This window comes from Myroides guanonis, assembly GCF_900114085.1.
Classification (GTDB): domain Bacteria; phylum Bacteroidota; class Bacteroidia; order Flavobacteriales; family Flavobacteriaceae; genus Flavobacterium; species Flavobacterium guanonis.
Genome location: NZ_FORU01000002.1, coordinates 286573 through 344243, shown reverse-complemented (window position 1 = coordinate 344243; position 57671 = coordinate 286573). Strand labels below are relative to the sequence as shown.

General features: G+C 34.4%; 46 protein-coding genes (2 of these 46 only partly in view). 35 read left to right on the top strand and 11 right to left on the bottom strand.

Annotated features, from left to right (window positions below):
* Positions 1 to 73 carry the 5' portion of a cystathionine gamma-synthase gene (locus BM024_RS03525; protein WP_090678067.1) on the bottom strand. It extends 1070 nt beyond the left edge of the window, so only the first 73 of its 1143 coding nucleotides appear in the window; its start codon is at positions 71 to 73; the stop codon falls past the left edge of the window.
* A gap of 92 nt (positions 74 to 165) precedes the next feature.
* Between BM024_RS03525 and BM024_RS03520 the strand changes: the two genes are divergently transcribed.
* The 8 genes from BM024_RS03520 (at position 166) to amaB (ending at position 8333) form a co-directional block, all read left to right on the top strand.
* On the top strand, positions 166 to 924 hold the full coding sequence (locus tag BM024_RS03520) for a DUF3298 and DUF4163 domain-containing protein (protein WP_090678066.1): 759 nt from the start codon (positions 166 to 168) through the stop codon (positions 922 to 924).
* 43 nt (positions 925 to 967) lie between these two features.
* Positions 968 to 2440: an oligosaccharide flippase family protein gene (locus BM024_RS03515; protein WP_090678065.1), complete on the top strand. Its 1473-nt coding sequence runs from the start codon at positions 968 to 970 to the stop codon at positions 2438 to 2440.
* 107 nt (positions 2441 to 2547) lie between these two features.
* Positions 2548 to 2985, top strand: a complete 438-nt coding sequence (gene dut, locus BM024_RS03510) for a dUTP diphosphatase (RefSeq protein WP_090678064.1) — start codon at positions 2548 to 2550, stop codon at positions 2983 to 2985.
* A gap of 18 nt (positions 2986 to 3003) precedes the next feature.
* A complete protein-coding gene (locus BM024_RS03505) occupies positions 3004 to 4014 on the top strand; it encodes a sugar phosphate nucleotidyltransferase (RefSeq protein WP_090678063.1) in 1011 nt (336 codons plus the stop codon).
* 92 nt (positions 4015 to 4106) lie between these two features.
* Positions 4107 to 4871 carry a lipoprotein insertase outer membrane protein LolB1 gene (locus BM024_RS03500; RefSeq protein ID WP_090678062.1) on the top strand — a complete coding sequence of 255 codons (765 nt, stop codon included), beginning with the start codon at positions 4107 to 4109 and terminating at the stop codon, positions 4869 to 4871.
* Positions 4872 to 4891: 20 nt separating this feature from the next.
* The gene (locus tag BM024_RS03495) at positions 4892 to 6172 is read left to right on the top strand and encodes a murein hydrolase activator EnvC family protein (protein ID WP_090678061.1); all 1281 of its coding nucleotides are present in this window, start codon (positions 4892 to 4894) and stop codon (positions 6170 to 6172) included.
* 11 nt (positions 6173 to 6183) lie between these two features.
* Positions 6184 to 6717 carry a 3-hydroxyanthranilate 3,4-dioxygenase gene (locus BM024_RS03490; RefSeq protein ID WP_090678060.1) on the top strand — a complete coding sequence of 178 codons (534 nt, stop codon included), beginning with the start codon at positions 6184 to 6186 and terminating at the stop codon, positions 6715 to 6717.
* 68 nt (positions 6718 to 6785) lie between these two features.
* On the top strand, positions 6786 to 8333 hold the full coding sequence (gene amaB / locus BM024_RS03485; protein ID WP_090678059.1) for an L-piperidine-6-carboxylate dehydrogenase: 1548 nt from the start codon (positions 6786 to 6788) through the stop codon (positions 8331 to 8333).
* A gap of 73 nt (positions 8334 to 8406) precedes the next feature.
* Here amaB and BM024_RS03480 read toward each other — a convergent pair whose 3' ends face one another.
* Positions 8407 to 9471 (bottom strand): endonuclease/exonuclease/phosphatase family protein, encoded by a 1065-nt coding sequence (locus tag BM024_RS03480; protein WP_090678058.1) that lies wholly within the window; start codon positions 9469 to 9471, stop codon positions 8407 to 8409.
* A 132-nt stretch (positions 9472 to 9603) separates the two neighbouring features.
* On the opposite strand from BM024_RS03480, the gene BM024_RS03475 reads away from it, so the two are divergent.
* The 8 genes from BM024_RS03475 (at position 9604) to BM024_RS03440 (ending at position 23364) form a co-directional block, all read left to right on the top strand.
* The gene (locus tag BM024_RS03475; protein WP_090678057.1) at positions 9604 to 12417 is read left to right on the top strand and encodes a carboxypeptidase-like regulatory domain-containing protein; all 2814 of its coding nucleotides are present in this window, start codon (positions 9604 to 9606) and stop codon (positions 12415 to 12417) included.
* Between the two features lie 24 nt (positions 12418 to 12441).
* Complete coding sequence (locus tag BM024_RS03470; protein WP_090678056.1) at positions 12442 to 14379, top strand: DUF5689 domain-containing protein; 1938 nt, start codon at positions 12442 to 12444, stop codon at positions 14377 to 14379.
* A gap of 238 nt (positions 14380 to 14617) precedes the next feature.
* Positions 14618 to 16930, top strand: a complete 2313-nt coding sequence (porZ, locus tag BM024_RS03465) for a type IX secretion system anionic LPS delivery protein PorZ (protein ID WP_177190152.1) — start codon at positions 14618 to 14620, stop codon at positions 16928 to 16930.
* A 3-nt stretch (positions 16931 to 16933) separates the two neighbouring features.
* Positions 16934 to 17650 carry a DNA repair protein RecO gene (gene recO / locus BM024_RS03460; RefSeq protein ID WP_090678054.1) on the top strand — a complete coding sequence of 239 codons (717 nt, stop codon included), beginning with the start codon at positions 16934 to 16936 and terminating at the stop codon, positions 17648 to 17650.
* 123 nt (positions 17651 to 17773) lie between these two features.
* Positions 17774 to 21175 carry an isoleucine--tRNA ligase gene (ileS, locus tag BM024_RS03455; RefSeq protein WP_090678053.1) on the top strand — a complete coding sequence of 1134 codons (3402 nt, stop codon included), beginning with the start codon at positions 17774 to 17776 and terminating at the stop codon, positions 21173 to 21175.
* 6 nt (positions 21176 to 21181) lie between these two features.
* Positions 21182 to 21562, top strand: coding sequence for a TraR/DksA family transcriptional regulator (locus tag BM024_RS03450; protein ID WP_090678052.1), 381 nt, complete (start codon positions 21182 to 21184; stop codon positions 21560 to 21562).
* Between the two features lie 87 nt (positions 21563 to 21649).
* Positions 21650 to 22246 carry a lipoprotein signal peptidase gene (locus tag BM024_RS03445; protein ID WP_090678051.1) on the top strand — a complete coding sequence of 199 codons (597 nt, stop codon included), beginning with the start codon at positions 21650 to 21652 and terminating at the stop codon, positions 22244 to 22246.
* Positions 22247 to 22503: 257 nt separating this feature from the next.
* A complete protein-coding gene (locus BM024_RS03440; protein ID WP_143077714.1) occupies positions 22504 to 23364 on the top strand; it encodes an RHS repeat domain-containing protein in 861 nt (286 codons plus the stop codon).
* 51 nt (positions 23365 to 23415) lie between these two features.
* On the opposite strand, the gene BM024_RS03435 is transcribed toward BM024_RS03440, so the two are convergent.
* Both BM024_RS03435 and BM024_RS03430 read right to left on the bottom strand, forming a co-directional pair.
* Positions 23416 to 23979: a 5-formyltetrahydrofolate cyclo-ligase gene (locus BM024_RS03435; RefSeq protein WP_090678049.1), complete on the bottom strand. Its 564-nt coding sequence runs from the start codon at positions 23977 to 23979 to the stop codon at positions 23416 to 23418.
* Positions 23972 to 24925 carry a succinylglutamate desuccinylase/aspartoacylase family protein gene (locus BM024_RS03430; RefSeq protein ID WP_090678048.1) on the bottom strand — a complete coding sequence of 318 codons (954 nt, stop codon included), beginning with the start codon at positions 24923 to 24925 and terminating at the stop codon, positions 23972 to 23974. The genes BM024_RS03435 and BM024_RS03430 overlap by 8 nt, the downstream gene beginning before the upstream one ends.
* 133 nt (positions 24926 to 25058) lie before the next feature.
* Here BM024_RS03430 and uvrC point away from each other — a divergent pair, with 133 nt between their 5' ends.
* The 10 genes from uvrC (at position 25059) to BM024_RS03380 (ending at position 40576) form a co-directional block, all read left to right on the top strand.
* Entirely contained in the window at positions 25059 to 26858 is a 1800-nt protein-coding gene (uvrC, locus tag BM024_RS03425) for an excinuclease ABC subunit UvrC (RefSeq protein WP_090678047.1), read from the top strand.
* A 6-nt stretch (positions 26859 to 26864) separates the two neighbouring features.
* Positions 26865 to 29066, top strand: coding sequence for a patatin-like phospholipase family protein (locus BM024_RS03420; protein ID WP_090678046.1), 2202 nt, complete (start codon positions 26865 to 26867; stop codon positions 29064 to 29066).
* A 306-nt stretch (positions 29067 to 29372) separates the two neighbouring features.
* The gene (locus tag BM024_RS03415) at positions 29373 to 30539 is read left to right on the top strand and encodes a homogentisate 1,2-dioxygenase (protein ID WP_090678045.1); all 1167 of its coding nucleotides are present in this window, start codon (positions 29373 to 29375) and stop codon (positions 30537 to 30539) included.
* A 28-nt stretch (positions 30540 to 30567) separates the two neighbouring features.
* Positions 30568 to 31728 (top strand): 4-hydroxyphenylpyruvate dioxygenase, encoded by a 1161-nt coding sequence (gene hppD, locus BM024_RS03410; RefSeq protein WP_090678044.1) that lies wholly within the window; start codon positions 30568 to 30570, stop codon positions 31726 to 31728.
* A 258-nt stretch (positions 31729 to 31986) separates the two neighbouring features.
* Positions 31987 to 32760 carry a DUF3108 domain-containing protein gene (locus tag BM024_RS03405; RefSeq protein ID WP_090678043.1) on the top strand — a complete coding sequence of 258 codons (774 nt, stop codon included), beginning with the start codon at positions 31987 to 31989 and terminating at the stop codon, positions 32758 to 32760.
* Between the two features lie 2 nt (positions 32761 to 32762).
* Positions 32763 to 33695 (top strand): tryptophan 2,3-dioxygenase family protein, encoded by a 933-nt coding sequence (locus tag BM024_RS03400; RefSeq protein ID WP_090678042.1) that lies wholly within the window; start codon positions 32763 to 32765, stop codon positions 33693 to 33695.
* 30 nt (positions 33696 to 33725) lie between these two features.
* Positions 33726 to 34955, top strand: coding sequence for a M23 family metallopeptidase (locus BM024_RS03395; RefSeq protein WP_090678041.1), 1230 nt, complete (start codon positions 33726 to 33728; stop codon positions 34953 to 34955).
* Positions 34955 to 36589: a glucose-6-phosphate isomerase gene (pgi, locus tag BM024_RS03390; protein ID WP_090678040.1), complete on the top strand. Its 1635-nt coding sequence runs from the start codon at positions 34955 to 34957 to the stop codon at positions 36587 to 36589. Before BM024_RS03395 ends, pgi begins: the two co-directional genes overlap by 1 nt.
* Positions 36590 to 36688: 99 nt before the next feature.
* Entirely contained in the window at positions 36689 to 39499 is a 2811-nt protein-coding gene (locus tag BM024_RS03385; RefSeq protein ID WP_090678039.1) for a TonB-dependent receptor, read from the top strand.
* Positions 39500 to 39619: 120 nt separating this feature from the next.
* Positions 39620 to 40576, top strand: a complete 957-nt coding sequence (locus BM024_RS03380; protein WP_090678038.1) for an aldo/keto reductase — start codon at positions 39620 to 39622, stop codon at positions 40574 to 40576.
* Between the two features lie 45 nt (positions 40577 to 40621).
* Here BM024_RS03380 and BM024_RS03375 read toward each other — a convergent pair whose 3' ends face one another.
* From BM024_RS03375 to BM024_RS03355, 5 genes are all read right to left on the bottom strand, one after another.
* On the bottom strand, positions 40622 to 42091 hold the full coding sequence (locus tag BM024_RS03375; RefSeq protein ID WP_090678037.1) for a hypothetical protein: 1470 nt from the start codon (positions 42089 to 42091) through the stop codon (positions 40622 to 40624).
* An 81-nt stretch (positions 42092 to 42172) separates the two neighbouring features.
* Positions 42173 to 44230, bottom strand: coding sequence for a methionine--tRNA ligase (gene metG, locus BM024_RS03370; protein ID WP_090678036.1), 2058 nt, complete (start codon positions 44228 to 44230; stop codon positions 42173 to 42175).
* Between the two features lie 140 nt (positions 44231 to 44370).
* Entirely contained in the window at positions 44371 to 44832 is a 462-nt protein-coding gene (locus BM024_RS03365; protein ID WP_090678035.1) for a hypothetical protein, read from the bottom strand.
* Between the two features lie 140 nt (positions 44833 to 44972).
* The gene (locus tag BM024_RS03360; RefSeq protein ID WP_177190151.1) at positions 44973 to 45443 is read right to left on the bottom strand and encodes a hypothetical protein; all 471 of its coding nucleotides are present in this window, start codon (positions 45441 to 45443) and stop codon (positions 44973 to 44975) included.
* 5 nt (positions 45444 to 45448) lie between these two features.
* Positions 45449 to 46024, bottom strand: coding sequence for a hypothetical protein (locus BM024_RS03355; protein ID WP_090678034.1), 576 nt, complete (start codon positions 46022 to 46024; stop codon positions 45449 to 45451).
* Positions 46025 to 46339: 315 nt separating this feature from the next.
* On the opposite strand from BM024_RS03355, the gene BM024_RS03350 reads away from it, so the two are divergent.
* The 5 genes from BM024_RS03350 (at position 46340) to BM024_RS03330 (ending at position 49646) form a co-directional block, all read left to right on the top strand.
* Entirely contained in the window at positions 46340 to 47431 is a 1092-nt protein-coding gene (locus BM024_RS03350; RefSeq protein WP_090678033.1) for a DUF2891 domain-containing protein, read from the top strand.
* Between the two features lie 131 nt (positions 47432 to 47562).
* Entirely contained in the window at positions 47563 to 48099 is a 537-nt protein-coding gene (locus tag BM024_RS03345) for a hypothetical protein (RefSeq protein ID WP_143077713.1), read from the top strand.
* A gap of 120 nt (positions 48100 to 48219) precedes the next feature.
* Positions 48220 to 48795, top strand: coding sequence for a MarC family protein (locus tag BM024_RS03340; RefSeq protein WP_177190150.1), 576 nt, complete (start codon positions 48220 to 48222; stop codon positions 48793 to 48795).
* Positions 48796 to 48841: 46 nt separating this feature from the next.
* The gene (locus BM024_RS03335; protein ID WP_090678030.1) at positions 48842 to 49036 is read left to right on the top strand and encodes a hypothetical protein; all 195 of its coding nucleotides are present in this window, start codon (positions 48842 to 48844) and stop codon (positions 49034 to 49036) included.
* A 1-nt stretch (position 49037) separates the two neighbouring features.
* Positions 49038 to 49646, top strand: a complete 609-nt coding sequence (locus BM024_RS03330) for an FAD-dependent oxidoreductase (RefSeq protein ID WP_090678100.1) — start codon at positions 49038 to 49040, stop codon at positions 49644 to 49646.
* A gap of 58 nt (positions 49647 to 49704) precedes the next feature.
* On the opposite strand, the gene BM024_RS03325 is transcribed toward BM024_RS03330, so the two are convergent.
* Positions 49705 to 50895: an aromatic amino acid transporter gene (locus BM024_RS03325; protein WP_090678029.1), complete on the bottom strand. Its 1191-nt coding sequence runs from the start codon at positions 50893 to 50895 to the stop codon at positions 49705 to 49707.
* 186 nt (positions 50896 to 51081) lie between these two features.
* On the opposite strand from BM024_RS03325, the gene BM024_RS03320 reads away from it, so the two are divergent.
* From BM024_RS03320 to BM024_RS03300, 4 genes are all read left to right on the top strand, one after another.
* Positions 51082 to 51411 carry a hypothetical protein gene (locus BM024_RS03320; protein WP_090678028.1) on the top strand — a complete coding sequence of 110 codons (330 nt, stop codon included), beginning with the start codon at positions 51082 to 51084 and terminating at the stop codon, positions 51409 to 51411.
* Between the two features lie 178 nt (positions 51412 to 51589).
* The gene (locus tag BM024_RS03315) at positions 51590 to 53953 is read left to right on the top strand and encodes a TonB-dependent receptor (RefSeq protein WP_090678027.1); all 2364 of its coding nucleotides are present in this window, start codon (positions 51590 to 51592) and stop codon (positions 53951 to 53953) included.
* A gap of 373 nt (positions 53954 to 54326) precedes the next feature.
* The gene (locus BM024_RS03305; protein ID WP_090678025.1) at positions 54327 to 54815 is read left to right on the top strand and encodes a DUF4625 domain-containing protein; all 489 of its coding nucleotides are present in this window, start codon (positions 54327 to 54329) and stop codon (positions 54813 to 54815) included.
* 98 nt (positions 54816 to 54913) lie between these two features.
* Positions 54914 to 57031 carry a prolyl oligopeptidase family serine peptidase gene (locus BM024_RS03300; protein ID WP_090678024.1) on the top strand — a complete coding sequence of 706 codons (2118 nt, stop codon included), beginning with the start codon at positions 54914 to 54916 and terminating at the stop codon, positions 57029 to 57031.
* A 133-nt stretch (positions 57032 to 57164) separates the two neighbouring features.
* On the opposite strand, the gene BM024_RS03295 is transcribed toward BM024_RS03300, so the two are convergent.
* Positions 57165 to 57671 carry the 3' portion of a mechanosensitive ion channel family protein gene (locus tag BM024_RS03295; RefSeq protein ID WP_090678023.1) on the bottom strand. It continues 324 nt past the right edge of the window, so only the last 507 of its 831 coding nucleotides appear in the window; its start codon lies off the right edge, out of view — the gene reads right to left on this strand; its stop codon occupies positions 57165 to 57167.

The following is a 57671-nucleotide window of genomic DNA, read 5'->3' as shown; positions in this document are numbered from 1 at the left end:
CAGGTGGCATTACCGCGCCAGTACTAGGATCAACTTGTTGTCCTCCGTGTATGGTTTTTGTATTGAACTTCATGATTTGCTTATTTTATTTAAATACAAATATACTTTATATTCCACTGAATTGACGTATTTTTGGTTGTACTTAATAAATAAATAGCTGTGATTATGAGAGGATTTGGACTCGCTTTTTTTATTGTTTTTCTTTTGGTTGGTTGTTCTAAATCGCAAGAGCTTAAAGTTGAACAACAAGAGTATTATAAGAAATCATCGCTTCCTTGTTCTGATCATCGATGTACTGAGGTGTCGATTAGTATTCCTTTTGTTGTGGAACCTAAAGGAAAGATTGCAGATAGTATAAATGGCACGTTGTTTAGCAAAGTTGCTGAAATAATATCATTTGAAGAGTTGCCTTCTTTAGACAATGGCTATAATTCTATTGCTGATTCTTTTGTGAAGTCTTACGACGATGTGAAGAGGGATTTTCCTCAAGAAGGTGCTCCTTGGGAGGCTAATGTTAAAGGTAAGGTTATCATGCAAAAGACTAATTTGTTTAGTATTGAATTAGATCATTATGTGTTTTCTGGGGGTGCTCATGGTTATAGGGGAATTCAAGTTTATCATTTTGACCCTAGAACTGGTAAGCAATATTCTATAGATGATTTATTGGTTGATAAGGTTGGGTTCTCGAAATTGGTTGAAAAAAGATTGAGAGAGAAATGGGATATTGCTGCTGGAGTTCCAATTAATTCTACAGGTTTAATGTTTGAGAATGACGTTTTCGCTCTTCCCTTAAATATTTTTATTTATCCAGACAAGGTTGTGGCTTATTACAATGTCTATGAGATTGCTTCTTATGCGGATGGACCAACCGAAATTGTATTCACTAATGACGAAGTACAGCCCTTTATGACTGTTTTTGAATGATTATATTGAGTAGTTTTGTACTGCATTTGGAAATATAAACACATTGAGTATATATAAAAAGATTTTTCAGCAAACCGCTATCTATGGTTTAGCGACTGTTTTTCCTAAAATCATTGGGTATCTATTGGTTACGTTTCACACTTCGGTGATGACTAATGTGGCTTATGGTAGCTATAGTATTGTTTTTTCTATCATAATGTTGGGGAATGTAATCTTGGCTTTTGGTATGGAAACGGCTTTTTTTAGGTTTTATAATCTGCAAGATGATAAGAAATCGGTTATTAATAACTCTTTGTTATACTTGGCGGGTACTTCGATTGTCTTTCTGATAATTGGTTTACTGTCCAAGGATTTTTGGGCGAGTTATTTAGATATTTCACCCGAAATTATCAAATATGTTCTGTGGATTTTAGTGCTAGATGCTTTGGTGATTATTCCTTTTTCAAAGCTTCGCGCAGAGGAACGACCTCGTTTTTATAGCGCTGTTAAAATGGGTAATGTTTTGTTGAATGCATTTCTGAATGTGTTTTTTCTTTACTTATTACCTCAGTTAGCACATCACTTTCCAAATTCTGTTTTTGATTGGATTTACGTTGAAGATTATCAAGTTCCCTATATTTTTATTGCAAACCTAATAGCGAGTTTGGCTACTTTATTGATTTTTTACAAGGATTATCTCGCAATCAAATTGCGCTTTAATGTACAGTTGGGAAAACAGATGTTGCGCTATGGTTTTCCGATTATGATTGGAGGTCTTGCTTTTGCCATTAATGAGAGTTTTGATAAAATTCTTTTAGGACGCTTGTTGCCTCAAGATATCGCATTGGAAGAAGTGGGTAAGTATGGGGCCTGTTATAAGCTTGGATTGTTTATGGTGTTGTTCCGTCAGGCTTATACTTTGGGAATAGAACCTTTTTTCTTTAATTATGCTAAGAATGAGGATGCGCCTACTAAATATGCTACTGTTACGAAGTATTTTGTGATTACTGGAAGCTTGGTTATGCTGGGTGTAATTGTGTTTTTAGATGTTCTTAAATGGTTGATGATTCCGAATCCTAGTTATTGGGAGGCAATGAAAGTTGTTCCCTTAATTATTCTAGCTAACTTTTGTTTGGGGATTTATACGAATCTTTCTGTGTGGTACAAATTGCAAGACAGAACTATGGTTGGGGCATATATATCTATTTTTGGTGCTGTTCTAACTTTAGTGTTTAATTATTTATTGATTCCAATTTGGAGTTATATGGGTTCAGCTATTGCAACTTTATTGGCCTATGGTTCTATGATGTTAATCTCTTATGTTATGGGGGCGAAGTATTATCCAATTCCTTATGACAAGAAAGCTATTGTTGGATATTTTACACTTTCAATGGTGTTGTCTGGTGTCTACTTTTACGTTTTTAGAGAGAATTATTTTGTAGGGATTCTTTTTATTCTCTTTTTTGTAGGGATGATTGCCTATTTTGAAAGGGGATTATTGTCTCGTTTCTTGAAAAAGAAAAATGTTGGGCAATAGTTTAGGAACGAAGTCGATGGGTTCACCATTTTACTAGTATACTTTTTGTTTTAAATTTTCCATTATCCACACTATATCTTTTATATTTGTGTTCATTATTTAATATTATGACTAGAGTAAAAATTATAAATAAGTCTCAACATCCATTACCTAATTATGAAACTTCGCAATCTGCGGGGATGGACTTAAGAGCAAACCTTGATGCACCTGTTACATTGAAAAGTTTAGAAAGAGCTATTATTCCTACGGGACTTTTTATGGAGTTACCTGAAGGTTATGAGGCACAGATTAGACCTAGAAGTGGTTTAGCTGCAAAAAAAGGTATTACATTATTGAATTCTCCTGGTACAATTGATGCGGATTATCGCGGAGAGTTGGGTATTATTTTAGTTAATCTTTCTAACGAACCTTTTGTCGTTGAAAACGGAGAGCGTATTGCTCAGATGGTAATTTCTAAGTTTGAACAAATTAGTTGGGAAGGTGTAGAAATACTATCTGAAACGGAGCGTGGAGCTGGTGGCTTTGGTAGTACTGGTGTTAAATAAGAAAAAGAGAAAAAAGATATGAAGATTATTGTTCCAATGGCAGGTCGTGGTTCTAGATTACGCCCACATACATTAACGGTTCCTAAACCACTTATTCCTATTGCTGGTAAACCTATTGTACATAGATTGGTTGAAGATATAGCTAAGGTTTTAAATGATTCTATAGATGAAATCGCATTTATTATTCACGAGAGCTTTGGCAAAGAGGTTGAACAAGATTTAATTGCAATTGCTGAGAAATTAGGGGCTAAGGGAGTTATTTGTTATCAAAACGAAGCTCTGGGAACGGCTCATGCTATTCTTTGTGCTAAAGAGAGTCTTAGCGGACCGGTTGTAGTGGCTTATGCAGATACTCTTTTTAGAGCTGATTTTAATTTAGATAAGGACGCTGATAGTGTTATTTGGGTTAAACAAGTTGAGGATCCAAGTGCGTTTGGTGTTGTTCAATTGAACGAGGCTAATGAAATTGTTGATTTTGTTGAAAAACCTAAGGAATTTGTTTCTGACTTGGCAATTATTGGAATTTATTATTTCAAAAGTGGTGAGACGTTGCGTTCTGAACTTGAGTATTTGTTAGATAACAATATTATCAAAGGAGGAGAGTATCAGCTTACTGACGCTTTGGAGAATATGAAGGTAAAAGGCTTGCGCTTTGTTCCAGGAAAAGTGGAAGAATGGATGGACTGTGGAAATAAAAATGTTACAGTTGAAACCAATACGCGTATGCTGAATTTCCTTAAACTGGATAACGAATTATTGATTGACAATAGTGTTGTTCTTGAAAATAGCGAAATTATAGAGCCGTGTTTTATAGGGAAAAACGTCGTATTGAGAAATTCTACGGTTGGACCAAACGTTTCTATTGGAGATGCTACTGTTGTTGAGAACTCAACTGTAAAGAACAGCTTAATACAGACAAATTCGGTTATAAAGAATGCTGTTCTAGATAATGCTATGGTTGGTAACCATGCTGTTTATGACGGAAAACACACACAGATTAGTATCGGTGACTATTCTGTTTTAGAATAAGCTTTTTCAAATTTAGTGAATAGATTTAAGGTTGTGAAGAGTTGTCTTGTCTACTAGGAACAGTATTTGATAGTCTATAAGAAAAAAGTGTTATGAGGAGATTTGGATTGCTATTATTGGTTCTGTCGGTTGTTGGATGTAAGTCTACAGCAGATCTAACTACAAAAAATACTGTTGAGGATAAGACTGTGGTTGAAATTATCAATGCACACAACGATAATATTGCTAACTTTTCTACTTCATTTATACGGGGAACGGCTAATTATAATGATGGCAAGCAGTCTCAAAATGTTGGTTTAGATATTCGTATAAAAAAGGATGAAATCATTTTAATAAATATTAAGGTGATTGGTTTGTCAATGGCGAAGATTCAGCTTACTCCTACTAGTGTTCAGTTTTATGAAAAGTTGAATAGCCGTTTTTATGATGGTGATTTTGACTTTCTCAGTAACTGGCTAGGAACGGATCTTGATTTTTATAAGGTTCAGAATTTGTTGTTGGGAAAAGCAATTAATAGTTTGGAGAAGGAAAGAATGAAAGTGACTCTCGAAGAGGGATTGCACAAACTAGAGCATTCAAATAACCGAGAAATAACAGAGACTTATTATTTTGAGGATAATGATTTTATGCTTAGAAAAGAGGAGTTGAATCAAAAGAACGAAAATAGAAGTGTGATTATTTCTTACCCAACTTATCAGAAAATTGGTGAGAGTATGCTACCTTCAGAAATACATATAGAAGCGAAATCGGTCAAAAACGTACAGTTGAAAATTCGTTATGACAAGGTTTCATTAGATGAGGATTTGAATTTTTCATTCAGTATTCCGAGTAATTCTAAGAATATTATTACTAACTAACTTTATAGTTACCCCTCATTATGCAGCGAATTTACTATCTTCTTATACTTGTTTTAATCGGAGCTCCCATGTGGTCTCAGACGACTGATAAACAGCGTAACTTAGAGCGCAAAAAGGAACAAATTCTTACTGAAATTAAGGCTGTTCAACAGTTGCTGAAAACAGAGAAGACAAAGGAACGTAATGTACTTTCTGAAATACAAGACCAAAATCACAAGATTAAATTATCACAAGATTTAATTCGCAATGGGCAACAGCAAATTGCTTTAATTAATAGAGATGTTGAGAAAAATCAAGCGGAAGTAGCGGTGTTGGAAAAGGAGTTGAAAGCTCTTAAAGAAGACTATGCGAAAACGATTGTGAAAAGCTATAAAAGCAGATCTAGTCAAAGTAGAATCATGTTTGTATTGTCATCTGAAAACTTTGCACAAGCGTATAAGCGTGTTCAATACATGAAACAATATGCTAATTATAGAAAGAAACAAGGTGATGAGGTTCGAGAAAAATCGGATGCTTTGGCTGTGGTTATCAAAAGTCTAGAGGAGAAAAAGGTTAGGCAAAATGTTTTGTTGAGAGAGGCTGAAGTTCAGAAGAAAAACTTAGAGGCTGAGAGAACAAAACAACAAGGTCTTATGGCTTTGATTCAAAAAGATCAAAGAAAATATAACGATCAAATTAAAAAGAAACGCACCGAAACAGCGGCGATTGATAAACAGATTCAACAGTTGATTAGGGAAGCTATCGCTGAAGCGAATAGAAAAGCAAGAGAAGCTAGGGAAGCGGCAGCTAAGGCAGCTGGGAAAAAAACGGGTGAAAAGGTAGTGGAATCTTCTAAGGGTTCTAATACGGCTGTTTTTGAACTAACTCCAGAGGGCAAGGTTGTTGCAAATAGTTTTAAAGCTAATCAAGGTAGATTGCCGTGGCCTGTTAGCAAAGGGTATATATCCTTGCGATACGGAGATCAGCCTCATCCCGTTCAAAAGCATTTAACAATTCACAATAGTGGTGTTGAAATAAGTACTGTTGTTGGAACAAGAGCGAGATCGGTGTTTCAAGGTGAGGTTCTGCAAGTGCAGGTATTGTCTGGAAATAATAAGGCTGTTTTAATTCAGCACGGAGATTATATTACAGTGTATCAGAATTTAAGTGATGTATATGTGAAAAAGGGAGATAAGGTAACTTTAAAACAGGAGATTGGTGTTGTTAATACGAATGCTAGTGGACAGACTGTTTTGAAATTTTTATTATCTCACAATACTACTATTCACAATCCTCAAAGTTGGTTAAGTGGTAGTAATTAAACAATCAAAGCATGGGCAGTCAAAAAAGTTTTAATCTTTTTCAATGGGTGGAAGAAAACAAGCATTTGTTGAAACCACCTGTTAATAATAAAAACATTTATTCTGAGTCTTCAGATTATATTGTTATGGTTGTGGGTGGACCAAATGCCCGCAAAGATTTTCATTTTAATGAGTCAGAAGAGTTGTTTTTTCAGTTAGAAGGAACCATTCATATCGATATTCAAGAAGATGGAAAAAGAGAGCGTATTACTCTTAATGCAGGAGATATTTACTTGCTACCTGCAAGGACTCCTCATTCACCAGTACGTACAGAGCATTCGGTGGGACTAGTGGTTGAAATCAAAAGAAAAAAGGCAGGTGCTAAGGATGGTTTAATGTGGTATTGCGATGCGTGTAATAACAAGTTGTATGAGGTGTATTTCGTGTTAGAAAATATCGAAACTGATTTCTTGCCGCACTTTTCTGATTTTTATAACTCTTTGGAATTAAGGACTTGTAAGTGTTGTGGTTCTGTCATGGAGACGGATGATAGATTTGTTAAGTAAAAAATAATTCTACGAAATATTTTTTGTAGATTGCTTACTAATCAATCAACAACTAGTAAGAAATTATAATGACAAGAGAAAACGACCTTTATGGAATTCAAGAAGCATTTCAAAAATTAGGACTTCAAGAAATTAATAATGGCACATCAACTGGCTGTGTTTCCTTTTCAAATGGAGCAATTATCGAATCATATTCACCGGTAGATGGACAGTTAATTGGTAAGGTTAGGGCTTCTACGGCTGAGGATTATCAAAAAGCTATGGAAACAGCTGCTGAGGCTTTTAAGACTTGGAGGATGGTTCCCGCTCCTAAAAGAGGAGAGATAGTTCGACAAATTGGCGATGAACTTCGCAAGAACAAACAATATCTTGGAAAACTTGTTTCTTATGAAATGGGAAAAAGTTTACAAGAGGGACTTGGTGAGGTTCAAGAGATGATAGATATCTGTGATTTTGCTGTTGGTTTATCTCGACAATTATATGGTTTAACGATGCATTCTGAAAGACCAGAACACAGAATGTATGAGCAATGGCATCCTTATGGTGTTGTTGGTATTATTTCTGCTTTTAACTTCCCAGTGGCTGTTTGGAGTTGGAATACTATGTTGGCTTGGGTTTGTGGGGATGTATGTATTTGGAAACCTAGTTCTAAAACACCATTGTGTGGTGTTGCATGTCAAAATATTGTAGCAAAAGTTTTTAAAGAGAATAATATACCTGAAGGGGTTTGCAATTTAGTTATTGGAAATGCTTGTGGTGATTTAATTAATACGGATCCTCGTATTCCTCTAGTTTCCTTTACTGGTTCTACTAGAATTGGACGTCATGTTTCTAAAACAGTTGCAGAGCGTTTCGGAAATACTATTCTAGAGCTTGGTGGTAATAATGCAATTATTGTTTCTGAACATGCTGATATCAATATGGTATTGGTTGGAGCGGTGTTTGGCGCTGTTGGAACAGCTGGACAACGTTGTACTTCTACCCGACGTTTAATCATTCATGAAAGTGTGTACGATAAAACGATCGATGTTTTACAAAAGGCATATGCTCAATTGAAAATTGGAAATCCTTTGGATGCTGCTAATCACGTTGGACCTTTGATCGATAAAGGGGCTGTTCAAGATTACTTGAATGCTATTGAGAAAGCGAAACAAGAAGGTGGTAAAGTGATTGTTGAAGGTGGTGTTCTTGAAGGAAGTGGTTATGAAAGTGGATGTTATGTGAAACCTTGTATTATTGAAGGAAAGAACGAATTTCAAATTATCCAAGATGAAACGTTTGCGCCAATTTTGTATGTGATGAAATACAGTACAATTGAGGAGGCTATTGCAATGCAAAATGGTGTTCCTCAAGGATTGTCTTCTTCTATTTTTACAACCAATATGAGAGAAATGGAGTTGTTCTTGTCTCAAGCGGGTTCTGATTGTGGTATTGCAAATGTAAATATCGGAACATCAGGTGCTGAAATTGGGGGTGCTTTTGGAGGAGAGAAAGAAACAGGAGGCGGAAGAGAATCTGGTTCAGATGCTTGGAAGGCCTATATGAGAAGACAAACTAATACTATTAATTATGGAACAGCGCTTCCATTGGCTCAGGGTATTACTTTTGACTTCTAATTAAAGAATAAATAGTTTGTTATATAGTTAAAAGGGTTGTCTTTCACGAGACAGCCCTTTTGGTTTTATCGTGCTATTGAAGCTCCTTAATTAAATATACATACACTGGAAAGTGGTCGCTATATCCGACTTCTCCATTGGTGTTTCTCAATGGATATCCTTTATAGGCTCCTGTTGTGGCTACCATAAATGGTTTTCTGAAAATTCTTGCTTTCCAAAAACGAAAGGAATCGTATTCTTTTCTTAGTAAGGGTTCTGAAAGCATTATTTGGTCAAAGATATCCCATGCATCTCTGTAGGCTAATGTTCCTTGTCCGTCTTTTGCCATTTGTTCCATGGGGTTGTAAATTCCTAATGGTTCAACTTTTTCTTTGTCTCCAACAGCTCCTAATACTTTTTTAATACTCTTGTTGTAAGGACCGTCATTCATGTCTCCCATTGTAATTATCTTAGCATCTGGTTGTAATGAATAAAGAGAGTCTATTATTTTTTTGTTTAATGCCGCAGCTGCTTCTCTGAATGGGCTACTTCTCTTTTCTCCGCCTGACCTAGATGGCCAATGGTTTACTAGTATGTGTATTTCTTCTCCATCTAAAAGTCCTGAAACTAACAATTGGTCTCTCGTATATACTCTTACTCCTTTTTTACCCGTGTGTTTGTTGGTTTTAGATTGGTCGTATATATATAATGGATGTGAAGAGGTGTGAACTGGAGTAAAGTGTTTTTTCTGATAGAGTAATCCTACGTCTATTCCTCTTTTGTCGGGTGATTCGAAATGTACAATCCCATAATCAAACTTTTTTAATTGTTTGCTATTTGTCAAATCTTCTAATACATTTCTGTTTTCTACTTCTGATATTCCTAATAGAGTTGGGGCATTTTTATTTTCTTCTGTTCCTATTTGGGATATTACCAGAGACAGGTTGTTTATTTTTTCGGAATATTTTTCAGAGGTCCAACTTTGAGCTCCTTTTGGAGTCCATTCTTCATCATAGATATTGGGATCTCGTATGGTGTCAAATAAGTTTTCCACATTGTAAAAGGCAATTGTATGGATTTGGAATTTCCTTTCTTGTGAGTGGTTAACCGCATAGAATAAAACGAAAATGAGCAAGTATAAGAATTTTGAGTCTTTCATGAAATCTAGGCTTTATGTTATTAAAACGTATTGATTAAGTATAAATATAGTATTTTATAATAAATTTAGCTATATTTATACATAATATAATATTTGGAATGGTAAGTTGATAACATTAATTAACCTTTATTTATGAATAGATTTATATTTAGTATAGTTTCTATTTTGATTGCACCTTGGTTATGGGCACAAGAAGGAAGAGAAATTAGAGGGCAAATTGTTGATTCAAAAAGCCAAGAGCCTTTGGTTGCAGTATTGATATTGGTTCAAGGTAGTAATGTGTCGACATTATCGGGTGAAGATGGAACATTTACAATTCCTCAGTCTTCAGAAAGTAAAAATAATCTTCTCTTAACATACACTGGATATGTTACGAAAAGGTTAGTGGTGAATGTTGAGGATAAGCAAGACGTGAACCTGGGAATGATTGTGATGGAGGAGGATTTTTCGGCTGAAGCGCAAATGAATCTAATATCTTTAACAGATAATGATCTAGGAGATGACAATTCTGGTTCTGAAACAACTTCTGGTTTGTTACAAGCTACTAGGGATGTGTTTCAACAAGCGGCTGCTTTCAACTGGGGGCAAGCTCGTTTTAGAATAAGGGGACTTGACAATGAATATGGACGGACTTTGATTAACGGAATCGTTATGAATAAGGTTTATGACGGTAGACCACAGTGGGGGAATTGGGGTGGTTTGAATGATGTTACTAGAAATCAAGAGTTTTCAATGGGTTCTTCTTCTTCAGATTATACGTTTGGTGGAATTCTAGGTACTCAAGCTATTTCAACAAGGGCTTCTCATATCCGCAAAGGTAGTAGGGTTTCTGCTTCAGCAGCGAATACGAATTACAGCGCTAGGGGAATGGCAACTTATGCTTCTGGAATGAATAGCGAAGGATGGGCCTATGCTTTTTCTGCTTCTTATAGAGGTGCAGAAGAAGGACATTTTGAGGGGACTGATTACGATGCGAAATCTTTTTTTATCGCTATTGAGAAGAAGTTTAATGCAAATCACAGTTTGAACTTTACGGGAATTTACGCTCAGAACAAACGCGGAAAAAGTGCTCCTTTAACCGATGAGGTTGCTGATTTAATGGGATATAAGTATAATTCTTATTGGGGATGGCAAGATGGCAAGAAGAGAAATTCTAGAGAAAAGGTACTTGAAGAACCTATTTTTATGCTAACTCATTATTGGAAAATGAGTGATAAGAGTACTTTGACTTCTAGTTTAGCCTATCAGTTTGGTAAAATTGGTAATAGCCGATTGAATTATAACAGAACCAATAATCCCGACCCTACTTATTATAAAAATCTTCCTAGTTACTATTCTACTTATCACGATAGGGATGGAAATTACTTAGGTAATACTCCAGAATATATTGGATATGCAAATGCACAGAGAGAGTTTTTCTTGCAAAACAGTCAGATTGATTGGGATGAGATTTATAGAAAAAACAGTGAAAGTATTGATGAGAATGGTTTGAAAGATAATCTTGTCATGTTGTATGAAGATAGAACGGATGATAACACTTTGTCTTTTAATGCGAATTTTAAATCGCTTTTGTCAGATCAGATAACATTCGTTTCTGGTGTTAATTATATTAATCTGAGTTCTACCAATTTTGGTAAGATATTGGATTTGCTAGGTAGTGATTACTTTTTGGATTTAGATAGGTTTGCTTCTGGACAAGACCAACAGACCGATTTAAATCATCCTAATCGAAAATTGAAAGAGGGGGATACTTTTAAATATAATTATCAGTTAGATGCTAATGTTGTTAATGTATTTACTCAGTTTGAATTTAAATATGACAGGGTGGCTTTTTATTTAGGTCAGAACATAGCTTACACTAATTATCAACGAAATGGTTTGTTTCGAAATGGAATTTATCCAGATTCTTCCTTTGGAAAAAGTGAGAAGATAGATTTTAATAATTTTGGTTTTAAAGGGGGAGCAACTTATTACTTAACGGGTAGACATGCGTTGAATGCCAATGTGGCTTTTATGAATCAAGCTCCTAATTTGCGGAATGTTTTTGCAAATGCACGTATGAATAACTCTTTGGTTGATGGTATAGATAGTGAAACTGTTTTTAGTGTTGATGGTAGTTATATTTTGCGTACTCCAAAACTTAAAGCCCGCTTAACGGGGTATTTTTCAGAAATTAAAAATGCTACTGAGATTTCTTTTTTCTATGCTCAAGGTTTGGGGATTCTCGATGAAGATGGAGAATTGTTATTGAATGGGAATGCTTTTGTTGCAGAAATATTGACTGGGGTAGAAAAGCGCAATCTAGGTTTGGAATTCGGGGCTGAGTATCAGGTTACTCAAACGCTGAAAGCCATTGGTAATGTTGCTTTCGGCCAGTCATTTTATACGAACAATCCCAATATCGTTTTGAGTATTGACAATGCGAAAAGAACAGTCGATTACGGACAATCGTTCTTGAAAAATTATAGAGTTGCTGGTGGTCCACAAGTTGCTACTTCTTTTGGTTTAGAATATCGCAGCCCACAATATTGGTGGGTGGGTGCTAATGTTAATTATTTGACGGATAATTATTTAGATGTTTCACCTATTATGAGAACGAGCATGTTTACAATTAATGCTGAAGACCCTGACCAATTTCCTTATGAGGATATGACTCCTGAATCGGTTAGGGCATTGCTGAAACAAGAAAAACTTCAGGATTTTACATTGTTTAATTTATCTGGTGGAAAGTCATGGAGACTTCCTAATAGGAATATCATTGGTTTTTTCGCTTCTATAAATAATGTGTTTGATAAGAAATATAAAACAGGGGGATTCGAACAAGGTCGAAATGCAAATTACAAAGAGGTTTCACAGGATTATGCTGGCGGTACTCGCTCTTTTGGGAACAAGTACTTTTATGGATACGGAAGGAATTTCTTTGCAAATGTCTATTATAGTTTTTAATAATAATTTAAATAGAGTTATATTATGAAATCATTTTTTACATCAATTCTAATATTAGCATTTTGTGCGACCCTATTTAGTAGTTGTGCAAATGACGATTTTGCAGTTCCTAATATTGACTGTAGTGAACCAAATATAATCACAACTACCACCATTAAGGAATTAGCTGATATAGCTACAAAAACACCGGTACAATTGAATGGTAATGACGTTGTGACTGGAGTGGTTGTATCTAGTGATAAGGGTGGGAATTTTTATAAGGAACTATATCTTATTTCCGATGATAGCATTGCTTTCCGTGTTCCAGTTAATGAGGCAAATCTTCATAATTATTACAATACGGGGAGAAGGGTGTTTATCGATCTAAAAGGTCTATATATTCAAAAAAGCAATGGTATATTACAAATAGGTGATTTGTTTAATTTCAATGTTGGACAGATTAATGCTCAAACTTATAAACAACATTTAACTAGAGCTTGCAAAGTTGTTCCTGAAAAGGATTTGGTACATGTTGTTAAGCTTGAAGATCTTAAGGGGAATGATAAATATGTGGGGAAATTAATTACTGTAGAAGAAATTCAATTTCAAGCGGCTGATGTTAATACTACTTATTACGATTCTAAAAATGTGATTGGTGGGCAGACTAATCGTTCTCTAGAAGACAGTAAGGGAAATACTCTCATTTTTAGAACTGGTTCTTTTGCTGAATATAATGGAGATATTATCCCTAAGAACAGTGGTTCTATAACGGGAGTTCTGACAAAATTTGAAGCTGGGGATAGGGTAGATTATCAGTTTATTGCGAGAAGTAGAGCGGATATAAAACTTGATAAAGAGCGTTTTGGAAAGGATATTGAAGAACCGGGAGATGGTGAAGAACCAAAAGTAGAGGGGCAATTGGCTTTCATGGGATCGGATTTTGAAGATTGGAGCGTTTTTACGGCTCAGCTAACGTCACATGGATTGAAGGACTATGCGACACACCAAGTTGGTAAGGGAATGACTGCTTCTAATGCAATTGGATTTATTGGTACTCCTGCTGGTAATGATTATGTGTTCACAGTAGAAAACAATAAGAATGTTCCTATAAATGCAGATAAGATTTCCTTTTTTGTAAAGGGTACTTCTGCAAAATCATTGTCTATTAATTTATATAGAAGTAATGGGGTGAATTTCGATGTTTATAATCTTGAAAGTGCAACTGTGAGTAAAGACCTAACTGTAAATACTGAAATGAATTCACAAGGGAATGGAACCAATCAATACAACGGAACAATCAATACTAATGGAAATTGGATTAAAGTGACTCTTGACTTGAGTGGCGTAGATTATAACACTACTGGAGTTGGAAGTTTTATTGCCTTTAAGGTTGGTAAAGATGCTGCGTATGATTTATTGATTGACAATGTTATGATTGAAGGAGGGGAAGATGGTGGAGGAAATCCTGATCCGGGTAATGGTGATTTAGTGTTTCCTGGTGCTGATTTTGAAGATTGGAACGCGTTTTTATCTGTAGTTTCAAGTTTTGGTGTTAAGAGTTATGCGACGCAGAATGTTGGAGGTGGTCGAAATGGTTCTAATGGAATGGATCTTAATGGTACTCCGAGTGGAAATGATTATGTGTTTACAGTTGAAAATATAGCGAATGTTCCTGCGGGAAAAAGCAAGCTAAGCTTTTGGGTTAAGGGAACATCTCCGAAATCATTGTCCTTGAATGTCTATTTGAACGATGCGACTTATAAGGCTTTTAATGTGACAGATTTAGAGGTTGATAAAGAGATTGTAGCAGCGGGAAATAATCAATATACTGGGGTTATTGATACCAAAGGACAATGGGTTAAGTTGACTTTGGACTTGGCTGGTGTAGATTATAATACTACTGGTGCTGGAAGTTTGTTGGCTCTTAAGGTTGGAAAGGATGTGGATTATAAATTGATAATTGATGATTTTCAATTTGAGTAAATAGAGGGGTGGTATCTTCATTCTTTTCTTTGTTGAAGAGTGAATATTAGATATTATTTTTAAGTTGTGTATTTTGAAATGGTAAAAGAAAGTTGTGACTAAAGACTGTTCTTTTACCATTTTTTTATGGTGTTTTTAATTATGGGTTTTTACGGGTTAGACGGTTGAGATGTAATAATAAAATGCTCTAAACTATCAACTCATAAAAACCTTATATTTGTTTTTTACTATGAAACAGATGAGGTTTATTTTAAGCATATTATTTATTTTAACTTCTTTCTACAGCTTGGCGCAAAAGCAGGTTTGGAGGGATTATTTTTCTTACAATAATGTTTCTCAGTTGAGTGTTGGTGATGATGAGGTGTTTGGTGCTACTGAGAATGCAATATTAATTTTTAATACTAAGACGTCTTCGGTAGAGACTATTAGCTCTATTCAAGGTTTGAGGATGCAAAAGGTTACTGCCTTGCATTACAGCGAAAAATTCAAAAAGTTAATCATTGGAAATGAAGATGGAACTATTCAAGTAGTGAATAGAATCAATGGGAAGATTTCTTTTATTGACGATATTTTTGACAAAAACTCTTTGTCTCCTGAATTGAAAAGAATAAATAGTTTTTTGGAGTTTAAGGGTGAGTTGTTTATAGCTACTAATTATGGAATTAGTGTTATAAACTTAAATAACAATGAATTTTTAGATACTTTTTTTATTGGAGACCAAGGGGGGAATGAAAAGGTTTTCCAAGTTGCTGTTGTTGGAAAATGGATTTATGCAGCTACCGAAAAAGGTGGGCTTAAACGTGCTGAAGTGAACAACCCTAATCTAGTTGACTATAAGCAATGGAGTGTTTATGATTACGGTAAATGGATAGGAGTTTGTAGTATTGGAGAGATGTTGATTGGTGTGAAAGATGATAATGCTATGTATGTTTTGAAATTAAGTGGTTTTGAGAGTTTTGATAGTTTAGAGTCTGATTTTAGAAATATAGTTCGGTCTAAGTCGCATGTTACTATAAGTTCACAGTCGGAAGCAAAAGTATATAGTTTGGATTTAAAGTTTGTTGGAGAAATTGATCGAAGCTATATTCAGTCTGCGGTTTTTCTAAACGATTTTGTTTATGTAGGTGTTCAAGACAGTGGACTTTTGCAGTTTTCTTTGAGTAATCCAAATAATCCATCGCATCTTACTCCTGAAGGTCCTTTGAACAATCGTGTTTTCTCATTGTTGAGCACTGAGAATGGTATGTGGATGATTTTTGGTGGTTATAGCAATAGTTATAATCCTCACAATCCTGATTTGGGATCATATGGTCTAAGTAGGTATAGTGGCAAAAAAGGCTGGGAGCACATAGGTCATGATAAATTGAGAGGTGCTAAAGCGATGTCTAAAGCTAGACTACATCCCCGCAATCAAGATCAATTGTTTGTGAGTTCTTTTCATTCTGGACTGTTGCAAATAGATTTAAACGAAAGTGATTTGTCAAGGAGTGAGGTGGGTTTGTACGATTCTGAAAATACGGGTTCTAATGGTTTAGAAAAACTAGATCCTTTGACTCACGGTGTGTCTCCAGATTATGTGTCTGTTCGCGTTAATGGACCTGCATTTGATAGAGATGGTACTATTTGGGTTACGAATAGTATGGTTTACAATACTTTGAAACAGAAGATGAGTAACGGGGATTGGAACTCTTATAGTTTTGGGAATAGATTACAAGATGTTGAGCTTTCTAGCTTCGGTGCTCCATTAATTGATAGAAATGATACCAAATGGATTCCGAGTTATAAAGATGGTTTGATTGGGTTTAACGAGAAGAAGGGAAATAAGGTTGTTATATTAAATTCTAATTCTATCAGTGGGGACTTGCCTGATAATAATGTTAGGAGCATTGCCATTGATAAAAACAATCAGATGTGGATTGGAACATATAAAGGGTTGAGAATTTTGTCTAATCCAGATCGTTTCTTAAATGATGGACAGCTTCAGACGAATTCTATTGTTATTTTGCAAGATGGTTTGGCTGAGGAACTTTTTTATCAGCAAGATATTTCGAAAATTAGGGTTGACGGTGCTAATAATAAATGGGTAGCGGTAGTTGATGCTGGGGTGTTTTTGGTTTCAGCTAATGGACAAAAAACTATTTACCATTTCACTAAAGAGAACTCGCCATTGCCAAATAATATTGTCAACGATATCGATATTAACGAGAAAACGGGAGAGGTGTTTTTTGCTACGGATTCGGGTGTTGTCTCTTTTATTGGAAATGCAACAGAGGGTACATCTGGTTATGGAAATGTGATCGCTTACCCAAATCCCGTTAGACCTGAGTTTCTTGGAGAAGTAAAAATCACGGGACTTTTGGATAAGTCGAATGTTAAAATTGCTGATGTGGAGGGAAACTTGGTTTTTGAGTCTACTTCTCAAGGTGGAACTGTGGTGTGGGATACTTATTCTTTTTCGGGAAGAAAAGTTAATTCTGGCGTATATCTGATTTTTATTAGCTCTCAAGACGGGGCTGAAAAAACGGTTAAGAAATTAATGATTATACGTTAGAAGATGCAAGTGAAAACCAAGGCTTTGGTATTAAGTACTCTTAAATATCAAGACAAGAGCTTGATTGTTAAGTGTTATACGCAAGAAATGGGCATTCAGTCTTTTTTTGTAAGAAATGCTTTTACCAAATCAAAAAGTGGTTTAAGTATTGCTTATTTTCAGCCATTAACATTGTTGGAAATTGGTTTTGAATTCAAGAATAAAGGCGGGCTAGAGTATTTTAAAGAGGTTCGATTGTCTCATCCTTATCAAACTATAAGTTACGATTTTTCGAAAAGTAACATCGCAATATTTTTATCTGAAATTTTGTCGAATTCTATTAGGGAAGAGCAGATTGAAGAATCGTTATTTATGTTTTTAGAGACGGCTTTATTGTGGTTGGATACTCATGAGTCTATAGCAAATTTCCATCTGCTTTTTTTGGTTGAGCTTACTAAGTATTTAGGGTTTTATCCAGATTGTACTGGAATTGAGAAGGATTATTTTAATTGTATCGATGGTAGATTTTCGAGTTATTATGATGTGGGTGCTATTGAAAAGCAAGAAACGATTTTGTTTAAGAGGTTGCTTCAACATTCTTTTTTGAAAGACCAACGCATATTTAATGGAAAGGAACGAAATGTACTAGTCGATTTGTTGATGAGGTATTATGAATTGCATCTTAGTGAGTTTAGAAAACCAAAGTCTTTAGATGTGTTAAAAGAGGTTTTTTTGAATTGAAAAAGGTTTTTTGATGTATAAAGTCCTTAAAAAATAAGCTTTACTTTTATTACAATTTATAAATAAGGTTATTATTAAATGAAATTGTTTAATTTCGCACAACTGATAGAAATATAGATTAAAATGAGCACTAAATTTACTGAATATAAAGGTCTTGATTTACCTGGAGTAGCATCGGAGATTTTAGATTTTTGGCAACAACAATCGATATTCGATAAAAGTATTACCACAAGAGAGGGTAATACTCCTTACGTATTTTTCGAAGGTCCACCTTCTGCAAATGGGAAACCTGGAATTCACCACGTGATGGCTCGTGCAATTAAAGATATTTTTTGTCGATACAAAACTCAAAAGGGTTTTCAAGTTAAACGTAAGGCAGGTTGGGATACACATGGTTTACCTGTTGAACTAGGGACCGAGAAAGAATTGGGTATTACCAAAGAAGACATTGGTGTTAAAATAACTGTTGAAGAATATAACGAGGCTTGTAAGCGCACAGTAATGCGTTACACAGACTTGTGGAATGATTTGACTGAAAAAATGGGCTATTGGGTAGATATGGAAGATCCATATGTTACCTATAAGCCAAAATATATGGAATCTGTTTGGTGGTTATTGAAACAGATTTACGATAAGGATTTATTGTATAAAGGATATACTATTCAACCTTATTCTCCAAAAGCTGGTACTGGGTTGTCTTCTCATGAAATCAATCAACCTGGTAGTTATAGAGATGTTACAGACACGACTATAGTTGCACAGTTTAAAGCGATTGAAGATTCACTTCCAGAATTCTTACAGGGTTTAGGGGTTATCCATTTTTTAGCTTGGACAACTACTCCTTGGACATTACCGTCTAATACGGCATTGACTGTTGGTCCAAAGATTGACTATGTACTTGTAAAAACATACAATCAATATACTTTTGAACCTATTCAAGTAATTCTTGCAAAATCATTGGTTGGAAAGCAATTTGCTGGAAAATATGCAGTGGTTGAAACAGAAGATGAGGTTGCTGCTTATCAAGAGACTGATAAGAAGATTCCATTTTTAGTTGTTAAAGAGTTTAAGGGTGCTGACTTGGAGAATGTAAAATATGAGCAATTGTTGCCTTATGTTTTACCTTATCAAACACCTGAGAATGCGTTTAGAGTAATTCTAGGTGATTTCGTTACTACTGAGGATGGTACCGGTATTGTTCATACTGCACCAACTTTTGGAGCGGATGATGCAAAGGTTGCTAAAGAGGCAACTCCTGAAGTTCCACCAATGTTGATCTTGAATAAAGATGGTGAGGCTGTTCCTTTGGTGGATTTACAAGGGCGATTTGTCGATGCAATGGGCGATATGGCTGGTAAATATGTGAAGAATGAATATTATGATGATGGACAAGCACCAGAGCGTTCTGTTGATGTTGAAATCGCTATTCGATTGAAGGAAGAGAACAAAGCGTTTAAAGTTGAAAAATATGTTCACAGTTATCCTCATTGTTGGAGAACTAATAAACCTATTTTATATTATCCTCTAGATTCTTGGTTCGTGAAGGTTACAGAGGTTAAAGACCGTATGTTTGAACTGAATGAGACTATCAATTGGAAGCCTAAGGCTACTGGTGAAGGGCGTTTTGGTAATTGGTTGAAAAATGCTAATGACTGGAACTTATCTCGTTCTCGTTTCTGGGGTATTCCTTTGCCAATATGGAGATCGGAAGATAAAAAAGAAGAGATGGTTATCGGCTCTATGGAAGAGTTGATGTTAGAGATTGAAAAATCTATTCAAGCTGGAATTCAAAAAGAGAATCCTTTTCATTCTTTCGAAGTGGGCAATATGTCTGAAGAGAATTATGACAAGGTTGACTTACATAAGAATGTTGTTGATCAAATTGTTTTGGTTTCCCCATCAGGTAAACCAATGTTTAGAGAGTCAGACTTGATCGACGTTTGGTTTGATTCTGGTTCAATGCCTTATGCACAATGGCATTATCCTTTTGAAAACAGAGAGTTGATTGATGAAAATGGTGCATACCCTGCTGATTTTATAGCAGAAGGAGTGGATCAAACACGTGGATGGTTTTATACTTTGCACGCAATTGCTACTCTAGTTTTTGATACTAAGGCTTATAAAAATGTAGTGTCTAATGGATTGGTGCTTGATAAGAATGGATTGAAGATGTCTAAAAGTTTAGGTAATACGGTTGATCCATTTGAAACTTTAGCTGAACATGGTCCTGATGCAACGCGTTGGTATATGATCTCTAATGCAAATCCTTGGGATAATCTTAAGTTTGATTTAGAAGGTATAACAGAGGTTCGTAGAAAATTCTTCGGTACTCTTTATAATACGTATAATTTCTTTGCTCTTTATGCGAACATAGATGGTTTTACTTACAGTGAAAAGGATGTGCCTATTGAAAGACGTCCTGAAATAGACCGTTGGATTCTATCTGAGTTAAACTCATTGGTAAAAAGAGTTGATGAATATTATGGGGAATATGAACCTACGAAAGCAGCACGTGCTATTACTGATTTTGTAACTGAGAATCTAAGTAATTGGTATGTTCGCTTGTGTAGAAGACGTTTCTGGAAAGGTGAATATGCAGAAGATAAGATTGCTGCTTATCAAACTTTATACACATGTTTGATTACAGTTGCTAAATTAGGTGCTCCTATTGCTCCATTCTTTATGGATAAAATTTACAGAGACTTAACGCAAGCTACAGGTAAAGAAGATTTTGAATCTATACATTTGTCTGAATTTCCGAAAGTTGATGAATCTTTGATTGATGAGCGTTTGGAAAGTAAAATGGAAAAAGCACAGACAGTGTCTTCACTTGTATTGTCACTTCGTAAAAAGGAGATGATAAAAGTGCGTCAACCTCTTCAGAAAGTAATGATTCCTGTGTTGGACGACAGACAGAAAGAAGAAATAGAGGCTGTTGCTGATTTAATTATGGCAGAGGTTAATGTGAAAGAGGTTGAATTATTAGATGATGCTTCAGGAGTTTTGGTTAAGCAAATCAAGCCTAATTTCAAGACATTAGGACCTCGTTTTGGTAAGGAAATGGGACTTGTTGCAAAACAGATTCTAGCTTTTGGACAAGAAGAAATCGCAGAAATTGAGAAAAAAGGTGAAATAAGTATCCTCATATTGGGAAAAAGCAGTATCTTAACAGTTGAAGATGTTGAGATTTCTTCTCAAGATATCGAAGGGTGGTTGGTTGCAAGTTCTAATGGGATTACAGTAGCATTGGATATCACAATCAACGAGACTTTGAAAAACGAAGGGATTGCGAGGGAACTCGTAAATCGAATTCAAAACATTAGAAAGGATTCTGGTTTAGAAGTGACTGATAAAATTAAAGTTGTTTTACTAGAACAGAATGACATAAAAGAAGCCGTTTTGGCTAATGAAGAATATATCAAATCAGAGACATTGACTCATACTTTGGAGTTTGTTCAAGAACTAGAAGAAGGAGTTGAGGTTGAGTTTGATGAGCTAAAAACGAAAATATTAATCTTAAAATGAGCTATTATGGTAGGTGAAAACGTACGCTATTCTGATGCTGACTTGGCAGAGTTCAAAGTGTTAATTTTAGCTAAAATCGAAAAAGCGCAAGCTGATCTTGAATTGATCAAAAGTGCCTACATGAATGATTTAAATAACGGAACAGACGATACGTCTCCAACGTTTAAGGCATTCGAAGAAGGAAGTGAAACCATGTCAAAAGAGGCAAACTCTCAATTAGCTATTCGACAAGAAAAGTTTATTCGAGATTTGAAAAATGCCTTGATTCGTATTCAAAACAAAACATACGGAATTTGTAAGGTTACTGGAAAATTGATCAATAAAGAAAGACTAAAATTGGTGCCTCATGCGACTATGAGTATAGAAGCAAAAAACCAACAACGTTAGACTTTTGAAAAAAATAAAAAACGCTCTTCAAAGGAGCGTTTTTTTTATCTCCTAAAATAAATTACATTTGTTGCCAAACTCAAAAAAATGTCATTAAAGAAAGCTACCTTACTAGTACTAGTCATATTGATTATTGACCAGTGGTCGAAGATTTATATCAAAACGAATTTCCTTATGGATGAAGAGATTTTTGTCTTTGATTGGTTTAGAATTCATTTCATTGAAAATGAAGGAATGGCATGGGGGGTTGAATTGCCTGGTGATTATGGAAAATTGTTTCTAACATTGTTTAGAATTATAGCGGTTGGAGGAATCATTTATTGGTTGAATGACTCGGTAAAGAAACAGGCTTCTAATCTTCTAATTGTATCTATTTCATTGATTTTAGCGGGTGCTCTTGGTAATATTATAGATTCTGTTTTTTATGGGGTTATCTTTAATGAGAGCTATCACGAAGTTGCTACAATCTTTTCAAACGAACCTTATGGGACTTGGTTTCATGGACGCGTGGTAGATATGTTTTATTTTCCTATTTGGAGAGGTTATTTACCAGAGTGGTTACCGTTTTGGGGAGGTAAGTACTTCACCTTTTTTAATGCTATTTTTAATGTGGCTGATGCAGCTATCTCTATAGGGGTTGGTATTTTGATTGCTTTTAATAAAAGGATTTTTAAAAATAGTTAAACGACACGAATTAAGGTAATAGGTGATATTATCTAATATATAAGAATATGAAAAAACCACTTAGAAGAGATTCTCAGTGGTTTTTTTTATGCCATTTTTAGGGTTTAAGTAAAGATTGTAAGGGAAAGATTCTGGCTTGTCTAAATATGCATAGAGATAATGATTTTTTGTTTTTGTATCTTCTTAGGTATTTTGCCTCCGTATTTTTTAATCTCTTTGGTTAGATATTTTTATTTATGTACATTCGCAAAAAAAATATGAAAAAGTTTTTAAAGCCTTTAGCTTTTATGTTAATTGGAGTTGTTGGAATAGGTTGTTCTTCAGATGATAACTCGAATGGAGATAACGATAAAACGAAAGAATTGATCGTTTTAGAGTCGATGAATGTAGAAGAGTATGAATACGATGAACAAGGAGTAGCTACTGTAGACTGGAAAGAAAATCATGTATATAGTTATGATGAAAACGGTAGGTTGATTACGGTACAAGCGGAAGTGGATGATTTTTATGATGATATAATCGATAAGCAATATGTTTTGTTAGCACTAACTTATGATGACGCTGGATTTTTAAAAAAACTTAAAAGTGTAGATAGTGAAGGAAATGTAGATATTAGGGATTATGTGTTAACCTATGATGTAAATAACATGTTGGTTTCTTATGAAGAAAGCGTTGAAAATGAGCGTGTTTTTTATAAGTATAACGATAAAAAGCAAGTAGTTGAGTTTAAACAATTATTAGAAGGAGATAACGACTATATAGAAAGTTATTCATACAATGAGGCTGGACAACTGGCTAAGGCTGAAAATGATGATATTGGTACTAATCACTATTCTTACGACACTAAAAATAACCCTTATTTGAATATGGTTATTAATCTTTCTATGGAAAGAGTTGGTGATTTTCTAGAGGATCCATTTGTGTTTAAACCTATAAACAATGTAGTTAAAGTTGTTTCATTTAACAAGTATATGGGAAGTACAGAGAATCTTATTCTTGAGCATGAATACAATACAGATGGTTTTCCAGTAAAGACTTCTTATTATCAAGAAGGTAATAAATCACAAATAGAAACTAAAGTTTCTTTTGTTTATAAGAAAGTGAAAGTAGCTAAATAGTCAATAAATAGAAACTGCCCAGAGATAACTTTGGGCAGTTTTTTTTATAAGCTAAAATTTATAAACTCCTTTTGGGGTTACACAATAGTCTAAAGGGATGTCGTTTTCAGAGATCTCTGTGATTTGTTCTTCTGCTTCGAAAAAGCTCAGTCCTACTTTTATAGTGTTTGGAGAGCATAGGCTTAAAAATCTATCGTAAAATCCTTTTCCATAACCTACTCGATTTCCTGATTTGTCAAAAGCTAAAAGGGGAACAAAGACCACCTCGATATCTGTTTCCGCTATTTTAAATCCATTAATGGGTTCTGGGATACCGTATGAGTTTACTTTTAGAATGGTGTTGTCGGTGAGTAGAAAGTGCTCCATTGTACCGTCTTTAAAATTGGATTTTGACAGTATAGTGTTTTTGTCTTTACCTGTTAAGATGTGTAATATAAATTCGGTATTGATTTCTTTTTTATTGGCGATACTTAGAAATAAGTGATAGTTTGAGAAATTCCAAATCGGCAATTTTAACGTCTGATTTGCAATGTCTATGCTTAGGTCTTCAGCTTCTCCTAAGGTGAGCTGATTTCTAAGTTCTATATACTTGTTTCTAATTTCTGATTTAGTCATGTTTTATTTTTTTTGAGATATGAAAAATAGCGTCTCCTTGATATACAATTGGAACGTCATTTACATTGATGATATAACCTTCGTGTGGGGCTTTTATTAAGGCTGATTCTTTTCCATATGGATCTGCAATAGAGGCTAGAATTGTTCCTTTTTTTACAAAAGTGTTAACTGAGATTTGATCGATTAGCAGACCTGATACTTTGGCGCGCATCCAAGCTGAGTTGGTTATAGTGGTCATTTTATCTTGTGGTTCGGTAATTTCAAATTGGTCGCGTAACATTCCAAAGTGATTTAAGAATCGCATGGTTCCTTCTATTCCTATTGTTGATATGTTGCTATTAATGTCCATTGATTTTCCTCCTTCGAATAAAAGTGCTTTGATTCCTTTTTTGCTACAAGCACTTCTAAATGAACCTGAAATATTATTGGAGTACAAAAGGAATGGAGGATGGAATATTTTTGCAAGATCTTCTAGTTCATCATTTCCTGGGGCAACTCGAAGTTGGGCTGCGTTAAATCTACTTTGTCCTCCTGCATGAAAGTCGATTACATAATCTACAAGCGGTAAGATATAATTTACAAGATGATAGGCAAATCGAGAGGCAAGGGAACCGTTTTTACTCCCTGGAAACATCCTGTTTAAGTCTCGTCCATCGGGAAACTCTCTGGTTTTATTAATGAATCCGAAAATGTTTATGACAGGAATGCATATTATAGTTCCTCTTTTTGGAATGTTTATTTTTTTAAATATGATTTGACGTACTATGTCTATTCCGTTCAATTCATCTCCGTGTAATCCTGAAGATAATAATACGGTTGGTCCATCTATTTTAGAACGGGATACAATTATTGGAATCTTTAATTTAGTAGCTGTATGGAATTTCGCTATCTCTAAATTAATTGTTTTGGTTTCCCCCGGTTGTACAATCTCGTTTAAAATTTTCATGTTTTTAATGCTGTGTCATTAGGAGTGGTGAAAATACTAAATATTCAAACTACATTTATAGTAGGACTAAGAATTTGTTTTAAGAAAAGAAGCCTTATTTTTGTTAGACTATTTACGAAAATAAAAAAGATTTATGTCTATTCCTACTGCTTTAGAGCTTCAGATTCAAACCTTGCCAGATCAACCAGGTGTTTATCAATATTTTGATAAGGATGAGAAAATTCTATATGTTGGTAAGGCTAAGAATATTAGAAAAAGAGTTTCTTCTTATTTTAATAAGATACATGATAATGCGAAAACCAATGTATTGGTTCGAAAAATAGTGTCTATTAAACATATTGTTGTTCCTACTGAGACTGATGCTCTTTTATTGGAAAATAATCTTATAAAAAGATTACAGCCTCGTTATAATGTGTTGCTAAAGGATGACAAATCTTATCCATGGATTTGTATTAAACGAGAGCCGTTTCCCAGGGTTTTTTCTACTCGTAGAATGGTAAAGGATGGGTCAGAGTACTTTGGTCCTTATACAAGTGTGAAAACGGTTTATACTTTGTTGGATTTGATTAAGGAGTTGTATCCATTGCGCACTTGTAACTATGATCTTTCTCAAACTAATATTCGCAATGGAAAATACAAAGTCTGTTTGGAATATCATATTGGGAATTGTCAAGGTCCGTGTGAGGAGTATGAAACGGAAGCTTCTTATGACAAAAAGATTGTGGCTATACGAGATTTATTAAAGGGTAATTTCAAGGAAAATCTTAAGGAGTTTAAGGTTCTAATGATGAATTTGGCTTCGGAAATGAAATTTGAAGAGGCTCAAAAGATAAAGGTAAAAATTGAGGCATTAGAAAACTATCAATCTAAGTCAACTATTGTGAATCCTAAAATCACCAATGTTGATGTCTTTTCTATTGTTTCTGATGAAGTTGCTGGTTATGTAAATTTTTTGCAAGTATCTCATGGTGCTATCATTCGATCTCATACTATGGAATTGAAGAAAAAATTAGATGAGACAGATTCGGAATTGTTGGAGTTGGCAATTATTGAACTGCGTGATCGATTTAACTTATTGTCCAAAGAGATTATAGTACCTTTTGAGGTTGAGCTTGGTGAAGGGGTTCAAATAACAGTTCCAAAATTGGGAGATAAGAAGCAACTGTTGGATTTGTCTGAAAGGAATGCGAAGTATTATCGTATGGATCAGATGAAGCAAATTAAGATTGTTGATCCTGAACGCCATGTAAATCGCATCATGCAACAGATGAAAAAGGATCTGCGATTGCCGTTTGAACCAAGGCATATTGAGTGTTTTGATAATTCAAATATTCAGGGTTCTCACCCGGTTGCTGCTTGTGTTGTGTTTAAGGATGGAAAACCAAGTAAAAAGGACTATAGGCATTTTAATATAAAAACTGTTGAGGGGCCTAATGATTTTGCTTCTATGGAAGAGATTGTTTACAGGAGATATAAGAGATTATTAGATGAGAATTTAGAGTTGCCACAGTTGATTATTATCGATGGTGGGAAGGGACAGTTATCTTCTGCATTAAAGAGTTTGGATAAATTGGGGATTCGTGGTAAAGTGTCTATACTGGGTATTGCGAAACGTTTAGAAGAGCTGTTTTACCCCGATGATAGTATACCTCTTTATTTAGATAAAAAATCGGAGACTTTAAAAGTTATTCAGTATCTTAGAAACGAGGCTCATCGCTTTGGTATATCGTTTCATAGAGACAAGAGAAGTAAAGGTGCTTTGGAGAGTTCATTGGATGAAATACCTGGGATTGGTGTTAAAACAAGGGAGCTTTTGTTACAGCACTTCAAATCTGTAAAGCGTATTAAGGAAGCTTCAGAAAGTGAATTACAAGCTGTTGTCGGAGCTTCAAGAGCCTTAAAAATAAGAAAATATTATCACCCTAAAGACTAACGATCTATGAAAAGAGGAATAATTATACTGTGTTTTTTATTGATGGGAAATATCCTCTTTGCTCAGACTGAGAAAAAGCCTAAGATTGGTTTGGTTTTAAGTGGTGGTGGGGCGAAAGGATTGGCTCATATTGGAGTATTGAAGGTTTTGGAAGAGGAGGGGATTGAAATAGATTATATTGCAGGGACTAGTATGGGGGCAATTATTGGGGGTTTATATGCTTCTGGATATACTGCGTCTGAATTGGATTCTATCTTTGGAAGTGTGGATGCAGACGCGCTTGTTCGCGATTATATTCCTCGAATTTCAAAGTCTTTTTATGAAAAAAGAAACGATGAAATCTATGCGTTAACCTTGCCTTTTGAAAGATTTAGAATTGGTGTTCCTAGGGCTTTTTCTAAGGGGATGTATAATTATAATTTATTGAGTAGATTGTTGGCTCATGTTCGATACGAAAGAGATTTTAACAAGTTGAAAATTCCTTTTCTCTGTATTGCTACCGATATGGAATCGGGAGAAATGGTGGTTTTGAGAAAAGGGAGTTTACCGCAGGCGATTCTTGCGAGTGGGGCTTTTCCCTCCTTGTACTCTCCTGTTGAGATAGATGGAAAATTACTTATAGATGGAGGGGTCGTGAATAATTACCCGATTGCAGAGTTGAGAGAGATGGGAGCAGATATTGTTATTGGTGTTGATGTGCAAGATGGGTTGAAAAAGAGAGAGGATATTCAAAGTGCGCCCGATTTGTTACTTCAGATATCTAACTTTTCGATGTACCACAATATGGAAGAGAAAAAAGCTGATACTGATGTTTATATCAAGCCGAATATTTCTGGTTATAGTGTAGTTTCATTTGAGCAGGGTAAGGAAATTATTAAAAGAGGGGTGGAAGCTGCCAAAAAAGAAATTGTGAAGTTGGATTCGTTGAAAAAGAATGAGTCTATAGCAAATGAATTTGAAAGAAGTGTTCCCAAGTTTACGGACTCTTTGCATATAGGTGCAATACAGGTTGTAGGTCTAGAGGATTATACAAGACGCTATGTATATGGTAAGTTAGGATTTGTGCCAGGGCAGTCTATTACCTATCAAGATTTAGGTCAAGGGATTGATAGGTTGAATGGTACTCAAAACTTTAGTGCTATTTCTTATAAGTTTGAGGCTGATGGTGACAAGGATATTTTTAAATTGAATGTGATTGAAAACCCAATAAAAAGATATTTAAAGCTTGGGTTGCATTATGATGGATTGTATAAAAGTGCTGCTTTAGTTAATGTTACACAAAAAAAGTTGTTGTTTAAAAGTGATGTCGCATCATTGGATGTTGGGCTTGGTGATAATCTTCGCTTTAACCTAAATTATTATGTTGATAATGGGTTTTATTGGAGTGTTGGTTTTAATTCGAAATTCAATCAGTTTAATAAAACTCTTCAAATGCCAGAGGATAATTTTCTGGATGGTTTTAGCAAGAACATTAACGTTGATTACAAAAAATTGAGTAACCGACTTTTTTTCCAGACTTATTATGCGCAGAAAATATTGTTGGGTGTGGGTATTGAGCATTCTTTCTTAGATGTTGGTAGCAAAACCTACAGTGCAGATATCTCTAAGTTTGATAAAAGTCATTACCTCTCTGGATTCGCAAATTTAAGGTTTGATACTTATGATAATAAATACTTTCCAAGAAGTGGTTTTGTTTTTAAAGGAGAGTTTAACCATTATTTTTATTCGAGCGATTATACGGAAACATTTGAGAATTTTTCCATTGTTCGTGGTGAATTAGGATATGCGTATCCCGTCATGAAAAATCTTACTTTGGATCTTAGGTCGAGAGTTGGGATGACTATTGGAACGGAACCTAATCCTTTGTTTAATTTCTATATGGGAGGATATGGGTTTGAAGAGAGTGATAATATACTTAGTTTTTATGGATACGATGCTATGGGGATTTTTGATAATTCATTTATTAGCGGTAGGATTCAATTGGATTATGAGATAATCAAAAAGCATCATATTAATATTGCGGCCAATTATGCGAATGTTGGAAGATCGTTGTTTGAAAGTATGGATTGGTTTTCAAAACCTGAATACAATGGTTATGCTTTGGGATATGGATTTCAAACATTGATAGGACCTATTGAGGTTAAACATTCTTGGTCTCCTGATACAAAGAATCACTACACTTGGTTTGCTATAGGTTTTTGGTTTTAATTGCAATAAAAGTATGATTGTAGTGTTAAAAACTGTTGTTTTTATTTGAATTAAAGGTAATTTTATATTGTAAATTTTTTAGGGTTTTTCACAGTGTGAATTTTGCATGACAATCTGTACTCATTATCACAAAATATATTTAAGAATTAAATTTGGATAATTCATTTTAATTTCGATATTTGTGTGATTATGAAAACACAATGGGACGGTTTATTGGCTTTTGTTAAGTTCCTCATCAAGAGAAATCCTGAATGAGAGAAAGTTACTATAGATAAATTTATTTTCAACCAAAAACTATAAGTAATTATGCCATTATATCACCAGTTAGGGGAAATCCCCCCAAAGCGTCATACAATTTTCCGAAAACCTAATGGAGATTTGTATTATGAACAATTGTTTGGAACAGTTGGTTTTGACGGAATGTCTACCAATATGTATCACGAACATCGACCAACTCAAGTAAAGGAGATTCTAAAGCAATATAGTGTTGCTCCTAAGATCGCAATTGCGAACAATATAAAATCATATCGTTTACGTGGGTTTCAAGTTCAACCAGAAGATGATTTCTTGGAAAGCCGAAAAGCAGTTCTTACCAATAGTGACTGTACCATTGTGTTGGCTGCACCAAGAAAATCAACGGATGACTATTTTTATAAAAATACGGATTCAGATGAATTGATTTTTATACATAAAGGAACAGGAACTCTAAGAACCGTTTTAGGAAATCTTACTTTTAGTTATGGAGACTACTTATTAGTGCCGAGAGGTGTTATTTATAAGATAGACTTCGATACAGAAGATAATCGTTTGTTTATTGTTGAATCTAAACAGCCGATTTATACTCCCAAACGTTATCGAAATTGGTTTGGACAGTTAATGGAGCACTCTCCTTTTTGTGAGCGTGACATCCGTAGACCGGATCATCTTGAAACTTATGATGAGAAAGGTGAGTTTATGATTAAGGTTAAGAAAAAAGACGAAATTTTTGAAATGATTTATGCTACTCATCCATTTGATGTAGTGGGGTACGATGGATATAATTATCCGTATGCATTTTCAATTCATGATTTTGAACCTATAACAGGTAGAATACATCAACCACCTCCAGTGCATCAGACATTTGAAGCAGGTGGATTCGTGGTGTGTTCATTTGTTCCAAGACTATATGATTATCATCCAAATTCGATACCAGCTCCTTATAATCATAGTAATATTGATAGTGATGAGGTGTTGTATTATGTTGATGGAGATTTCATGAGTAGAAATGATGTTGGACCTGGACATATTTCTTTACATCCTGCGGGTATACCTCATGGTCCACACCCAGGGGCTGCGGAACGTTCTATCGGTCACACTAAAACAGAAGAACTAGCCGTTATGGTTGATACTTTTAAACCTTTAATGGTGACGGAAGAAGCGATGAAGATTGCTGATGAAACTTATTATCAATCATGGTTAGAGCCAGAAAAATAGAATATTAATACAAGCAAAACTATACTAAATGAAAAAAGAAGTAAAGTCAGTGGAATTTGGCTTAGAGAAGATTTTTGAAGGAGCTCAAGATTTCCTGCCTCTATTGGGGACAGATTATGTAGAATTTATTGTTGGAAATGCTAAACAAGCAGCACATTTTTATAAAACAGCTTTTGGATTTCAATCACTTGCTTATGCAGGTTTGGAAACTGGGGTAAGAGACCGTGCTTCTTATGTGTTAGTTCAAGATAAAATTAGGATTGTACTTACGACTCCTCTAACAGCTGAGTCGGAATTGAATGATCATATTGTAAAACATGGAGACGGTGTTAAAGTTGCCGCTTTGTGGGTTGAAGATGCTAGACAAGCATATGAAGAAACAATCAGCCGTGGTGCAAGGTCTTATATGGAGCCTATTGTTGAGAAAGATGAGTTTGGAGAAACTGTTCGTGCAGGTATCTATACTTATGGGGAAACTGTACATATGTTTGTAGAAAGAAAGAACTATACAGGAGTTTTCTTACCAGGTTTTGTTGAATGGAAAAGTGATTACAACCCTGAGTCGGTTGGATTGAAGTACGTTGACCATATGGTTGGAAATGTGGGATGGAATGAAATGAATGTATGGGTTAAGTGGTATGAAGATGTTATGGGGTTTGTGAACTTCTTATCGTTTGATGATAAACAAATTAATACAGAGTATTCTGCATTGATGAGTAAGGTAATGTCGAATGGTAATGGAAGAATTAAATTTCCAATTAATGAACCAGCAGAAGGTAAAAAGAAATCTCAGGTTGAAGAATATTTAGATTTCAACAACGGAGCGGGTATTCAACACATTGCTGTAGCTACTGATGATATTATTACAACGGTTGCTGCTATGAAGAGTAGAGGGGTTGAGTTTTTGTCGGCACCTCCACAATCTTACTACGATATGATTCCTGAAAGACTTGGGGAGCATAGAGATATGATGAAAGAAGATATTACTGAGTTACAAAAGCTGGGTATTATGATAGATGCTGACGAAGAGGGATATTTATTGCAAATATTTACAAAGCCAGTAGAAGATAGACCGACACTTTTCTTTGAGGTTATTCAAAGAATGGGGGCTAGAGGATTTGGTGCAGGAAATTTTAAAGCACTTTTTGAATCAATTGAGCGCGAGCAAGAAAAACGCGGAACTCTTTAAAATTCAGTTAAGTAAAACTTAAAATACCGTATAAATCAACCTACAGAGTTAAAGGTGAGTTAAATGTAAAAAACTAACTTTTTTAACTTGGAAAAAACTATACATTTGCACTCGCAAAAATGGGGTAATTATAGGCCTCATTTGAGTGTAATAAATTTTTCATAATTTATAGTTTTTTGGTTGGTTAATAGCATAAAAACTCAGTCATATTTTGGCTGGGTTTTTTTGTTTCTTATTTTTGAAGTAAAAACCTAAACTATGAAAAAAACACTTTTCTTATTAATAGCTCTGCTCTGGAGCTCGATTTCTTTGGTCGCACAAACTAATAAAGTGTTTGACTCGGGTGAATATTTCAAGTTTAAAATCAGTTATGGTATAATTAATGCTGGTGTAGCAACGTTAAAGCTTAGCGATACTGTTATTAATGGCACGGCTTTATATCATGCGAAAGGATATGGATATACGACAGGTGCTACTAAGTTTTTTTTCAAGGTGGAAGATGATTATCAAAGTTATTTTGAAAAGAAACAAGTTAAGCCACATCAGTTTATTAGAAAAATTGATGAAGGTGGATATACAAAGGACCAGAAAGGTTTTTTCAATTATAAAAACAATACGGTATTAGTAAAAGACTTTGAGAAAAATAAGGAGAATACGTATCCTATACACAATCAGGTTCAGGATATAGTTTCTGCTTTTTATTATCTGAGAAAGCATCCTAAGATAAAAACTTTGAAGAGTGGAGAGTCTATCGAAATCGATATGTTTTTTGATGGTGAAATCTTCACTTTTAAGCTTAAATACTTGGGTAATGAAAAACTAAAAACTAAGTTTGGGACCTTGGAAACTATGAAGTTCCAACCTTATGTACAGGCAGGCCGTGTTTTTAAAGCAAAAGAGAGTTTAATGGTTTGGGTTACAGCGGATGAGAATAAAGTACCAGTACGTATTAGGGCGAGCTTATTAGTAGGTTCCTTAAAAGCAGAATTAGAAGATTATAAAGGATTAGTGAATCCATTGAAAAAAATATAAAAATGACAAACAACCAAAAAACTCAAGAACAACTATCTGCTTTAGATGATAAGTTTAAGGCGATTGGACAAAAAACAGAAATACATTTAGAAGGTCTTCGATGGGCGAAACCCATTACATATTGGGATTATATTCAAACTGATGCTTTGTTAGGGTTGCAAATTCAACGTACTACTTTACCTGATGAGAATGTGTTTATTATGTATCATCAAGTAAATGAATTATTGTTTAAAATGATTCTTTGGGAATTAAACCAAATAGCTGACGAGGAGAATATTTCTACAGCAGTGTTTACTGATAAGCTAATGCGCATTAGTAGATATTTCGATATGCTAACTAGTTCTTTTGTGATCATGAAAGACGGAATGGATGTTGAGCAGTATCTAAAATTTAGAAATACTCTTACGCCTGCTAGTGGATTTCAAAGTGCACAGTATCGCTTAATTGAGTTTGGTTCTACTGATTGGGTTAATCTAATTGACAAGCGGTATGTTGATAAAATTCAAGATACTACGACAGAAGAAGAAGGCTTGGAGCTAATGTATTGGCAAGCGGCAGGTAAGGATTATGCTACTGGAAAGAAATCATATTTATTGGATCAGTTTCAGAAGAAATACAGTGAAAGTTTCGTTAAAGCTATGAAAGACTATGAAAAAACAAATTTATGGCAGAAATTTGTAAGTCTTCCCGAAGATGCTAGAAATGATGAAGAACTTATCAGAGCAATGAAGCATTACGATAAAACAGTTAATGTTACATGGGTATTAGGGCATTTTAAAACTGCATTAAAATACTTAGAGAGTACACCAGTGCCAAAAGAAGCTACAGGAGGTAGTGATTGGAAGAAGTATATGTTGCCTAAATATCAACGAAGAATATTCTTTCCGGAATTATGGTCTGCTGAGGAATTGGAACGTTGGGGAGAGGAAGATTAAAGAGTCAATAAAAAACAAAAAATAATAATATTGAAGTATTTAGCCTATCTCGTTATTGCATTAACAGTAATATCGTGTAAAAAATCAGTTGAAGTAGAATCTGTGGTTCCTCAAGAACCTATAGAAGAAGTGGTAGCAGAGGTTTATGGATTTAATTTAAAAGATTACGAACTCATTGAGGATACTATCCGTAATGGTGATAATCTTGGAAAAATATTTGCTGACAACAATTTAAATGCCACAGAAGTTCACAATGTAATTGAGAAAGTAAAAGACAGTATTAATGTTAGAAATATCAGGATAGGGCAAACTTATGCGCTTTTAAAGTCAAAGAAAGAAGAGAATAAATTAGCTGCTTTTATCTATCATCCTAATAAGATGGGATATCAGGTTATCGACTTGAGAGATTCTGTACATGCTTATACAAAAATGTATCCTGTTAGTATTAAGCGAAGAACTATTACTTCAACAATTGATGGCTCTCTATCTGTGAGTTTACAGAAACAAGGGGTAGACCAAACTCTAGCGACACGAATGTCGCAAATCTTTGCGTGGTCGATTGACTTTTTTAAGTTGCAACCAGAAGATAGATTTGCGGTAACAATTGAAGAAAAATATATCAATGATACAGTCTATATTGGAATAGAAAAGATAGATGCTGCCTATTTTAATTATAGAGGAAAGGATTTGTATTCTTTTCCTTACAAAAGACCTGGAAGTAAAGGGATAGAATATTATGATGAAGAAGGAAAGCCTATGAAAAGTATGTTTTTAAAAGCTCCATTAAAGTTCTTTCACATTACTTCTAGGTATAGTAAAAATAGATTTCATCCCGTTCAGAAGCGTTGGAAAGCACATGGAGGAACTGATTATGCGGCTCCTTCAGGTACACCTATTATGGCTACTGCATCTGGTGTTGTTGAGAGGGCTGGTTATACTGCGGGAAATGGGAACTATGTTAAAGTTAGACATAATGGAACTTATTCTACTCAATATCTACACATGTCTAAAATTCTCGTGAAAAATGGTCAGTATGTAAATCAGGGAGATGTTATTGGAAGGGTTGGTAGTACAGGATTGGCTACGGGACCCCATGTGTGTTATCGTTTTTGGAAGAATGGTGTACAGGTAGATCCTTTGAACCAAGTGTTGCCAAATTCTGAACCTATGGATAAGAAAGATATACCTGCTTATCAGGCACATATAAAGCAGTTGAAAATAGAATTAGATCAAGTTATTACAGGAAAAAACACCCAATAATGATTCGTAATATAAATCCTTCGGGTACAGTGTCTTGGCATAAGTTACGTAACCATTTTCAAGAAATGGAATACGTTAGAATGCAAGATTTATTTGCAGAGGACTCGGAAAGAGCTTCGAGGTTCCATGTGAAATGGAATGAATTATTGTTTGATTATTCTAAAAATAAAATTTCAGAAGAAACGCTCAGGTTGCTTGTTGATTTAGCGGAAGAAGTAGGTTTGAAAAAAGCTATTTCTGATATGTTTGAAGGAGTGCGTATTAATGTGACTGAAAACAGAGCGGTTCTTCATACAGCATTACGTGATTTTTCAGACAAGCCTATAATGGTTGATAGTTTCGATGTTAAGAATGAAATTGTTGCTGCTAGAAAACAAATAAAAAGTTTTACTGAAGAGTTTATATCTGGGAATTATAAAACATCGAATGGACAAAAGTTTACAGATGTTATTAATGTTGGTATTGGTGGTTCTGACTTGGGGCCTAAAATGGTTGTTAATGCCTTAGAGAATTATCGAAATGATATTGGGGTTCATTATATCTCAAATGTTGATGATGATTATTTGTATGCAACATTAGATAAGTTAGATCCAAAGACTACTTTGGTTTTAATTGTTTCTAAAACTTTTACAACTCAGGAAACCATTGAAAACGCTAAACGAATTAAAGGTTGGTTGGAAGTTGGTCTAGATGGAGTTGGTGTTGATAGACATATGGTAGGGGTTACAGCATCATATGAAGAAGCTGTGAAATTCGGAGTGTCAACTGATAATGTTTTTCCAATGTGGGATTATGTTGGGGGACGCTTTTCTTTGTGGAGTGCGGTTGGACTTTCTATTAGTTTAGCAGTAGGTTATAAAAATTTCGAAGAGTTGTTATTGGGAGCAAACGAACTGGATGAACACTTTAAGAATAGTTCATTTGAAGAGAATATCCCTGTTTTAATGGCATTGCTTAGTATTTGGTATAATAATTTTTACGGATATGAAACAGAAGCAGTTGTTCCTTATTCCCAATTGTTAGAACGCTTTCCTGCCCATTTGCAACAGATGATAATGGAAAGTAATGGTAAAAATAAGACTAGAGATGGTTATCCTGTAAATTATCAAACTGGTACATTGATTTGGGGTGAGGTTGGAGTATCTGCCCAACATGCTTTTTTTCAGTTGTTCCACCAAGGGACTAAAGTTATACCTATTGACTTTATTGGTTTTGTTAATCCATTTATTGGAAGGGAAAATAGTAATCACGATATCTTGATGTCAAACTTTTTTGGACAATCTGAGGCTTTATTGAATGGTAAAGTTGGAGAGGGGTATTCAGAAGATAGTAATAATGAGAATTTAAGTAGTTTTAAAGAGTTTTATGGGAATAAACCTTCAAATACTTTGTTGATTGAGAGTTTAACTCCGCGAAGTTTGGGGGCACTTATTGCTTTATATGAGCATAAAACTTATGTTCAAGGAATTATTTGGAACATTTTTAGCTTTGATCAATTTGGAGTGGAGTATGGTAAATTTTTGGCTAAAAATATACAATCAGAAATAAAACAAGGTATTATTAATAAACATGATAGTTCTACGTCCTTTTTGTTGAATTATTATTTGTCTGAAAAAAATCATAAAGAGCTGTAATATAGTAGTTAAGATCAAATGGTAATGTTTGCTTAACAATAGTTGTTTTTCTTTTTGTAGTTTTGCAGTGAAAATAAATTTATCACTTACACTTACAAAATGAAAAACTTGAAGAACTGGATGTTTTCGCTAGTGACTTTGTTCATGGCGGTGTCCGCACTTTCACAAACACAACTTACAGGTATTGTATTGGATGGGGAAATCAATTCTCCACTACCTGGTGCTACTGTTGTCATTAAAGGAACAACAAATGGTACGTCTTCTGATTTAGACGGAAAATTTGCATTGTCTTCCTCTGTTGCTACAGGACAAGTAGAAGTATCTTTTATTGGATACCAAACACAAGTAGTCTCTTTCAAAGGAACGGGACAAAATATCGACTTGGGAGTTATTTCCTTAAATGTTGATGGAAATTTATTAGATGATATTGTTATTATGGGGGTGGCTGATATTGCCAAAGACCGTAAAACACCAGTAGCTGTTTCTACAATTAAAGCTGCTGAAATTCAAGAGAAATTAGGGTCTCAAGAGTTTCCTGAACTTTTGAATACGACACCTTCTGTTTATGCTTCAAAAGGAGGCGGAGGATTTGGTGATTCTAGAATTAGCATTCGTGGTTTCGACCAAAAAAACATTGCTGTAATGGTAAACGGTATGCCTATTAACGATATGGAAAACTCTTCTGTTTATTGGTCTAACTGGGCAGGATTATCAGATGTTACTTCAGCAATGCAAGTTCAACGTGGTTTAGGGTCTTCTAAACTTGCGATCTCTTCAATAGGAGGAACAATTAATGTTTTAACTCGTACTTCTGAAGCTCGCGAAGGAGGGGCTCTTTCTATGGGAGTTGGAAATGATAATTACTTTAAATCATTAGCCTCTTATAATACGGGAATTTTAGAAAATGGACTTTCTGCTTCCGTTTTATTAGGACATACATTTGGAGATGGATATGTACAAGGAACTAACTTTAGTGGAAGTAACTACTTTGTTGGTTTAGGATACAAATCTAAAAATGATAAGCACAATTTACAATTTACTTTTACTGGAGCACCTCAAACGCACAGTCAAAGATATAGCTATGTTACTTTAGATCAGTTTATCGAACGTGGAGAGAATGGAGAGCCTAATAGGAGATATAATGCTGATTGGGGATATTTGAATGGAGAGAGATATAGTGCTAGAGAAAACTATTATCACAAACCTGTGATGTCATTAAACTATGACTGGAATATCAACGAAACTACAAAATTAGGAACTGTTGTATATGGTTCTTGGGGCCGTGGTGGAGGTGGTGGACTAATAGGTAGTATAGATGGTGGAATTAATCCTAAAAATGGAAAACCTATTAGTTATTCACCTACAAATGCAGAAGTTCGTGATGAATATGGTCAATTACGTATGGATGATATTGTTTCTTACAATAGAGGTGTTGATAATCAATTTGGTGGATCTGTTAAAGGAAGTTCAATTAATGAAAAATACAGTGGTTTTACAAAGATGAACTCTGTAAACTCGCATGACTGGTATGGTACTGTTATTAATTTGAATAAGAAATTGGGAGAAAGTTTTACACTTGATTTTGGTGTAGATGCAAGAACTTATAAAGGATATCACTTTAACAACGTATCTGATTTCTTAGGTGCTACAGGATATAAAGAAATGGGTAATAAAAACTTCGCTAATGGGTATGAAGTAACGAATAGTTATGGATCAAAGGTTAGTTATAATCCTTGGGCTTCTAAGAATAATGATGGAGTAACTCAATATAACAATGATGGAAATGTTCGTTGGTATGGAGGATTTACTCAATTAGAATATTCAAAAGACAACTTTACTGCTTTTGTTCAAGGAGCTATATCTAATCAAGATTTTCAACGTGTTGACCATTTTGTGAATAAGGAAGATCCTGGAACTTACAAGGATGGTACTGCTAAACCTGAATGGAAAACATCTTGGAAAAGTATTCTAGGTGGTAATGTTAAAGGAGGTGTGAATTATAATATTGATGATAACCACAACGTATTTGGTAATGTTGGTTATTACTCTAAACAACCATTCTTTAATGGTGTGTATATTAATAATACAAACGTATTGAATCCAGACTTGATGAATGAAAAAATATTCGGAGTAGAATTAGGATATGGTTTTCGTTCAGCTGTTTTCAATGCTAATGTAAATGTTTATAGAACTTCATGGGAAGATCGTATTGAAAGAAAAAGCACAAGTGTGACGATTGTAGATGCTAATGGTGTTGAGAAATTGCAGAATGCTAATGTTCAGCTAAATGGTTTGGCGCAATTGCACCAAGGTGTTGAAGTTGACTTCAATATTAGACCTACAGGTTCTTTAACTATTAATGGTGCTTTCTCTTATGGAGATTGGACATATACGAAAGATGTGAGTAATGCTACTATTTTAGATAGAGACACTAACGAGGTTCTATTAGATGCGAATGGTAATCCTATGATTAAACATCTATACTTGGATGGGTCTAAAGTAGGGGACGCTCCTCAGTTAACAGCTAGTTTAGGTGTAGACTATAGAATTGTTGGAGGATTAAAAGTAGATGGTACTTTCCGTTTTGTTGATAAATTATACTCTAAAATTGATGTTATGGCATCTGAGAAAAAGGATGCTTTAGGAGCTCTAGAATTACCAAGCTTCAACTTGTTTGATTTAGGTTTGACTTATACTATGAATGTAGGTAAGGATAAGAAAAACAGCGTTGTATTTAGAGCTAATGTTAATAATGTTTTTGATACAATATATATATCTGAATCTAATACTTCAACTCGTGCAGGTGATAAATATGCAACAGGTGAATCTTGGAAAGGAATTGATACTGGAAATCAAGTTTGGTTTGGTACTGGAAGAACTTGGAATGCTACATTGCGTTACAACTTCTAGTATTTAATACTATAAAAATTTGTAAAAGCCATTCAGAAATGAGTGGCTTTTGTTTTTGATATCCTTTTCGATATTCATTTTGAAGCAGTATCTTGGCATAAAGAATTTAAATAATAACTCATGAAAACGAAACTATTTGGAAATACCGATTTAACAGTTCCACCTATATGCTTTGGAGGTAATGTGTTTGGATGGACACTTGATGAAAAAGATTCTTTTAAACTGTTAGATGAGCTTTATGATAAAGGGCTTCGTTTTATAGATACTGCTAATAACTATTCTCGTTGGGCGCCAGGACATGTTGGAGGAGAGTCTGAGACTATACTTGGGAAATGGTTTAAACAGTCTAAGAAGCGAAACGATATTGTTTTAGCGACTAAAGTGGGTGGACGTATGGGAGATGGTACTAAAGGACTTGCTCCTGATTATATACGCAGTTCTGTAGAGGCTTCTTTGAGAAGATTACAAACAGATCATATTGATTTATATCAATCGCATTACGACGATTTAGAAACTCCACAAGAAGAAACAATGTCTGTTTTTAATGAATTGATTTTAGAGGGAAAGGTGCGTTTTATCGGTGCTTCTAACCTAGAGCCTAATAGGATTGTATCGGCTAATCAAATCTCCACGGAAAGGGGTTGGGCAACTTATAAGAGTGTTCAGCCACTTTATAACCTTTATGACAGACAGAAGTTCGAGGAAGAGTACTTACCTGTAGTATTGGAAGAGAAACTAGCTGTAATGAGTTATTTTGCCTTGGCAAGTGGTTTTTTGACAGGAAAGTATAGAACTGAAGCTGATTTAGAAAATAGTAAGCGTAAGGATATGGTGAAGGGATATTTAAATGAAAGGGGATTGCGTATTCTTAATGCACTTGAAAAGGTGGCGGAAAATCGTCATGTATCACTAGCGCAAATAGCTACAGCTTGGCAAATTAATAAACCTGAGATTACAACACCGATTATTAGTGTGACTTCATCGGTTCAATTGAATGATTTGATTGATGGGTGTTCATTAAAGTTGTCTAAAGAAGAAATGGAGTTTTTAGATAGAGAAAGTGTTTATTCAATTTAAAGATAAACTAAAGGAGGCTGTCTTACAAAGACAGCCTCCTTTAGTTTATGGTTTTATTTCTATGATGTAAAGATGATTCGAACTTCTATCGGTAAACGATAAAATATATTTTGATTGAGTTTTAAATAAATTAATACCTGTGGCTTTTCTAGAGGCTAGATCTATAAGGTAGGTTCTAGCTTTATCTATTACACTTTCTGATACTTCTTTATTGTTAAAGTTGAAATTAGAATCTAAAGAAGCATTTGTTAGTATGATTTTTTTATCTTTATAAGTACCTAGGAAATTTTTTTTGGGACTATCAATTGCGGTTATAGCTCCCGCAATTAAGCCACCTATAGCTCCACCAGCCACCCCACCTATAATAGCAGCGTTACTATTTTGTAAAACACTACTACCACCAAAGGTAAGTACATAGCCGTCTTGTGATGATGTAACAGCTATTCCAATGTTGTCAGCGCGATTAAGACGGTTAAGGAATTGATTTGATTTTGAAATTTCTTTACCTTTTTCAAAATTTCCATTGGTAAATTCAAATACTGGTGTAGTTGAGAAGTCTATTGTTTGGTCTCTGTGTATTTCTTTTTTAAATATAGGAGATGATGTGTCTATGAAATTGCTTATCTGAATAGTAGCAGATTCTTTATTGGTTTTTATTTGTGCGATTTTATCACCAAATAAAAAAGAATTAGAATTGGCTTGTTCCGTCTGATTGGCATTTAGAAAGGGTTGGCTGAATCCAACTGATTCTGCTTTCTTTGTTTTAAGATTAATACGAATCAATTGAGTGAACGATTTGTTGTTGTCAAAGCTGATAATTAAATCATCATTCTGGATATAGAATTTTCTTTTTTTAACGATAGAAGGAAATGCTGTTGGAATGTTGCCTGCAATATATTGTATGTCGTACGATGCTTCATCTATGAAATAATCTTTAAACATTTCATCTAAAGATGCTAAAGCAATTCTTTTATTGTAGAAACGATTATCCTCAAAAGAAAAGAAGTGTGGTTTTAAAGGTGATTTACCGTTTAATTCGTATAATTTAAAGAGATTGGAATTTTTAGTAATCGAGGCAATGAAGAGACTATTGTCAAATGGAAAAGCTGTAATAACTTTTTCTTTATCCGTGCTTATAGATTCAATAGCTCCAATTGTAGATTCCTTTTTTTCAAAATCAAAGTGTTGTGAAATTACTTGGTCTGAGTTATTGGTGCTCCAATGCAAGCTAAGAGTATTCTCTTTCATACTGTGACCCAATAACTTTTTGAATTTCGATTCAGGGCGTTGGACTAAGAATTGATTCAAGACTTGAAAGGAAGAGTCTAGTTGGATAGCTTCTACCTCCTTAGAGCTAACTAGGAATAGGTAGGTTTTATTATTTACATCGTCTACAACATCATAGGTGATATGGTCTTTGTCTATTTTAGTGCTTATAGTATTGATGTAGTTTTGGCCTAAGGCATTACATGTGAAAGCGATACAGAAAAGTAGTAAGAGGTGTCGAATAGTCATTTTTTAGTTCTAATAAATAGTTTTTTATAGTAAAAAGGGTGCTGAAAAAGCACCCCTTATTTTGGTCAATAGGTTGGTATATTAGTTTATAGTAGATCCATTAGGAACTCCATCTGTAGCAGGATTTACAAATACCAATTTCCCGTCTTTATCTTCGGTCATTAAAATCATACCTTCACTTTCGACACCACGCAGTGCTCTTGGTGCTAGGTTGACAAGTACGGTTACTTGTTTTCCGATAACGTCTTCAGGTTTGAAATGCTCTGCTATACCAGAAACTATTGTTCTAACATCAATACCTGTGTCAACTTTTAAGACTAATAACTTATTCGCTTTAGGCATTTTTGCTGCTTTTATAATAGTTCCAACTCTCAGGTCTAGTTTTGAGAAGTCATCGAAAGTAGTGGTGTCTTTCTGAGGATCTACTTTTCTGTTTTCGGCTGCATTAGCTGCTTTTGAAGCTTCAAGTTTGTCCAATTGTTTTTGAATTTCTGCGTCTTCTATTTTGGCAAACAGCAGTTCTGCTTCTCCAATTTGATGTCCTGCGTTTAATAGATTATAATGCGTATTTAAAGTTTCCCAAGGAATAGGATTGTCTAATTTTAATATAGAGCTTAACTTCTTAGCAGTGAATGGTAAGAAAGGCTCACACAAAGTGCTTAAGGCTGCTGCGATTTGCAAAGCTACATACATTTGAGTTTTTACTCGTTCAGGATTTTCTTTTATTAATTTCCATGGTTCTTCGTCAGCTAGGTATTTGTTTCCAAGTCTTGCTGCGTTCATCATCTCTCCTAAAGCTTCTCTGAAACGGTAGCGTTCTATGGAGCTTTCGATTACACTAGGGTAAGCTTTTAACTCATTAAGAGTAGCTAGATCTATATCAGTAAACTCATTCGGTTGAGGAATGATACCATCGTAGTATTTGTTTGTTAATACGACTACACGATTGATGAAGTTTCCAAATACAGCTACTAATTCATTGTTGTTTCTAGCTTGAAAATCTTTCCAAGTGAAATCATTGTCTTTAGTTTCAGGTGCATTTGCAGTTAATGTATAACGCAATACATCTTGTTGATTCGGGAATTCTTCTAGGTATTCATGTAACCATACTGCCCAGTTTTTAGAAGTAGAAAGTTTATGACCTTCTAGATTTAAAAATTCATTAGCAGGAACGTTATCAGGAAGTATATAACTTCCTTCCGCTTTTAACATTGCAGGAAATATAATGCAATGGAAAACAATATTATCTTTTCCTATAAAATGAACCAATTTAGTGTCTTCGGATTTCCAATATGGCTCCCAGTCTTTTCCTACACGAGCTGCCCATTCTTTGGTAGAAGAGATATATCCAATAGGGGCATCAAACCACACATATAGTACTTTTCCTTCTGCTCCTTCAACTGGTACTGGGATACCCCAATCTAAATCTCTTGTTACAGCACGAGGTTTTAAACCATCATCTAACCAAGATTTTACTTGTCCATATACATTCGGCTTCCAATCTTTGTGACCTTCCAATATCCAGCTTCTTAAAAAAGCATCGTATTGATCTAAAGGAAGGAACCAGTGCTTGGTAGATTTTAAAACTGGTTTAGCTCCAGAAAGAGTTGATTTAGGATTTATTAAATCTGTAGCGTTTAAAGTAGTACCGCATTTCTCACATTGGTCACCATAAGCTTCTTCATTTCCACATTTTGGACAAGTACCAGTAACAAATCGGTCGGCTAAAAATTGTTGTGCCTCCTCATCATATAATTGTTCAGTTACTTCTTCGATGAATTTACCTTCTTCATAAAGTTTTTTGAAGAATGCCGAAGCAGTATCGTGATGTGTTTTAGAGGAAGTTCTAGAATAGTTGTCAAAAGAGATACCGAAATCCTCAAAAGACTGTTTTATGATACCATTGTATTTGTCAATAACTTCTTGTGGGCTCACACCATCTTTTTTCGCACGCATTGAAATGGCAACACCGTGTTCATCACTACCACAAATGAAAGCAACATCTTTTCCCTGTAAGCGTAAAAAACGTGCATAAATATCTCCTGGAACATAAACACCAGCTAAATGACCTATGTGTATAGGACCATTGGTATAGGGTAGAGCTGCAGTTAATGTATATCTTTTCGGATTCTGTTTCATAGTATCTAATTCGATTTATTCATTCTATTGTAGTGCAAAAATACACAATCGCGATGGATTGTCCTTATTTTTTTATAGAGGAGTGATAAAAGCAAAAAACCATCTGATGAGATGGTTTTATATTTGATATGTTATAGTATTTATGACAATGGACTTCCTACTGGAATATCACATCTGTGACCTGGTTGGCCATGAGCAGGATTAACATTTCCTGACGCAGCAGAAGCTCCACTTGTTGGGGCTTTTGCTCCATCGTTTACTAGGAATGGTTGATTTCCACTTGGAGTAGCGTTACCTTGTGTTGGGATATTTGCTTGACCTCCTCCAGCAGGAGTACTTAATGGTGCTCCAACAGGAATGTCGCATCTATGTCCTGGTTGTCCATGTTCTGGATTCATACCTTCAGCAGTAGATGAAGAACTAGGTGTTGGTGTATCATGTGTATGACCTGGCTCGCCGTGAGCTGGGTTTGATGTATTTTCTACACCAGTAGTGTTTTCAATTTGTGGATTAGGGTCTGTAACAGGCTCCTTTTTTGTTTCACCGCAAGAAGCAAACGCTAATGCTACTACAGCGAATCCTAATAAATGGATCTTTTTCATAAAATAGTTCGTCTAATTGTATTTAAAGAGTAAACATACATATTTTTAAATAAAAAAAAGAAGAGTTGGAATTTTTTAACTCATATTCAAACAAAAAAATCACGCTTAAAGTGGTGTTAGAACTTCTAAATTAGCTTCATCTATTTATCAGGATTCAATTGTGTTGAGTCTGAATTTGTTTCTTCTTGCAATGTGTTTAGAAGTATATTCTTTTTGCTGCTAACAACAAAATAAATACAATTGATAAACCATGCTAGCCAGAATAGATATCCTGCTATATGAAATTTAGCGCGCATCATCTTATGTGAGGTCGTTGTGAAATCAATATATGTAAAATAAGCACCTATTATTCCTGCTAGCAGCAAGGAGAAAGCGATTACTCTTGCAGTTCTAAGACCTGCATATGCTTTTAACGTTGAAAGAATTAAAATAAGAGCTAGTTGAATGATGAAACATACTAATGCTGTTTTCCACCAAGACTTAAAAATCAAATAGTCACGATACATGACTTGTATCCCCATTTTTCCAATAAAGGACATTTTGGAAGAGAGTATTCCGCATAACAAGGAAAGTATTCCTTGAACTAAAATTAATAAAGCTGTATTTTTCATAGGGTTTACTGTGCTACTTCCCAACCAAATTCCTCACTGAATTTTAATTTATACTTCTTAGTAATAAATCCAACATCTGGGGATTTGTCTTTTCCTAATGGCGCGAAGGGAGTTGGGTTTTTTGAAAGCATTACCGTGATACTTGCGGATTTCTTATTCTTATTGTGAATTTCAATAGGTTTGTCTTTGTTCACAGAATATTCAATTGTTTTTACTACGACTTTTTGATTTTTTTGTTCAACGACATACGCATTTGCTTTATCTGTTAAACGTAGTGTGACATCCCAAATACTGTCTTTTGAAAGCCATTTCTTTTTCAAGGAATGGGAATCAAAATTAATGAAACCTTCTTCTGCAAGTTTTTTGTATGTGTTGATTTGAACAGAATCTTTTGAAGTTCTCCACTTGACTTGACCTAGCTCTAAAGTTGCTGTTTCGTATTGTGGTTTATAATCCAAATATTCTTGAATGCTTTTTAAGGCTGTTGTTGTGGTTAGATCTTTTTCAGTACAAGAGCTTAACCCTAGGAATACCAACAATATTAAAACGGTTAGTATAGATGATTTTAATGACCAATTCATAGCGAGGATTTTTATTTCAAAAATATTAAAACTATTTCAGATGTTTAGATAATTGAATCAAAATGATTGCTAATAGTAAGGCTTATATTCTGCTTCAAATGCTTTATAAGTGGTTTTGTTTTCTGAAGGAGTTATTTGATTGATATTTCTTTAGAGAGACTAGTATCTAATATTTGTCAAGTGAGGTGATAGTTTGATTGTCAAAAAGGATTTGATACTTAAATATAGAGTGCATTTATAAAAATAGGAAATACTAAGATTGTGACCTATAAGTTTTTTTGTACTTTAGATAAAATATTATGATTGAAAAAACATATGAAAAAAATAGCATTGATATTGAGCTGTCTTGTCTTTTTGATGGCATGCAAGAAAACAACTGAAGAGCAAGAGTCACAAAAAAGTAATATCATTCATCAAAAGTTAACGATAAAGGAGGCTAAGAAAATTCTTGAATTGCCTTTAAGTTGTTTAACTCAAGAGTTCCCAAATCGCTTGGGACAAACATTAGGCAGTGAAATAGACTTAAAAACACCTAAAGCTTTACGCCCCATTTTTTATGGATGTTTTGATTGGCACTCTTCGGTTCATGGATATTGGTCTATAGTGAAAATCATAAAGACTTTCCCTGAATTAGATGAAGATGGCAAGATTAGAGGATTATTAGATTCTTTGATAACAAAGGAAAATGTAGCTACTGAATTGTCTTTTTTTGATGATGAAAACAACAGAAATTTCGAACGTACTTATGGATGGGCTTGGTTTTTCAAATTGCATAGTGAATTGTTGTCTTGGGAGGATGAAGATGCTCAACGTTGGGCTACAATATTAAAACCGATGACAGATTTATTCATTAATAGATATAAGGAGTATCTACCGAAGTTAAATTATCCTATTCGCACTGGAACACATGATAATTCTGCTTTTAGTATGTCATTGACGCTAGACTATGCTAGAGAAACAAAAAATATAGAATTAGAGGATTTAATTATTACACATACAAAAAGACTTTTTGAGAAAGATGTTCAATGTAATCTCGCTTTTGAACCAAGTGGTCACGATTTTCTGTCTCCTTGCTTAGAAGAAGCTTATTTGATGAGTAAAATTTTGGAAAGTGAAGATTATAAGGCTTGGTTAACAGCGTTTCTACCTGCGCTTTTCCAAACAGATTTCACTATGGAAGTGGGGTTGGTATCGGATCGATCAGATGGACATTTAGTGCATTTAGATGGTTTGAACTTTAGTAGAGCCACTTGCTTAAAAGGTATAGCTCGAAAATTGCCAGAACTTAAGGGTCTAAATAATATTGCAGAGAAGCATTTTCAAGCCGCATTTAAAAATATAACGGGAGATGATTATATGGGAAGTCATTGGTTGGGATCTTTTGCTTTATATAGTTTAGAGCACTAGAGGTGTTTGTTGAATTTTTTGGTTGTAATTCTTCTTTGTTTTCTGTGGGATTTATTTTTAACTAAAAAAAGCTATTTCGCTAATAGTGATTTGTTTGTGAATTTCTTATCTTCATAAAAAAAATGATAATTATGAGAAATCTAGTAACACTTGGGTTAGCTTTTATAGCTTGTTCCGCAATGGCACAGCAAACGACATTTAAAGAAGTAGAAGACTTTAAGCAAGGTAAAAGCGTATCAGAGCTTTTAGAGAAGTCGGAGTATTTCGGTTTAACGGCAGACCAGAAAAAACGAATTGAGGAAAAAAAGGCAGGAATTGGAGCTGAATTTAAAGCAATTTCAAAAGATAAAAAGCTAAGTGAGACTGAAAAGAAGAAAAAAAAGGAGGCGTTAGCATTAACTTTAAGAAATGATGTAAATAGTATTCTTACAGAAGGTCAGAAAGGACTTTGGAATTCGGAAGAAATGACTGAAAAAATCAATAAATCGGCTAAGAAAAGTATTGAATATAAGCTTGAACTTTTAGAATTAGAATATGAAACAGGAGAAAAGCAATTAGAGAATAAATATGCTAGTGATAAAAATAAATTGGATTCAGAGAAGAAGAAATTAAAGGAAAAATATAAAGCTGAAAAAGAAGTTCTTAAGAAGCAAAAGGAATCATTGTAGTAAATGAGGTAGTTTAGAAAGCGATATGAGTAATTTTAAAGATATTACTCATATCGCTTTTGTTTTTATAAAACTTTAGGTCGATAGTTGTTGATGTGTATTTTATTTTAAATTCGAATTATGGAAATAGATATTAAAGAAATTGTAACCATAGGGATGATTCTATTTGCGGTGATAGATATTGTTGGGTCCATTCCAATTATTGTTGATTTGCGAACTAGAGTTGGTCATATAGAGTCAGAAAAAGCAACATTAGTAGCAACTATTATAATGATTGCTTTTCTATTTGTCGGAGAGACTATTCTTGATTTAATTGGAGTTGATGTAAATTCATTTGCTGTTGCTGGAGCTTTTGTCTTATTTTTTTTGGCATTAGAGATGATACTTGGCATTCGCCTCTATAAGGATGAGGCTCCTAATACGGCTTCAATAGTGCCTTTAGCTTTTCCATTGATTGCTGGTGCAGGAGTAATGACTACGCTTTTATCTCTAAAAGCGCAATATCAAAATATTAATATTATTCTTGGAATCATCCTCAATATGATTGTAGTTTATGCGGTATTAAAGATGTCTGGAAGAATAGCCAAGATAATAGGAACTAATGGATTAGGGGTGATAAGGAAGGTGTTTGGAGTAATACTCCTAGCAATTGCTGTTAAATTGTTTGCTAGTAATGTTAAAGGGTTATTTGTTTAATGATAATTTAGTAAATTCGAGCACTCGGTAAAAAGAATATAATATTATGAAAGTATTTACTTACATCATGTTGGCGTTTGTAGTTGTTATGATTGCATTCAATATCTCTATGTTGGATTTTAAAAATCTATTTGAAGGAGAGAGTTTAATTGCGCTTATTGGAATTGTTGCTTTGTTGTGTGGAGCATGTATACTGCTAATCTACAGAACATCTCGAATGATTCATGATAAAACAAAATAAGATGTTTGACATATTAATTATTGGTGGCGGCGCTTCGGGTGTTAGTTGTGCTCAAATCTTGGGCTCTGCTTATAAGAAGGCTTTTGTTGCTGATAAAAAGATTGGAATTGTTCTACATCAAAAAGGCTCTATGCTTCAAGATGCTGTTTTTTATAATGCATTCGGAGTTCCCTCAGGTACATTAGGCAGTGATTTATTGAGTCAAGCTTCAGAAGTTCTCAGAAATCATTATCCTCATGTAGAACAAATCGAAAATGAAAAAGTTGTTAGGATTAAGCCACTAGAAGTAGGATTTGAGATAGAGACTAATAAAGGTATTTATAAAAGTCTTGAAATTGTGGTTGCTGTAAATTCGAGCAATTCATTTCATATTGAAGGATTGATGGACTATGTAGAACCACATAAGAAATCTATAGCTTCTAAGAATAGGATTCAACTAAAAAATATAGACCATCTCGTAGTTCCTGGGATTTATGTTGCGGGAACACTAGCAGGGCATAGAAGTCAGCTTTCCATTGCTGCTGGAAGTGGTGCTGCGGTTGCAACTGATATACTTACTGCATGGAATAATGGTATTGAAACACATAGTCATGATAGTATACGAAAATAGTATTGTGATTTATACAGAAAAGGGATGACAATCTAAATCAGATGTCATCCCTTTTTATTTATGATATAATCAGCTCATAAAAGTGTGCTACAAAAACGGATAATGATAGTATTCCTATTAAGAGCAACAAGCTGTATTGAAGTATCCCTATTTTCAGTTTATGTATTCTCATAGCTTTATAGTATAATAAGGCAGGAATAACAAGAGCTAGTATTACACCTGCAAGTGCTGCGTAACTTAATGCTAAAAGAAAGCCTTTAGGATAAAATAAAGCGAAAAGCAAAGGAGGAACAAAGGTTAATAAACTTGCTTTTAAACGTAGGCTAAGTAATTTCCCTTCTTTTAATAAATCTCGGTAATAGTCTAGTAAGCCAACACTTACACCTAAGAATGAGGTTCCTAAAGCTGTAGCAGCAAATATGGAAAAGAAAAGGTTAATCTTTGGATTGTGTGCCATTTCTCGTATACTATTTATCAAACCATCTAAGCCAGCATCATCTTTTAGGAAAACCATAAATGTGTTTTGTTCTAAACTTCCTAATACTGCAAACTGCCACAATAAATATATAATGAGAGGAAGTAGGCTACCCCATATAAATGCTAATCGAATTTTTTTCTGGTTTCCACCTAAATAGAGCACAATACTAGGAATGCTTCCATGGAAGCCAAAAGAGGTAAATATGATTGGAATAGATGTAATAATAAGCCCCTTTTCCAATGGCATATTTAATAAGTTTTCTCCTTTTATAAAGGGGATAAAAGCTAGAATTAATAAGGCTAAAAATACCAGCTTAATTATAAATAGAGCTCTTGTTGCTCCATCAATCCATTGAGTGCTGATGCTCACAATACCTCCGAAGATGACAGAAAATAGTAGTACTGACAATTGAGGATTTATAGATAAACCGAAAATTGTTTCTAAAAAATTGGAAACTATACTTCCTCCTCCAGACATATAGGCGGCGGTTAATCCATAAATTAGAAATAGCAAACTAAATCCTGCTATACGGTTTCCGAAAGAGCCTAGGTATTTTTGGGTTAGGGAATTAAAACCATCTTCTTGATTATTGAATTCATATACACGGACCATCAATAAAGCAGAACCACACATAGCAATCCAAATTAAAATAAGTAGTGATGCAATTCCTATAAAACCTACTCCTGCCGCAATAATAGGCATTGCTAACATGCCTCCACCTATGCAGGAACCAGCGATGATTAATATACTTCCTAATAATTTGTTTTTCACTTATTTTAATATGTTATGTATGATTGCAAATGTAAGGAAGAATATAATTCAACTGTTAAAGATGAGGTGTTTAAACTTTATTTAACGTTGTAATGTTAATGGACATAAATAGATTTCTATCTTTGTAATGTGCGAAGAAAAAAACACATAGCGCTAGCTTTATTAAGTATCTCATTAATGTTCTCAATGGTTTTCCATTTTGTACATAGTGCTACTCATATTTTTAATTCGCAATCACTCGCTCATCAAATAGATGGTGAGTATGAATCTCATCATTCACATGGCACCTTAGAATGGAATAAGAAAAATACTCAGGCGGAATGGCATAGTGCAACAGCAGTTGAAAAGTGTTTTGTCTGTGATTCTTTTCTAAGTCCTTTTCTGTCTTCAGACATTTTGAGCTTTGATATACTTCAATATCAGGTGTTCAATAAGGTTCAGACTTTAAAAGTTCAAGTATATCCTACTCTTAACTTTATTTATTTTTCTCTTCGTGCACCACCTATAGGTGCTTAACTTGGAGTGTTTTGTCTTTAATCTAGCTTTTAAATCTTTTTTAAGTTATTTGATGTGTTTCACGTTGTGTTTTTATAACACAATCGGCTTCTAGCATTCTAAGTTTTTTAAATTTTTATTGGAAATAAAATTCTCAAAATATTGAGAGTGATAAGAAATTTTAAAACGAATAATAATTATGAGAAAAGCTATTTTATTAGTCCTCATAATGGTTAGTCTCCCGGCTATAGCACAGTTTAAAGTTTCTGGACTTGTTGAAAACAGTTCAGGAATTCCATTGAAAGGGAGTACCATTATATTGTCAAATCAAGTACTAGTATCGAATGAAAAGGGTTTTTTTGGAAGTGGTATTTTAACTCCGGAAACACACGCATTGCAAGTTTCCTATTTAGGATTCCAAACTTTAGATACCGTGATTCAAGTAAGGGAAAACATGCATCTAATATTGAAACTAAGGGATGATGTTACGATGCTTGAACAATTGGTTGTAAATACTACTTCTAGAAAGGAGGTTCACAATTCAGAGCGAATGCAACAACAACAATTGACTCAGAATTATGCAGGTTCATTTGCGAAAACTTTGGAGAAACTGGCTGGGGTTCAAGCAATGGAAATTGGAGCAGGTGCTTCTAAACCTGTAATACGAGGATTGGGGTTTAACAGAGTAGCAGTTGCAGAAAATGGTGTCAAACAAGAAGGACAACAGTGGGGGGCAGATCATGGATTAGAGATAGATGCACTGAATACAGAAGAGGTGGAGGTGATAAAAGGTGTAGGTACTATTGCTTATGGTAGTGATGCGATTGGAGGTGTCATTAAAATCAATAATGAAAAAGTGCCAGCAAAACAATCTTTCTCTGGTTCGACTACATTACTTGCTAAGTCTGTGAATGATTCTTATGGAATCTCTTCTTCTATAAAGAAAAGGTCAGATTCGTTTTTCTATAAACTGAAGTTCACAGCTCAAGAGTACGGTGATTTCCGTGTGCCTACAGATAATATTAGGTATCTCAATACGGATATTCCCATTTATAATCAGCGCATGAAAAACACAGCAGGTAAGGAATGGGATGCCTATGCTCAAGTTGGTTATGTAACGGAAAAGGTTCGGAATATTACGAGTCTTAGTAATGTTTATAATAAAAGTGGTTTTTTCCCTGGTTCGCATGGTTTACCTTCTATAGAGAATAGTTTAGACGACGGAGATTCTAGAAATATTGATTTACCAAATCAAAGTGTTAATCACTTGAAAATTAGTAATAGTACAACTTTTAATGTAAGTGACTCGGATTTGTTGAAAATGATATTTTCTTATCAATATAATAAGCGCAAAGAGTCAAGTTATTTTCATTCTCATTATGGTGGACAGCAAGCACCAAAGGAAAACCCTAATCTAGAATTGCAGTTTGATTTGAATACGTTTGATGCGGATATTCAATATGAGCATCTATCTGTAGATAATCATAAAACGACTTTTGGATTGCAACAGAATTATCAAAACAACACCATTGGAGGTTATGGATTTTTATTGCCAAAATATAACAAGCTGGGTACTGGACTATTTGGAATTCATGAACATCAAATATCGGATGACTGGGTTGGACAAGTAGGTGTTCGATTAGATTATGCGAAATTGAATGTTCACGCGTTTTATGATTCGTTGTTATATAATTTTCTGATTTCAAAAGGTGAGAGTGAAATTACAGCTAATGAATATGCTCAGCGAAGTAGTGATTTAAATCGTGATTTCACAAGTTTTAATGCTATGCTAGGAACTCGATATCGTTTAAATGAAGCTTGGAATCTTGGAATTACAGCTGGAACGAATTTTCGTTTTCCTACGGCAATAGAATTAGCGGCTAATGGACTACATCATGGGGCTTTTAGACATGAAAAAGGAAACCCAAATTTGAATCCAGAAAGAGGTTGGGCTGTAGATGTGGAAGTAAACTACCAATCAGCTACTTTTAATACGTCAGTTAGTCCTTATTTATATTATTTTTCTAACTATATATTTTTGAAACCCTCGGGTACTTTTTCTATACTACCAGATGGAGGACAAATTTATGAATACACTCAATCGAAAGCTTTACTAACAGGCTTTGAGTGGAAACTGGATAAAACCTTCTGGGATGTTTTAAAGCTAGAAACTATTTTCGAATTCTTTTATAATAAACAAGTTACTGGTAATGCTAAAACTGAATATCCGTTACCTTTTTCACCACCGGTTAATGTGTTTGCTCAGTTAAATTATCAATTGAAAGACACTGAAATGTTTAAAGAGAATTCAATATATATTAATGGAAAGTGGAATGCGAAGCAACAAAGAATTGCCCAAAATGAAGAGATTACAGATTCTTATCAATTGATTGGAGCAGGTGCTTCCACTACTTTAAGCTTAAATAAATTTAAAGCGAATGTGTTTTTAACTGCTACAAATCTTTTGAATACAAAAGCTCTTAATCATACTAGTTATTATCGCCCATTAGAAATCCCTGAACTTGGACGTTCTTTTCAGTTAATGGTTCAAATTCCATTCTAATATGGATACATTGAAAGTAAGGTATGTCATATTTTGTTTGTGGGTTTTTTTGTTGCCACAGTTCAGCAATGTTTTTCACTTTGTTATTATTCCGCATGAATTTTCTATTGCTGAGAAACAATCCGTAGAGTGGATAAAGGTTAAAAAGGGACATTACTGTGAGCAACATTGGTTTGATTTAATAACAACATTACCAACTATACTAGTTGAAGAAATACTAATTAATCGAGTTCACTTTTCTTATAGTTTCGAAATAATTAAGGAGATATATTTAAAGAGTTTCGATTTTATAAGATTCCTTAGAGGACCACCTATTAAACAGAATTATCCGGAATTTAAAATTTAATATTACATACATAACATAATTAATAAGATGAGAAATAATATATATAAAGGAATATTAGCTGCTGGATTGATTTTAGGTTTTACAGCTTGCTCAAGTGATGATTCAAAAGATACTCAAAAACCTACCATACTTTTAAATGCACCGAAAGACGGAGCTAAATTAGAAGTTGGGTCTGATATCCATTTTGATATGGAAGTTTCGGATAATGAGATGTTGGGGTCATATAAAATTGACATACATGAAAATTCGGATGGGCATACGCATAGTGTAAAAAGAGCAGCAGCACTAAATGATATGGTAGAGTTTTCTTTTCAAAAGCAATGGTCTTTAGAAGGGCAACGAAATGCAGATGTACATCATCATGAAATAGTAATACCGCAAAATGCTGAATTAGGAAAGTATCATTTTGTAGTTTACGTTTTAGATGCAGCTGGAAATCAGAGTATGGAAGCTAGAAGCATACAACTCGTAGCTGCTGGGGAGGGAGATGTTAGTGAAGAGTATTCTAACCATTAATAATTTAATAAGGTAGCGCTAAAGCGCTACCTTTTTTTTACCGTATTTAAAAATTCATATATTTGATAAAATATAAATAATTTACTTCATCCTAATTTATGAAAAAAACACTCACAACATTGTTGGTGGCCACAGTAATCATGTCTTGTAAACAAGATGCTACCCAAGCAGATGTAGCTTTGGTATATCCAGAAACAAAAAAAGGAGACGTAGTTGATACGTATTTCGGGGAACAAGTAGCAGATCCATACCGTTGGTTGGAAGATGATCGCTCAGAAGAAACTGCAGCATGGGTAAAGGCTGAAAACGAAGTTACCTATAGTTATTTGTCTCAAATTCCTTTCCGTGAAGACTTGAAGAAGCAAATGGAAAAAGCTTGGAATTATGAGAAAATTGGAGCTCCATTTAAAGAAGGTGATTTTACTTATTATTTTAAAAATAATGGTTTACAAAATCAATCTGTATTGTATAGAAAAGGTACCGATGGAAAAGAAGAGATTTTCTTAGACCCAAATACATTTTCTAAGGATGGAACGACCTCTCTTGGGGGTGTTGATTTCTCAGAAGATGGGAGTAAAGTAGCTTATTCTATTTCAGAAGGAGGAAGCGACTGGAGAAAAGTAATCGTACTAGATGCTTTAAGCAAGGAGGTTATAGGAAATACTTTGGTAGATGTAAAATTTAGCGGTATTTCATGGTTTGGAAATGAAGGTTTCTATTATTCTAGTTATGATAAACCTGAAGGAAGTGAATTGTCTGCGAAGACAGATCAACATAAATTGTATTATCACAAGTTAGGTACTGCACAAGCAGATGACCAATTAATATTTGGAGATACTCAAAAGAGAAGATATGTTAGTGGTTCTGTAACACAAGATAATCATTATCTAATTATCACAGCGGCTAATTCTACTTATGGAAATGAGTTATATCTTAAAGACTTATCTAAAGCTAATAGTCCGATTGTAACTGTTGTGAATAACTTTGATAATAGCAGTAATGTAATTGAGAGTGACGGAAGTAAACTGTATATCGAAACGGACTGGAAAGCACCAAATCAAAGAGTGGTTACAGTTGATGCAAATAATGCTTCACAAGAAAATTGGAAAGATTTTATTCCAACAACTGAAAATGTATTGAGCGTTTCAAAAGGGGGCGGATATTTCTTTGCTAATTATATGAAAGATGCCGTTTCTATGGTAAAACAATATGATTATGAAGGGAAATTAATTCGTGAAATTGAATTACCAGGAATCGGAACAGCTAGTGGAATTGCTGGAAAGAAGAAAGAAACTACCTTGTATTATTCTTTTACAAACTACATTACACCTGGAACTATTTATGCTTTCAACGTTGCCGATGGAACTTCTACTGTTTACGAAAAACCAAAAGTAGCTTTTGATTCAGAGCAATATGAGTCAAAACAAGTTTTCTATACTTCAAAAGATGGAACAAAAGTTCCTATGATTATTACTCATAAGAAAGGTCTTAAGTTAGATGGGAAAAATCCAACGATGCTTTATGCTTATGGAGGATTCAATATCAGTTTAACTCCGAGTTTCAATATTGCAAATGCAATTTGGTTGGAGAATGGTGGAGTATATGCGGTACCGAATCTTAGAGGAGGTGGAGAATATGGAAAAGAATGGCACGTTGCTGGAACTCAATTGCAGAAACAAAATGTATTTGATGATTTCATAGCAGCAGCAGAGTTTTTAATAGCTAATAAATATACTTCTTCTGATTATTTAGCAATCAAAGGAGGTTCTAACGGTGGGTTATTAGTAGGTGCCACTATGACACAACGACCAGACTTGATGAAAGTAGCTTTACCTGCAGTTGGAGTATTAGATATGTTGCGTTACCACACTTTTACAGCAGGTGCGGGATGGGCATATGATTATGGGACAGCAGAGGATAGTAAAGAGATGTTTGAATACTTAAAAGGATATTCTCCATTGCACAATGTGAAAGAGGTTTCTTATCCTGCGACTATGATTACTACTGGGGATCATGATGACCGAGTGGTTCCTGCACACAGTTTTAAATTTGCAGCAGAGTTGCAAGCGAAGAATAAAGGAAATAATCCGATGTTAATTCGTATTGAAACAAATGCTGGACATGGTGCTGGAAAATCAGTAGCTCAAACAATCCAAGAGAATGTAGATATGCAAGCATTTACATTGTATAGCATGGGAATTAAGAAGTTGAAATAATTAAATTATCATATCTATAAGGTTTTGAAAAACTTATAGGTCTATAAAAACAAAAAACCGAACATTTGTTCGGTTTTTTTATTTAAACTATTACACCTATAAGGTTTCTAAAATCTTATAGATGTATAATTATTTACTCCTTTGGAGTATCTGTTATAATACGCATTTCTGTTTGTGGAAAAGGTATGTTTATGTTTGCTTGGTCTAAAGCCGTCTTAACCTTTTCTTGGATATTATAAACAGTATTCCAATACACTTCCGGATTCGTCCAAGCATATACTTTTATCTGAATACCACTATCTCCAAGTTTGTTAACAAAGACATCTGGTGCCGGTGTTTTTAGAACTTGATCATAGTCGTTTAAGGCTTTTCGAATAATGTTTTCTGCTGTTTTAATATTGGAATCGTATGAAATGTCTAAAACAAATTCTAAACGTCGGCGTGTAATGCTAGAATAGTTTGAAATAACAGAGTTGGCTAAAGTTCCGTTTGGACTGAAAACACTAATTCCGTCAGAGGTACGTAATGTAGTGTATAATATGTCAATACGCTCTACAGTTCCAGATGTATTGGAATTATTAGAGATGTAATCTCCTACTCTAAAAGGTCTAAAAAATAGAATTAAAATACCACCTGCGAA

What these genes read in the sequence shown, in the direction of transcription:
- BM024_RS03400 (WP_090678042.1), top strand. Translation starts at nt 32,763, where the DNA reads ATGACAAACAACCAAAAAACTCAAGAACAACTATCTGCTTTAGATGAT.
- BM024_RS03385 (WP_090678039.1), top strand. Translation starts at nt 36,689, where the DNA reads ATGAAAAACTTGAAGAACTGGATGTTTTCGCTAGTGACTTTGTTCATG.
- ileS (WP_090678053.1), top strand. Translation starts at nt 17,774, where the DNA reads ATGAGCACTAAATTTACTGAATATAAAGGTCTTGATTTACCTGGAGTA.
- metG (WP_090678036.1), bottom strand. Translation starts at nt 44,230, where the DNA reads ATGAAACAGAATCCGAAAAGATATACATTAACTGCAGCTCTACCCTAT.
- BM024_RS03380 (WP_090678038.1), top strand. Translation starts at nt 39,620, where the DNA reads ATGAAAACGAAACTATTTGGAAATACCGATTTAACAGTTCCACCTATA.
- BM024_RS03360 (WP_177190151.1), bottom strand. Translation starts at nt 45,443, where the DNA reads ATGAAAAATACAGCTTTATTAATTTTAGTTCAAGGAATACTTTCCTTG.
- BM024_RS03520 (WP_090678066.1), top strand. Translation starts at nt 166, where the DNA reads ATGAGAGGATTTGGACTCGCTTTTTTTATTGTTTTTCTTTTGGTTGGT.
- BM024_RS03500 (WP_090678062.1), top strand. Translation starts at nt 4,107, where the DNA reads ATGAGGAGATTTGGATTGCTATTATTGGTTCTGTCGGTTGTTGGATGT.
- BM024_RS03495 (WP_090678061.1), top strand. Translation starts at nt 4,892, where the DNA reads ATGCAGCGAATTTACTATCTTCTTATACTTGTTTTAATCGGAGCTCCC.
- BM024_RS03355 (WP_090678034.1), bottom strand. Translation starts at nt 46,024, where the DNA reads ATGAATTGGTCATTAAAATCATCTATACTAACCGTTTTAATATTGTTG.
- BM024_RS03365 (WP_090678035.1), bottom strand. Translation starts at nt 44,832, where the DNA reads ATGAAAAAGATCCATTTATTAGGATTCGCTGTAGTAGCATTAGCGTTT.
- BM024_RS03420 (WP_090678046.1), top strand. Translation starts at nt 26,865, where the DNA reads ATGAAAAGAGGAATAATTATACTGTGTTTTTTATTGATGGGAAATATC.
- hppD (WP_090678044.1), top strand. Translation starts at nt 30,568, where the DNA reads ATGAAAAAAGAAGTAAAGTCAGTGGAATTTGGCTTAGAGAAGATTTTT.
- BM024_RS03480 (WP_090678058.1), bottom strand. Translation starts at nt 9,471, where the DNA reads ATGAAAGACTCAAAATTCTTATACTTGCTCATTTTCGTTTTATTCTAT.
- amaB (WP_090678059.1), top strand. Translation starts at nt 6,786, where the DNA reads ATGACAAGAGAAAACGACCTTTATGGAATTCAAGAAGCATTTCAAAAA.
- BM024_RS03440 (WP_143077714.1), top strand. Translation starts at nt 22,504, where the DNA reads ATGAAAAAGTTTTTAAAGCCTTTAGCTTTTATGTTAATTGGAGTTGTT.
- BM024_RS03475 (WP_090678057.1), top strand. Translation starts at nt 9,604, where the DNA reads ATGAATAGATTTATATTTAGTATAGTTTCTATTTTGATTGCACCTTGG.
- BM024_RS03505 (WP_090678063.1), top strand. Translation starts at nt 3,004, where the DNA reads ATGAAGATTATTGTTCCAATGGCAGGTCGTGGTTCTAGATTACGCCCA.
- BM024_RS03405 (WP_090678043.1), top strand. Translation starts at nt 31,987, where the DNA reads ATGAAAAAAACACTTTTCTTATTAATAGCTCTGCTCTGGAGCTCGATT.
- porZ (WP_177190152.1), top strand. Translation starts at nt 14,618, where the DNA reads ATGAGGTTTATTTTAAGCATATTATTTATTTTAACTTCTTTCTACAGC.
- BM024_RS03315 (WP_090678027.1), top strand. Translation starts at nt 51,590, where the DNA reads ATGAGAAAAGCTATTTTATTAGTCCTCATAATGGTTAGTCTCCCGGCT.
- BM024_RS03375 (WP_090678037.1), bottom strand. Translation starts at nt 42,091, where the DNA reads ATGACTATTCGACACCTCTTACTACTTTTCTGTATCGCTTTCACATGT.
- BM024_RS03415 (WP_090678045.1), top strand. Translation starts at nt 29,373, where the DNA reads ATGCCATTATATCACCAGTTAGGGGAAATCCCCCCAAAGCGTCATACA.
- BM024_RS03470 (WP_090678056.1), top strand. Translation starts at nt 12,442, where the DNA reads ATGAAATCATTTTTTACATCAATTCTAATATTAGCATTTTGTGCGACC.
- BM024_RS03340 (WP_177190150.1), top strand. Translation starts at nt 48,220, where the DNA reads ATGGAAATAGATATTAAAGAAATTGTAACCATAGGGATGATTCTATTT.
- BM024_RS03320 (WP_090678028.1), top strand. Translation starts at nt 51,082, where the DNA reads ATGGTTTTCCATTTTGTACATAGTGCTACTCATATTTTTAATTCGCAA.
- recO (WP_090678054.1), top strand. Translation starts at nt 16,934, where the DNA reads ATGCAAGTGAAAACCAAGGCTTTGGTATTAAGTACTCTTAAATATCAA.
- uvrC (WP_090678047.1), top strand. Translation starts at nt 25,059, where the DNA reads ATGTCTATTCCTACTGCTTTAGAGCTTCAGATTCAAACCTTGCCAGAT.
- BM024_RS03305 (WP_090678025.1), top strand. Translation starts at nt 54,327, where the DNA reads ATGAGAAATAATATATATAAAGGAATATTAGCTGCTGGATTGATTTTA.
- BM024_RS03300 (WP_090678024.1), top strand. Translation starts at nt 54,914, where the DNA reads ATGAAAAAAACACTCACAACATTGTTGGTGGCCACAGTAATCATGTCT.
- BM024_RS03350 (WP_090678033.1), top strand. Translation starts at nt 46,340, where the DNA reads ATGAAAAAAATAGCATTGATATTGAGCTGTCTTGTCTTTTTGATGGCA.
- BM024_RS03490 (WP_090678060.1), top strand. Translation starts at nt 6,184, where the DNA reads ATGGGCAGTCAAAAAAGTTTTAATCTTTTTCAATGGGTGGAAGAAAAC.
- BM024_RS03335 (WP_090678030.1), top strand. Translation starts at nt 48,842, where the DNA reads ATGAAAGTATTTACTTACATCATGTTGGCGTTTGTAGTTGTTATGATT.
- dut (WP_090678064.1), top strand. Translation starts at nt 2,548, where the DNA reads ATGACTAGAGTAAAAATTATAAATAAGTCTCAACATCCATTACCTAAT.
- BM024_RS03330 (WP_090678100.1), top strand. Translation starts at nt 49,038, where the DNA reads ATGTTTGACATATTAATTATTGGTGGCGGCGCTTCGGGTGTTAGTTGT.
- BM024_RS03450 (WP_090678052.1), top strand. Translation starts at nt 21,182, where the DNA reads ATGGTAGGTGAAAACGTACGCTATTCTGATGCTGACTTGGCAGAGTTC.
- BM024_RS03445 (WP_090678051.1), top strand. Translation starts at nt 21,650, where the DNA reads ATGTCATTAAAGAAAGCTACCTTACTAGTACTAGTCATATTGATTATT.
- pgi (WP_090678040.1), top strand. Translation starts at nt 34,955, where the DNA reads ATGATTCGTAATATAAATCCTTCGGGTACAGTGTCTTGGCATAAGTTA.
- BM024_RS03345 (WP_143077713.1), top strand. Translation starts at nt 47,563, where the DNA reads ATGAGAAATCTAGTAACACTTGGGTTAGCTTTTATAGCTTGTTCCGCA.
- BM024_RS03435 (WP_090678049.1), bottom strand. Translation starts at nt 23,979, where the DNA reads ATGACTAAATCAGAAATTAGAAACAAGTATATAGAACTTAGAAATCAG.
- BM024_RS03430 (WP_090678048.1), bottom strand. Translation starts at nt 24,925, where the DNA reads ATGAAAATTTTAAACGAGATTGTACAACCGGGGGAAACCAAAACAATT.